Here is a 57,671-nt window from a genome sequence, read left to right on the forward strand (position 1 = left end):
ATGAGGCTGGTATAAAAGGTATTCAATATAAAAATGGAGTACCTGATTTTTCACCAATAGCAAAAGCACAAGTTGAAATCAACTATATGCTTGGAGGAAAAGGAACTTATGGGGGGAAAGCCAGACGAGCTAATTTTGTTCAATCAGATCAAAAATTAGCTGACCAAATTAATGGCTCACCTGAGTTAGCAAGTCAATTTGGATGGAATCTGGTAAAATTAGTGCAAGAGATATAAAAAAATATCGAGAAAAAAATAAATTAACATGGCATGAATTAAATGATGTTAAAACAATGCAACTTGTGCCAACAAAAATAAATAGTGAATTCGGACACCTTGGTGGTGTAGGAGAAATAAACGCAGGAGCTTTTAACCTGAAACAAAGGCATACCGCTTGCAAAATCGCCACAAGCATCAAAAGTTGAAAAAGGGAAAAAGATTCTAGACCAAGTAAAAGAATTCAAAGTACCGACGAATGTAAAGATTCGTGTCCACAAGACTGTCACACCGGATGGCGCAACTTTCCCAATCATTCATGCTGATGTAAAAACGACTGCTGTGAAAGATCTTGGGATTGTGAAGGTGGCTGGTAGTGGTGGCGGGAATAGTAAGAAACTTTTCGGTCAATATGGAACTAAAATTGCAAGTAAGACAACATGGCAAAATGGGAAGACAGAAAGAATAGACATTGAAAACCCAAATCCAGGGCAAAGAGAAGGTCAAATTCACTATCACGAGCCAAGTAATAAAAAATGGTATTTTGATGTGGAAACAAAAAAGTTTTATGACCAAAAAACAGGTGAAGATGCACCTAGCAAAATTCAAAAAGTACTTAAAGACAAGAGTGTTCAGAAAGCTATAAATAAGGGATTGAAATTTTTAGGTGAGGATCCTGTATTTTAGTATAGGAGTGAAGATTATATATGGAATATACAAATAAAAATATGAAAAGACTAAAAGAACGACTTGAAGATCGGAGTAATGCAAATAAAGTTGACCTATCTAAATTAAAGGATATTATTTCACCTAATATAGTTAAAGTAGACGATTGCTATATTCTAGATCTAGAGTATGAGTTAACTGATAATACAACGATAAATTGGAATAGAATTTTGAAAATGTACGGGGATAAAACGGGGTATGAAGCATCGTGTAATGAGCTCCGCATAAACGATTATTTAGACTACAGTGATTTGTCTGATGAAGAGATTTCACTTTATGCGTTTCAGATAGTAGACGGTTGGGAACAACATTTAAAAGAAAAATTTCCTGAGCATAAATTTGTTGTGATTATAAGTATTGATGAAGGTTTTGCGACACTTAGATTTTATAAATATAGAGAAGAGGAAAGCAGTTGGCTAAAGGCCGACATTGAAGAGTACGGAAACGAAGCTATCCTTGTAAAAGAAATTAACTTTGATAATAAAATTTAAGTAAAAAAGCAGGTAGTTATATTGTACCTGCTTTTTTAGTTTTTACCTTTTGAAAGCAAAAAACATTACAAATGATCAAGCTTTTACAGGACTAATGGTAAAACTAATTCAAAACTGTTGATTTATAGAGAAAAAAATTAAAGTTTAAGTTTTGTGAAAAGTGAAATAAAATGATTCGAAAATGTAAAGGAGAGAATGTAATGTCGCAAGAACAGAAGTTAATTATATTGAATGAAATGTTTAAAAAGAAGGCGATGAAGAGGACGTTGAAGGGTTAACAAACAATAATGATTGATGGGGTTATCAAGCAAGTTTTTAATAAAATAAAAAATGAAAGAAATTTTAAAAGTAATAATGAAGTTATGAGAGATATTATTTTTGAAGGAATTAATAGTATAGTTGAAAAATCTTGAAGGTTTTAATGCAAAATAGAAACGCCTTCATATCTCTTTTATATTTCACATGGATAGCTACGGAAACTCTGGTTAACGGATGGAAAAAAAGCTGCTGTCCACTCTACAAAATTCCCAAATGAGCATCAAGCTGGTCATGGAATAGGTTCAACAACAAACACCCAATTTAAAGGGAGAAAAAATAATAGGCTAGAATTTACTAAGGTAAACCATGAAAATAGTTTAAAACAAAACTAAAGAGGTTCTGTTAATGGTAAAATATGTTAAGTTAGATGTTCCAAAAGCAAATTTACATCCCCTAAGAATAACACAAGGTTGGAAAGTGAATTATAATCATTTTGTTGAAATAGATCCAAGAACTTTAGAACCGAATGATGATTCCTGGTTTTTGTTCACAGACAGTTTGTTGCAGCTTTATCATGAACAATCCTCAATAACGCTTGATTTAGGCTGGGTTCCTGACATTTCACCTGAAGGTAACTATCTGGTTTTAATAGTCAAAAATAATGATTGGGAAGATCCTATTAAAGAATTTTCATCAGATGATTATAAAAAAGTAATTTTATATATTGAATATTATTTAAAACAAGTAACAACAACTTGGTGGAAGTAGTTAAATAATAATGGCTGGAATAGTTCGAACATGGAATCAGATTTATTAATGAATACCCTGAAATCGGTGAACTGCTTAACCGTCTATTTGTGAATAGGGAATTAGACGAATGGTACAAGAACAAATGTGCAGATAAAATAAAAGTGCCTGATGAATTTAGTCAAATAAAAAGTCTAAAAAAATTGAAGTTAGAGATTTAAACAATCCTTCTGGAGAAATCAATATCCCACATGCAAGATCTTTCTGGAGAAAATGGATTTCATCTAGAACAGCAAAACAATATGAAAGTATCTAATCTGGTTCCTGTTTATGTACCAGATTATAGTTATTCCCTTAGACATGAATTAATCGACGGGGCTTATGATATTGTAGGTACCGCTGAATCTTTAGAATTCATTCAGGGAACGAACTATATCAATAAAGTAATGCAAGAGAAAGGGTTTATCGAACTCAGTATTTGTATGATTACTACGATACTGTGTATAAGGGGAGTGAATTGCCCCATATACAGTCTTTCAATAGGAGATTAACATTAGGAGATGCCTTGTTTACTGATGTATTAGAATTGCTATAGTTAAGAGCTTGCCCTGTTGTCATCGGCAAGTTTTTTTATAGATAGTATAACAATGTGGAGTACAAGGAGAAACTGGATGGACAGAAATCAAATTTCTCAATTGCAGCCATTGAAAATCTGTAATGGCTGGTCTGTAGTACAGAACAATTTAAATTCAGAAAAAAGAATGGAAGAAAAATATGAACTGCTAAAACTACAAAATGAAAAACGTAATGCTGTTATTAAGGCAATATTTGAAAATGATCAATATCATGTCAAAGTAGCGGGCTTAAAAGCAGATAAGATTTATAAAGAAGACTCTTTTAATGAAATGGAACAATTATTGGAAGAGTTAGAATATCAAATCTGGACTGTGGGAAGTGGGGTTTTAGAGGGTTTGCAACAGCTAAGCCAATATGTTCCCAATTTCTTAAGGCTTAAGATACCGGCGGGCTGGACTGTTGATTATATTACATTAAAAGAACTGAGCCTAAAACTCTAGAGGAAAATGATGATGCTTGGTTATTTGACTTTAATCAAGACCTCCTGCAGATTTCTCATAAAACTAAAAATTTGCTGCTTGATGTAGGGTGGTACCCAGAAGGCGATCCAAACGGCAGTTATGGCATTGAACTGATAAAAAACGAAGATTGGGAAAATCCTTTAGAAGATATTATGTGTACTGAACTTAAAGAATTACTTAAACAATTGGACCTTATTTTTATGAAAGAAATGAAAAATGAATTTTAATAAAAGATATAATTTGTTGAAGGAGTCTTCGTTAGATCGAAACGCAGGACGATTGAGCACGAAGACTATTTTTAGAGAGGAAAACCAATGAAATGAAAATACATCAAATTCACGATTTTGATCTAAAAGATGAATCGGATTTTGTTCGAACACAACAATCCCTTATACATAAAATTAACCTATCTCATTCCATCACCCCAGACTCCGTCAACACCTGCGCAGGCGTCGACCTCGCTTATTGGGAGCAGGACGGGGAACCGTACGGCGTATGCAGTATCATCGTGATTGAAGCTGATACAAAAGAAGTGATTGAAAAAGTGCACAGCATGGGGAAAATCGGCGTGCCGTATGTTTCCGGTTTTCTTGCGTTTCGCGAGCTGCCGCTGATCATTGAAGCGGCCGAAAAGCTGGAGGCGGAGCCGGATGTGTTTTTGTTTGATGGCAACGGATATCTGCATTACAATCATATGGGCGTTGCCACCCATGCGGCTTTTTTTCTGGGTAAGCCGACGATTGGGATTGCGAAAACCTATCTCAAAATTAAAGGCTGCGATTTCGTGATGCCCGAAAATGAAGTCGGCGCCTACACCGATATTCTCATTGACGGCGAGGTATATGGCCGGGCGCTGCGTACACGGCGGGACGTGAAGCCTATCTTCTTGTCTTGCGGACATAACATTGATTTAGAAAGCAGCTATCAGATCACAATGAAAATGATCAATCGAGAAAGCAGGCTGCCGATCCCTGTCCGTCTGGCTGACCTTGAAACGCATGTTTTGCGAACGTTTTATCGGAAAAATCACGTGTAACACTTGGGGCTCTAAGCCACCAAGTGTTTTTTTTGTATGTCTGGTGTCTGCTTTATTAAAAACTTTGTCGTCCTTGCAGATAGGTTTTTATTTGAATGTTTTTCGCGTCAAATCGATAAAAGCCTTTAATGGCGCAGACATCCACTTGTCCTTATGCCATGCTAATTGAGTAAAAACAGGGCATTCATTCTGCCAGCTGAGTTCTTTCATCCGTCCTTCGGCAATATCGTCTTTTACTGTCATTTCAGGCAATAGTCCAATTCCAAGTCCGGCCATCACGCATTGTTTGATGGCTTCTATGCTGACGAATTCTAATTTGTTAGGGTAGACTCCGGCGTCATGTAAAGTGTTCTCAAAGAGCGTGCGGTATGAACAGCCGTCCTCTGTCAGCAGAAGGGTTTCGTTTTGAAGATCCTTCAATGTTGCTGGTGAGTCTGCTGGAAAAGGATGGTCATTGGCGGCTACCATTTTGATCTCATCCTGAATCAAAGATTCAACGTGCAGTGCGTCTTCCGTCCGGTTCACATCCAAAATGAAAGTGATATCAAGCTGGCCCTGTAAGAGCTGTTCTTTCGCTTGTTCGTTGGACACATACGGTTTGAATATGAGCTTTACTTGAGGAAAAGCCTGTTTGAATTCTTTTATGATAGGCGGAAGGCGGTATGTGCACTGGCTTTCCGTCGCGCCGATTTTCAAGGTTCCGGTTGTTTCTCTTACTTGATTTGCGGCCATTTTTGCTTCTTCTGTTAACGCAATGATCTTCTCCGCATAGGATTTGAATGTTTTGCCGGCTTCTGTCAGGATGAGCCGCTTGCCGAGCCGTTCAAATAAAGGAGTCCCGATTTCTTCTTCAAGTGATTTGATCTGAGAGGTAACGCTTGATTGTGCATAGTTAAGCATCTTGGCGGTTAAGGTGAAGTTTACATGTTCTGCTGCGGTAATAAAGGTGATCAGCTGCTTCAATTCCATATGTTCTCACCCTTTCTAAATTGGTTTTACCGATTGGAATAATCGAAATAATCATCTGTATTGATTGATGAATCCATTATATGATGAAGAAAATCATTCGTAAACAAAGGAGCAGATGCATCATGAAAATTGCGGTTATTCATGGCGGAACGAGGTCTGGCGGAAATACGGATATTCTTGCGGAGAAGGCTGTTCAAGGATTCGATGCGGAGCACATTCATTTGCGGAAATATCGGCTCCAGCCAATTGAAGATCTGCGTCACGCCCAAGGCGGCTTTCGTCCTGTTCAAGATGACTGCGATTCTATCATTGAGCGGATATTGCCGTGCGATATTCTTGTATTCGCCACCCCAATTTATTGGTTTGGCATGTCAGGGACATTAAAGCTGTTTATTGATCGCTGGTCACAGACGCTGAGAGATCCGAGGTTTCCTGATTTTAAACAGCAAATGTCGGCGAAGCAGGCATATGTAACAGCAGTGGGAGGAGACAATCCTAAACTAAAAGGGCTGCCGCTGATTCAGCAATTTGAACATATTTTTCATTTTATGGGGATGTCCTTTAAAGGCTATGTGCTGGGAGAAGGCAATCGTCCCGGTGATATTCTTCATGATCATCAGGCGCTGTCCGCGGCGAGCCGTTTATTGAAAAGAAGTGATGCGATATGAAGCTGCTGCTGGTTATCTCTGGTATGTTGATACTCGCACTCTTTTTAGCTTGGAAAGCGCCGACTTCTGTTTGGATACAGGCTGAAACCAATTCGCCTCAGGTTCAGCAATTTGTGAGAATGGCAGGCGCAACGCTGCAAGTCAAGCAAATCATCAAGAGTGATGCAGGCGAAGAAACAGTTGTCATATCAAATGGTATTTCTGGGCCAAAATAAAAAAGCACCTGTCCAGGTGCTTTTCTTTATAAATGAGGAACCACAAGCCCTCCATACAAAAACGCCGCGACAATCAGGAAGGCCGGATGCATCTTGAATTTTGTCAAGGCAAGAAGGGAAATCCCCGCAATCACTATCGCTTGAACCCAGCCGATCGCTTTGATGCCGTCTGCGCCGATTTGCCAGGTAAGAATAAGCATCATGACGGCGATGACAGGCTGGACGGACAGCGTCATACCTTTGATGACAGGGGATTGGCGGAAGCGCTGAATGATGCGCAAGAGGACGATCAATGCGAGCGCCGACGGTACGACAGTGGCGATCAGCGCAATCAGGAACCCGGGCCACCCGCCTGCGCTGTAGCCGACATACGCCGCGATTTTGGTTGCGATCGGGCCCGGCAATGCGTTCGCAAGTGCGAGCATATTTGAGAATTGATCTTTTGAGAGCCAGCTGTATCTGTTGACGACTTCTTCAAACATCAGCGGGATCGACGCCGGTCCGCCTCCATATCCGAGTACGTTTGCGACAAAAAACGCCATAAATATATAAATCATGATCATGAGGCCGACATTCCTTTATCTTTTGAACGTTTATTTGTGATTTTGTCCTTTAATTTAAAATGAAACGCGCCGTACGCCAAGAAAATGATAATGACAAAGCCGGGATTGATCTGTAACGTTTGCAGGCCGATAAAAGCGATGATAAAAAACAGGATGCCCGTGACCCAGCCGAAACCTTTAAGCGCTTTTTGGCCAAACTCGTACGCCATGATGCCGAGCATGACGGCGATCACCGGCGTGACGGCGCCAATCATGCCGGCAACAACCGCTGAGTGGCTTAAGACATTGACAGCGGCAAACAAGCCTGCCATAGCAAGACATGTAGGCAGAATATGGGCGAGGATTGCCAAGATTGCGCCTAACGTGCCTTTCAGCTTGAAGCCCAGATACGCAGCCATTTTTGTGGCAATCGGTCCGGGAAGCGCATTAGCGATGGCTAATATTTCTCCGAATTCATCATCATCTATCCATTTGTATTTATTGACGGCTTCATGGCGGATGAGCGGGATCACCGACGGTCCGCCCCCGAATCCGAGAATGCCCGTTCGGACCATCGCCGCCGTAATGTCCCAATAGGGATGTTTCATGGCTATGTCCTCCTTACAGCTTCATGCCCGTTCTGCTTTTATACCGTTTAATCAGCATTTGGCAGTCGACGCTGACGACGCCTTTTTGCGTATAGAGCCGTTTTGTCAAAAACTCTTCCATTTCCTGATCATTTGCGAAAATGCCGTGCATATGCAGCTTGCTCGGTCCGGTCATGTGATAAAGGCTTGTCACGGCCGGCTCCTTTTCAAGCTTTAATGCGGTTTCCTCCAAATACTGCGGCTCCACCTCCACATTAAAAAACACGGACACATGACGGCCGATTTTCGCCGGGTTGATGACAGCGGTGAATTTTTCAATCACACCGGCATCCAGTAAATGCTGAATGCGGTGCTGAACCGCCACTCGCGACAGGTTAACCCGCTTTCCTACGTCTGTATAGGAAATCCTCCCTTCCTCGTGCAAAATCGAAAGAATCTGTTTATCCGTTTCATCAAGGACAAGATTCGGAATGCTGTATTCATGTTCCAACCCGCTTCACCTTCCTTCATTTGGTAGACATTATTGTATCATGAAACATTACGGTATGAAGGGAGAAATTTTTTATTGTTTTCGATACGTAATAACTTAGAATTATTTCTTATCGAAAAGTAAATAGTGTGTGAGATTTTCTTTCAGGAATGTGGATGGCCGCGAAGCCGCTTTTTATACTTGAGAAAATTTGTAAAGGGGCTTGCCATGAATACTTCAACCATCGGAACGAAACAAATGGTCGTCAGTCCGCATTATCTCGCTTCTCAGGCGGGGGCCGGCATTCTGGAAAAGGGAGGAAACGCGTTTGACGCGGCAGTGGCGGTCAGCGCCTGTCTGGCAGTTGTGTATCCGCATATGACGGGTCTTGGCGGGGATTCATTTTGGCTCACTTACCATAAAGAAACGGGACGAATCAAAGCTTATAACGGGAGCGGACGTTCAGGGAAGCATGTGACGAGAGACTTGTATCGGGGCAGAGAAGCGATCCCTCTGCGCGGGACAGAAAGCGCCATTACCGTTCCGGGAATGGCGGACAGCTGGGATGCCGTGCTTTCGGCGTACGGGCGTCTTTCGCTCGCTGAGGTGCTGAAGCCAGCTCTTGATTATGCGGCAAACGGATTTCCGGTGTCCGCCGACCAGTGCGCCCACACAGAACGCAATCTCGCTCTTTTAGCCTCGACGCCTTACACCTCGGCCATTTTTACGAGAAACAAAAAAGCGCCCATGCCCGGTGAACGGTTTGTCCAGAAGGATCTGGCGGCCAGCTTGGAGCAGCTTGCCGAGAAAGGCAGAAGCGCTTTTTATGAAGGAGACCTCGCTCAACGCATCACATCCTTTCTGCAAAACAACGGCGGCCGTCTGACACTTGATGACTTTAAAGCCCACCGCGGCGAGTGGACGAACCCGGTATCCTCCGATTACCGCGGGTGCAAAATCTATCAGGCTCCGCCGAATTCACAGGGCTTTACAGGCTTAATGACGCTCAATATATTGGAAAACTATGATTTTTCTCAGATCGAACACGGTTCCTTTGACTATTATCATCTGCTGATCGAGGCGCTGAAGAAGAGTTTTCAGCACCGGAATGAAGTGCTGACTGATCCGGCATTTTCTCATATTCCGCTGGATCAGCTGCTTGATAAACGGTATGCAAAGCAGCTTGCGGAAGAAATCGGTAACGTGGCTGCGCCGGCGGTAAGCCGGCCGGTCGGAAGCGACACTGCTTATGCCGCCGTCGCCGATGCGGAAGGAAATGCCGTTTCCTTTATTCAGAGCCTCTATTTCGAGTTCGGATCTGCCGTTACAGCGGGGGAGACGGGCATTCTGCTGCAAAACCGCGGGTCATTTTTTTCGCTGGACGAATCCCATGTCAATACACTTGAACCCGGCAAGCGGACGTTCCACACCCTCATGCCGGCGATGGCCTGTAAAGAAGGAAAGCCGCACATCCTGTACGGAACCCAGGGAGGAGAAGGCCAGCCGCAAACTCAGACAGCGATGATTACGCGCATCATTGATTACAAAATGAACCCCCAGCAGGCGATCAATGAGCCGCGCTGGGTCTGGGGACGGACATGGGGAGAGGAGTATGAAGGGCTGAGGGTTGAAAGCAGAATCAGCCCTGAAACAAGAGAAGCCCTAAGGCAGAGCGGCCACCGCGTCGAGACCGTTGGTGATTTCGACGGGCTTATGGGCCATGCGGCAGCGATCGTCATTGATGAAGAAGGCTTTCTCCAAGGCGGGGCCGACCCGCGCGGCGACGGAGCGGCCGCAGGAGTATAGAGCTGCGCTAACTGATGAAAAAAATAAGCACGCCAAGCGCGGCGGAAAGACCTGCGTAAAACGAATCGTACACATATTGCTTTTCCTCCCGCCGGTGCCGCCATTTCATTATACCGCTGCAGCAAAATAGCATGAAAACAACTCCCGCAAATACGTACATTTCATTGAAAAAATTCACCGCTGCGATGCCCGTAATAAGCAGTGTGATTTCGATTAATCGATGTGTGCCGTTTATCGGCTTCTGCTTTTTAACAGGCTTTGGCAAATTGAGAACTTTGACGGCAAATACTTGAAACATAAGGCTGAGCAAAATAAATACGGCTGAAAAAATCAGTAACTGAGTGAAATCCATCGTCTGCCTCCTAAAAATGTGCCACTCGTTTCATACGGGTGAGGACCTTGTAAGTTTCGGCATTCTACAAGACATTAGGCTGAGTTACATGGTAAAAGACTCAAAAAAGACCCCTTACGAAAGGGGTCTTTTTGACTAGTTTCTTCTATTATAATGGTTCCTGCTTCAGGTCGGGCGTACAAGTGTATATGTCTTCCCGAGTCTGGCGTATTCGTTCCCCGCGAGCCTTGCCGCAGGCTTCAGCTCATCTGTCCGTATGTAGCCTTTATCGGCGTCATATACTTGGTCATTCAAATGAAAACAAACGACTCTGCCGATGATGAGGTCTGTCGTCGTTTCTCCGCTGTCATTTTGGAACGGAAGATGGCGTTCGAGTATACATTCAAACCTCACTTTTGCTTCTTTTATACCGGGAACGCTGATGCAAGCGCTGTTTGTCACAGAAAAGTCTGTCATGCCAAGTTCACTGACATCAGGATCAAGCCTTGCCGCCGTTTTGTTAATGTCTTCAATAATGGACTCATCACTGACGTGCACCACGAATTCCCGATGAGCGATTGCGTTTCTCGCGGTGTCTTTCTGCCGACCGTCCGCGCGGCTGACTGAGATGGCCAGAAGCGGCGGTTCTGCGGAGACAACGTTATAGAAACTGAAGGGCGCCGCGTTTACGGCGCCGTTGATGGATGACCGCGTAGTGACAAATGCGATCGGCCGGGGAACAACTGTGCCCGAAAGCAATTTGTAAGTGTCTTTTGCGTTCAGTTCGTCTGCTCGTAAGATATGCATGATTTCGGCCGCCTTTCTTTATCGTATGACCTGATTATACAGAAAGAAAATTCGGAAACACAACAAAAGAAAACCGGCTGCATATCTTATCACGTGGCATATATCTGATTGAGGAAAAAGGCTTCCGTTTAGCCGGCAGCCTATTTACGAATGGTGTTACTTGTAGTTTTTCTTTACAACCCAGATGTTCCCGTCTTTCCAGTACTCTGTTTTGCTGCAGTAATCGTCTTTTTTGCAAGGGTCTTTTTTATGAGGACGATAAGGTTTTTTCTGCGTGCGTTTTTTCTTGCGGCGGCATGATTTCTTGTGGCTGCGAGATTTTTTGTGAGACCGGCATGATTTTTTACGGCTGCGAGATTTTTTGTGAGAGCGGCGCGATTTTTTATGGCTGCGAGATTTTTTGTGAGAACGGGATTTTTTATGGCTGCGAGATTTTTTGTGAGAACGGGATTTTTTATGACTGCGAGATTTTTTGTGAGAACGGGATTTTTTATGGCTGCGAGATTTTTTGTGAGAGCGGCACGATTTTTTATGGCTGCGAGATTTTTTGTGAGAGCGGCACGATTTTTTATGGCTGCGAGATTTTTTGTGAGAACGGGATTTTTTATGCTTGCGAGATTTTCTCTTCTTACTGCTTTTTGGTTCTTGGTACAAATAATCTTCCAATCCCTCGGTGCTTGCGGACTTTACTGCTTCTTCGATATCAGAATGGGAATAGTGGCCCATTTTGAAACCTCCTCATGATATATGTTTTAAGGATGCGATCCTTACTACCACATAGTACGCATGAATGAAAAAAGTGTATGTGTGATTCGCTGAGTTTTATATAAAAAGCACAGCCTAAATTAATACAGGGAGGTTTACCGATGAAAGACCAATCAACATTGCCTCTATACCAGCTGTTTATTCACCCGAAAGACTTAATGGAGCTGAAAAAAGACATTTGGGATGATGATCCGGTGCCCGCGGTGCTGAGAGTGAATCAAAAACGGCTTGACATTGATCTGGCGTACCGCGGCTCTCATATAAGAGATTTTAAGAAAAAATCGTATCATATCGCTTTTTATTCGCCGAAAACATTTCGCAGGGCGAAAGAGATACATTTAAACGCTGAATACAAAGATCCGTCGATGATGCGGAATAAGCTGTCTCTCGATTTCTTCGCGGAGCTTGGGACGCTGTCACCAAAGGCGAATTTCGTAACCCTGCAAATCAATGGCAGACATGAGGGGGTGTATCTTGAGCTGGAGTCAGTGGATGAATATTTTCTGGCGAAACGGAATTTGGCGGACGGCGCTGTTTTTTACGCGGTTGATGACGACGCCAATTTCTCCCTCGTCAGTGATCTGGAGCGGGATACGAAAACATCGCTCGAACTTGGTTATGAAAAGAAAACGGGAACGAAAGAAGACGATTTATACTTGCAGGATATGATCTATAAAATTAATACCGTGCCGAAGTCAGAGTTCAAGGGGGAGATCGTCAAACACTTGGACGTCGATAAGTATTTGAGGTGGCTTGCGGGCATCGTGTTTACCTCAAACTACGATGGATTTGTTCATAATTACGCTTTGTACCGGAATCATGAAACGGGACTTTTTGAAGTCATTCCGTGGGATTACGATGCGACGTGGGGAAGAGACATTCATGGTGATCGGATGGAGGCCGATTATGTCAGAATACAAGGGTTTAATACCTTGACTGCAAGGCTTCTGGATGAACCGTATTTCCGCAAAGCGTACAAACGGCTTTTGGAAGAGACGCTTCAGACCCGGTTTACTATTGAACATATGAAGCCGAAGGTCATGTCACTGTATGAGCAGATCAGGCCGCATGTCGCGAAGGATCCATATAAGAAAGAAGAGATTGATTGCTTTGACCGGGAGCCTGAAGTGATTTGCGAATACATTAAGGAGCGGTCAGCCTTCATCAGCAGTGAGTTAGAGCGGTGGAATATCTGATTTGGAAATGAAGAAAGATTTTTTACAAATAGGCTGGTGAATCAGTTCCCGAAAATAATCGTGATACGTATATATGCATTATGCTTTTTACATTATGAGAAAAATGACTAGGAGGACAATAGATGAAACGCAATACGAAGCGGCAGCGGTCTGATGACAACTTTTTGCATGCAATGGAAGGAAAAGTGATTACTGTCTACCGGGGAGGCCCGGAGTCCAAGACAGGGAGATTAGCAGACATTCAATCGGATTATATCGCTCTTCAGGTTGATAATAAAATCGTTTATTATCAATGGAAACACGTGAAAAGTGTGACGGAAAATACGAGTGAAACCGTATCGCCGGCCGAAGCGGCAGAATGTGAAAAAGCTGATGATTTTCAAGACCTGATCAGCCGGATGACCAATCGCACGGTGCAATTGAATCAGGGAGGTCCGGAATCGAAAAGAGGAAAGCTTCACGAAACAGGGGATGATTTTCTCGTGCTGGAAACAGAAGATGACGGAATTGTATATTTTAACGCCGACCATGTCAAAAGCATCAGCGCGGAACAAGAAGAGGACGGCCAAGAGGAGGAGCGCCCGGAATTTGAAATGGCTGATGATTTTCACGGCATATTTAAACGCCTGATCCACAAATGGGTATCCATCAACCGCGGAGGTCCTGAAGCAGTTGAAGGTATACTTGTGGATAATTCCGACGGCCACTACACTCTTGTGAAAGATAAAGAAGTGCTGCGGATCTATCCTTTTCATATCAAGAGCATCAGCGAAGGGGCAAAAGGAGCAGCTAAAAAAGAGGAGAATAAAGACGACGAGAATAAAGGTGAGAAAGAGAGCGCCGAAGAAGAAAAGCCGCATGAAGAAGAATCACGCGAAGAGCAGCGTACTTCCTCTAAAAAGTCGAAAAGATCATCAAGATCCGTTCGATCCTCAAAACGGGAGGAAGAGAACTCTTATAGCTACGCCACTGTATTAAGGACAATAGATTATCGGTGGAAACGCGGCCGTAAATGATTGGAAAGATTGTCCGTAAACGCGGGAGAGGGGGGAATGAAATGGCTGGATTAAGCAGATTTCTGGATAAACAAGTCGATATTGAGATATCGGGGAATACGACATTTTCAGGAACTCTTTTGGATATCGGTCAGGATATCATTGTGATTCATGACGGCCGGACGTTTCTTTATATTCCGCTGCTGCACCTTCAGCGGATGACATTGACGCTCCCGGACGAAGAGAATAAAGAACCGTACGCAAGAAAAAAAAGTCCGCATCCCGAAAAACAGGAACATTCCTTTTCTTACCGGAATACCCTCCAGCATATAAAAGGCAGATTCACAGAAATATTTGTTACGGGAGACCGTTCCATTCATGGGTATGTGACAAGTGTTTTAAATGATTATTTTGTTTTCTTCTCTCCGGTTTATAAGACTCTTTTCATCTCGATGCATCATTTGAAATGGCTGACACCCTATTCCGATGAGCAGACGCCGTATACATTAAACAGTTCAGAGCTGCCGGTTGTTCCCGCTAATGTGCCCCTTGTCCGGAATTTTGAGGAACAATTAAAAAGATATATCGGGAAGCTGATTATTCTGGATTTAGGAGATATACCGAATAAAGTGGGGCTGTTGCAGGATGTCTCAGATAATATTCTTGAATTGACCAATGCAGACGGCGATACTGTTTTTTGGAAATTGAATCATTTAAAAACCATGCACCTGCCATAAATGATAAAACTGCCTCTCTTATACAGCAGGCAGTTTTTTTCATGGGAGCTAAAGGTAAATCCAACTGATCCAAACATATAAAACGGTAATGGTAAACACGACAGTGAGAGGGACAACGATAATGGTCGTTTTGATATATTCTGACCAAGAAACTTTTTCGCCGTGCTGTCTGATGATATGCATCCAGATCAGCGTGGCTAATGTCCCGATCGGCAGAAGCAATGATCCGATATCACTGCCGATAATATTAGCCAGATAAATGATTTTTACGGTTAATGGGTCGATGGACATTTCAGTTAAGGTCAAAGTGCTGATCATTAAGGCGGGATGGTTATTGAACAAATTAGAGAGGACGGATGTAGCAATGCCCATAATAGATGCAGCGTGGGCAATGCTTTGTGAGACATAAGGCTCAATAGACTGAACAAGCAGCGCCGTCAGTCCGATATTATGCAGTCCGTAGATGATAATGTACATCGTGAAGGCAAAAATAAAGATATGCCAAGGCGCTTTCCTTAATAAATCTGCCGGTCCGATTTTTAAATAAAACCATCTCCAGCCAAGCAGGATGACTGAACTGATGACAGCCACGAGCGAAACGGATATGCCGTTGTAAGAAGCTGCAAACAGACTGATCCGGACGAACAATACAAATGCCAAAACACAAAACATGATGTTCGTACGGCTGTTTTGGGTCGGGTCTGGCGGAGGCTGAAGCGGATGATATCGTTTGTGTTCCAGCGAGTCAAAATGAACCGGAATATCGGGGAGCTGTTTCGGCAAACGGCGGTAAAAAACGGCAAACAGCAGAAAGGCCATAAACACCAGTCCCAGCGTGCCGGGGATAAACATCATATTGGTGTACAAATAAAGGTCCATGCCTATCATTTTGAGAGAAATTAAATTGACGATATTACTGACGCCGATCGGGGTGCTTGCGGCTGTCGCAATTAATACGCCGCTTATTAAATACGGTGTTTTCTGATGTCTTTTAAGTCCGAGATATTGTAAGACCAATAGTAAAATAGGAGTGGTGATTAAGACGCTGCCGTCATTATTCAGAAAAAGCGTCATTGAAAAACAGAGCAGGTTGGTCAGCCAAAAAAGCCGAATGCCCGATCCCTTGGCGCGGTGAAGCAGTTTGGCCGCCGCCCAGTTAAAAAAACCGAAGCTTTCCAGCGCGATTGCCATAATCATTGTGGAGATAATGGTTATTGATGCTCCGGTGACTTTTGACCCTATATCCCCCAAATCATGAAAGGAAACGGTTCCGCATAACAAAACGAGAATGGCGCCCAGCGACGCCGGAACGGCTTCATTTAATCCCCCGGGCCTCCAAAATATAAAAATAATGGTCACAAAGAAAGAAATCAGGGTCAAAATGACGGTAATATGTGTAATGTGTTCTGCCTCCTTTTAGATGGGTCATTGCCGCCCCGTTATTTTTATCCCTCCTGATCAGTTGTACTGTATGTATACGGGTACAGGTCGTAAGGTGTACTGAGCGTTTCTACCAATTTAGTAAAAATCCATAAAAGCACAAAAAAAAGAGGCTGCTTTCGGCGGCCCTCTTTTTTATGCATTTTCCTTATCCGCCTGCAATAAAGCCTGGCGTTTATTCATAATATCCAGAAAATGTTTCAGAATCGGATTTTGATTATCCTTGCGGTAGGCAATGACCCATTCGGCCGTGAGCTGCACCTGATTAATGCCGCGGTAGGCGACTTCGAGATTAAACAGCTTTTTAGCAGAAGAAGGCACGAAGGTTACACCGATGCCGGCACTAACCAATCCGATCACCATTTGATACTCCGTCGCTTCCTGAACGATTTTCGGTTTGAAGCCCGCCTGCTCGCAGTAGTTTACAAACTCTAGGTATAAAGTCGGCCATGTTTCTTTCGACAGTGTGATAATCGGTTCATTTTTTAAATCCTGAATGTCGATTGTCTGTTTAGCGGTAAGCGGGTGCTGCTTCGGCAAGGCCAGAATGCACGGACTGCTCTGCACCTTTTCCATATGTAACGCGGAATGCTGTAAAGGCGGATGAAGGATGCCGATATCAATGTTCCCCTTCAGAAGTTCTTCCTGCTGTCTGAAAGAAGAAATTTCACGCAGATCAAGCTTGACGGAGGGGAATTTTTCGCGGAATTCCCGAATGATCGGCGGCAGAAATTCATATGTGGCCGAGCCGACAAAACCGACGACAAGGCGGCCGAGCTCTCCCCGCGCCGTTCTCTGCGCCATTTCAATCGCTTTGTCTATTTCTTCGATCGCGTTTCTGCTGTGTTTTAAAAAACTTTCTCCGGCAGCTGAAAGCTCTACAACCCGTTTCGTGCGCTTTAATAAGGTCACGCCGACTTCCTTCTCAAGCTGTTTGATCTGCTGGCTGAGAGGCGGCTGTGTCATATTTAACCGAAGCGCAGCTTTGCCGAAATGAAGTTCTTCGGCAACGGCAATAAAGTATTGAAGATGGCGAAGCTCCATCCTTATCCATTCCTTTCTCTTTGTTAATTATTCGTGAAACATATTAATCATACGGCGAATTGATATTGGAGGTCAATTTCCAAAGAGTGTATAGTGAATAATATCACAAATTACTTAAAATTTTATATTTAATATGCATAATAAGGAGTGAGGGTGTTGGCAAAAGCAACAAATGAACTAAAAACCTCTGGAAAAAATCGGGGGGCGGAGCTTGTTGTTGATTGCTTAGTGGAGCAAGGTGTCACACATGTTTTTGGCATTCCGGGTGCAAAAATTGATGCAGTATTTGATGCGTTAAAAGATAAAGGACCTGAACTGGTTTTATGCCGTCACGAACAGAACGCTGCATTTATGGCTGCGGCTGTCGGAAGACTGACTGGAAAACCAGGCGTTTGTCTCGTTACTTCAGGCCCGGGGGCATCCAACTTGGCGACCGGCTTGTTAACGGCTAATACAGAAGGTGATCCGGTAGTGGCGCTGGCGGGTAACGTAATTCGCGCAGACCGGTTAAAACGGACACACCAATCATTGGACAATGCGGCGCTATTTCAGCCGATTACAAAATACAGTGTAGAAGTACAGGAAACAGGGAATATACCAGAAGCGGTAACAAACGCCTTCAGGACAGCGTCAGCAGGTCAGGCAGGCGCGGCTTTTGTGAGCTTTCCGCAGGATGTTGTGAATGAAATCACAAACGTGAAAAACGTACGCAGCGTGCCGGCGCCGAAACAAGGCCCTGCACCGGAAGAAGCGGTCAGCGCGGCTATCGCGAAAATCCAGACGGCGAAACTTCCCGTTCTGTTAGTCGGCATGAAAGGCGGAAGACCGGAGGCGGTAAAACAAATCCGCAAACTGCTTGCCAAAACAAAACTGCCTTTCGTAGAAACGTACCAAGGGGCCGGCACATTGTCCAGAGAGCTGGAAGACCAATATTTCGGCCGGATCGGACTGTTCCGCAACCAGCCGGGCGATCTTCTGCTTGAACAGGCGGATGTCGTATTAACGATCGGTTATGATCCGATTGAATACGATCCGAAGTTCTGGAACGTAAACGGTGACCGTGCTATTATCCATCTTGACGAAATCCAGGCCGATATCGATCATGCCTATCAGCCGGAATTAGAATTATTAGGCGATATCGCCGCTACGGTTAAACAAATTGAACACGACGCTGTGACATTTGATATGGGCAGCCGTGAACAAGAAGTGCTGAGCGAATTAAAACAGATGCTCACAGACAGCGAGAAGGCGCCAAGCGACCATAAATCCGACAGAGTGCATCCTCTGCAAATCGTCCAAGAACTGCGCAATGCAATTGATGACGACGTAACCGTCACTTGCGATATCGGTTCTCACGCGATCTGGATGTCCCGCTACTTCCGCGCTTATGAGCCGCTGAAACTGTTGATCAGCAACGGCATGCAGACATTGGGCGTAGCGCTTCCTTGGGCGATTGCCGCCACATTGGTGAATCCGGGTGAAAAAGTCGTATCCGTTTCAGGAGACGGAGGATTCCTGTTCTCTGCAATGGAATTGGAAACGGCAGTCCGCTTAAAAGCGCCGATCGTTCACCTTGTATGGAATGACAGCACATATGATATGGTCGCATTCCAGCAAATGAAAAAATATAACCGTACATCATGCGTAGATTTCGGAAACATTGACATCGTAAAATATGCAGAAAGCTTCGGCGCCACCGGCTTGCGCGTTGAGTCACCGGAACAGCTGGCAGACGTGCTGCAAAAAGGCTTGAACACAGAAGGCCCTGTCATCATTGACATTCCTGTCGATTACAGTGACAATGTTCATTTATCAAGCGACATGCTTCCGAAGCAATTCAAAGAAAAAATGAAAGCAAAAGCTCTCTAGCACTCTGCGCACCATGACCTGTTTTCTAAAACAGCCCAATTTAAAAGGAGTGAAGGGAATATGAAAAACGCAAGCGACATCCATATAATGAGCCGCGGAGAAAAAGGCTCACCTGAGGATCAGATCTATCAAGTATCCACAATGACATCTCTGCTGGACGGAGTATATGACGGAGATTTTGATATGGCTGACATTCCGAAGTTCGGTGATTTCGGAATCGGCACGTTCAACAAACTGGACGGCGAATTAATCGGATTTGACGGAGAATTTTACCGTCTGCGCGGCGACGGTACGGCTACGCCTGTTAAAGGCGGAGACCTGTCACCATTCTGCTCATTCACATTTTTCACGCCGGATATGACGCATACGATCGACGGCGAAATGACCCGTGAAGAATTCGAGCAGGAAATCGCCAGCCTTCTGCCTAGTAAAAACTTATTTTATGCGATCCGTTTAGACGGCGTATTTAAAAAGGTGCAGACAAGAACGGTAGAACGCCAGGAGAAACCGTACGTTCCGATGATCGAAGCGGTGAAAACACAGCCTGTGTTCAACTTTGACGACATTCAAGGTACAATCGCCGGCTTCTGGACGCCGGGATACGCAAACGGCATCGCTGTTTCCGGATATCACCTGCACTTCATTGATGAAGGACGCAATTCCGGCGGACACGTGTTTGACTATGTCATTAAAGATTGTAAAGTGACCATTTCTCAAAAAATGAATATGAACCTCAAGCTTCCGAATACGGCGGACTTTTTCAACGCAAATTTAGATAATCCGAATTTTGCGAAGGATATCGAAACAACCGAAGGAAGCCCGGAATAAATTAAAAAAGAAAGCCCCATTTTTCTCAGGGGCTTTCTTTTTATTTGGCTGAACCGGCAAAGATTAGGTAAAATACAGTCAAAAGGGAAAGGTGTGGTAGCTGTGAAAGTATTGGTATTAGCGGTTCATCCTGACATGGACAACTCAGCGGTCAATAAGGCGTGGACAGAAGAATTAAAAAATCATGATGATATCACGGTCCGTGAGCTTTATAAAGAATATCCGGACGGGAAAATAGATGCGGAAAAGGAACGGCAGCTGTGTGAACAGTATGACCGGATCGTATTTCAATTCCCGCTGTACTGGTACAGTGCGCCTCCGCTTTTAAAAACATGGATGGATCATGTGCTGGCGTATGGATGGGCTTACGGCTCCAAAGGAAAGGCGCTGCACGGCAAAGAATTGCTGCTGGCTGTTTCCGTAGGTGCCGGAGAGGATGCATATCAGGCAGGCGGGTCTAACCATTTTTCACTGAGCGAGCTCTTAAGGCCGTTTCAGGCAATGGCTAATTTTACGGGTATGACCTATTTGCCGGCTTTTGCGATGTACGGGGTAAGCAGCGCCGATGCTGCGGCTATCCGTGACAATGCCAAACGCCTGGCGGATTACATAAAGAAGCCATTTTAGAGTCGTATGCATTCATCTTCATCCGACAATATTTCCTGAGAAATATTGCGAACCTTCGACGTTTCTGAATGCTTGAAGACAGAAAAAACGGATTTCGCGCTGAATTTGCGAAATCCGTTTTGATATTATGTCAGTTTTTGCAGATCTTTTGTGCTGATATATCCCGTTGCGCCCCCGTAATCGACAAGCGCCCAGCCGAAATCAATGCCGCCGCCGGATGCCTTTTTCCATCCGAGGAAAGAAACGCTCGTGTTTTTAGCAAGGGAAGCTTTGACCGCTTGTTTGTCTGTATATACTTTTGTTTTTGCCGTCGTTTTTACGGTTGTTGCTTCTTTAACAATATAATGAGTAGATACAAATCCTGTTTTTCCGTTTTTATAATGTACTTTTGCCCAGTCAGCGTTCTGGAATGAAACGATCTTTAAGCTGTCGCCTAAATGAAGGGTATCAGCTCTCGGACTGGCTGCTGATGCTTTTGTTCTGACGTTCAATGCTTCCGCGGAAACGAGATAAGAGTCAAGCGGGTAGCTGTACAGATCGTCAATTTTGACCGCTTCTTGCGCGTGTGTCTCCGGAAGAGGCGTTATTCCGGCAGCTGAAGCCGCTGTTATTCCCGCTGCAAGGGTCAGAATGGATGCCGCTTTGGCTGTTTTCTTCATCTGTATCTCTCCTTTTACTTCATCCTTTCACGTTTTACCGGAAGTCTAAACATCGGCCGGTTATTTTTGTGTTTGAAGTTTCAATGGAGCGGAAATGGTTTTTTTGACTTTTTCTCCTTTGAGCACCTGCTCCGCCGCTTCGGCTGCCAGTTTTCCGATCAGCTCCGGCTGCTGGGCGACCGTGGCTGTCAGCTTTCCGTTTTTAATGGAAGAAATCGCATCTTTATTTCCGTCGAAACCGACGACCAAAATGTGTTTGCCCGAGCTGTTAATCGCTTCGAGCGCCCCGAGTGCCATTTCATCATTATGGGCGAACACGGCTTTAATATCCGGATGTCCCTGCAGCAGGTTTTCCATGACGGTCAATCCTTTTGTACGGTCAAAATCCGCCGCTTGCTTTGTTACGACATCCAGCTTTTTGTCGGCAATATGATGAAAGCCCGTTCCGCGTTCCCGTGTCGCGGATGCGCCCGGCACCCCTTGCAATTCAGCCACTTTGGCGCCTTTTCCGAGCTGATCGGCGAGGTAGTCAGCCGCCATTTCTCCTCCTTTGACATTGTCAGAGGCGACAAGCGTTTCGACTTTGCCGTGTTCGGCTGAACGATCAAGCGCAATGACGGGAATGCCGAGGGAATTTGCCGATTCAACGGCTGTTGAAATCGCTGATGAATCGGTCGGATTGATCAGCAGCGTATCGACTCCCTGCTGGATCAAATCTTCTACGTCATTTGACTGTTTAGATGAATCATTTTGGGCATCGACAATAATGACCTTCATGCCCCGTTTTTTGGCTTCCTTTACAACGCCTTCTTTTAATGAAACGAAGAACGGATTGTTCAATGTAGAGACGGAGAGCCCGATAGTGAATTCTTTTTTATGTTTTGTGTTTGACGGTTTTGCCCATTGTGGCGGTTCAAGTGAACAGGCGGACAGCAAAAACAGTGATAATGCCGCGATCGTGATGATGGCTTTCTTCATAATGGTCCTCCTACTATGCCGATTTTTTGCGGTCCAGCAGCACCGCGATTAAAATGACGATTCCTTTGACGACGAGCTGATAAAAAGATGATACGCCGAGAAGGTTCAAGCCGTTGTTCAGCGTTCCGATAATCAAAACCCCGATCAGCGTACCGATGATGCGCCCTCGGCCGCCGGATAGGCTCGTTCCGCCGAGAACGACCGCTGCGATGGCGTCCAGCTCGTATGATTCCCCGGCCGTCGGCTGTGCGGAATTTAAGCGTGATGTCAGAATCGCTCCTGCCAGCGCCGATAATAAACCTGTCAGAGAATAGATCATGATCTTGATGCGGGGCACTTTGATTCCCGATATCAGCGCCGCTTTCTCATTGCCGCCGATGGCGTATGTCCGGCGGCCGAACGGTGTTTTGTGCAGAAGAACCCACAGGGCCGCAAATGCAATCAGCATCGTAATGGCAGGTACGGGAATGCCGAGAAAATAACCGCGCCCGAATAATTGAAATGCGTAATTTGAACCGAGCCCCGTAATCGGATTTCCGTCCGTATAGACGAGGGTCAGTCCGCGAAAGACGGTCATTGTCGCCAAAGTGGCGATGAACGGCGCCATTTTTCCTTTTGTGATTAATAATCCGTTTATCATGCCGAGTACGGCGCCGATCACGCAGCCGATGATGACGGCTAAGATCGGATCGATGCCTGAGACCATCATACCTGCGACCAATGCGCTCGATAAGGCGAGGATGGCTCCGACAGAGAGATCAATGCCTCCCGTTAAAATGACAAACGTCATTCCGAATGCAATCAGAGCGTTAATCGCAACCTGCCGAAGAAGGTTGAGAATATTGAGGGGTTCAAGAAAACTCGGGTTTAAAACGGAAACGATCAGCACAAGAATCAGTAAGCCGAGAAACGGACCGAGTTTTTGCGTGAAGGTATGAATGGAAAATCGCTTTTGTTCAGTTGATGTCATTGGTTCAGTTTTCATTCTGCTGCCCTCCCGTGGCAAGTGTCATGATGTGTTCTTGTGTTGCGCCGGCCGCATTGATTTCTCCGCTGATGCGCCCTTCGTGGACGACGATGATTCTGTCACTCATGCCGAGAATTTCCGGCAGCTCGGAAGACACCATGATGATGGCGACTCCGCGATCGGTCAGTTCATTCATTAATGAATAGATTTCCCTTTTCGCGCCTACGTCGACGCCTCTTGTCGGTTCATCAAGGATGAGAACTTTCGGGCCGATTCCGATCCATTTGGCGATGACGACTTTTTGCTGATTTCCTCCTGATAAATGCCGGGCGGCGGTTTCCGGAGATGCGGTCTTAATGGTCAGACGCTTGATGAGCAGCTCAACGAACTCCGCCTCGCGTTTTCGGTCAATGATGCCTTTCGGAGAGAAGCTGGTCAGGTTCGGCAATGAGATATTTTCACGAATGGACGTATCCAGCAGCAGCCCTTCATCTTTGCGGTTCTCCGTAATCAGGCCGAGGCCCTTGCGGATGGCATCGTACGGACCCCGAATGCCGGTTTTTCGGCCGGAAATCCAGATCTCTCCGGAATCGAGCCTGTCAATTCCGAACAGCGCCCTCATGATTTCTGTCCGTCCGGCACCCATTAAGCCGGAAATGCCGAGGATTTCTCCGGCGCTCACATGGAAACTGATCTGTGAAAAGCTTCCTTTTTTTGAGGCGTTTTTCACTTCGAGCACCTTATCGCCGAGTGACGGCGTGCGAGTCGGATACCGATCGGTCAGCTCCCGCCCGACCATTTTTTTGACCACTTCATCAAAATTAGTGTCTTTAATATGCGCCGTATCGACAGTGAGGCCGTCCCGCATAATGGTGATCCGGTCGCAAATCGAAAATATCTCTTCCATTCGGTGCGAAATATAGACGATGGATACGCCGTCCCGCTTTAACGCCGTCATCACGTCAAACAGTTTGCTGATTTCCCGTTCGGTCAGCGCCGCGGTCGGTTCGTCCATAATAATGACTTCGGCGTTTGTCATCAGCGCTTTGGCAATCTCAATCATCTGCTGCTGTCCGACGGAACATTGTCCGGCTTCCCGGTCGAGAGGAAGAGAGACTCCCAGTTTTTCAAGCTGTGATTTTGCTAGCGCTTTCATTTTCTTCGTTTCCAAAACGCCGAACGCCGTCGTCAGCTCTTTGCCGATAAAAAGGTTTTCAAGCACCGTCATGTCCGGCCATATATTCAGTTCCTGATGGATAAAGGCGATTCCGTGCTTTTCGGCTTCCTTTGGATTGGAGAAGCTCATATTTGTTCCGTTTATCGTAATGTTTCCCTTGTCGAGCCGGTGGAGCCCGGTGAGCAGATTCATTAACGTCGATTTTCCCGCTCCGTTTTCTCCCATTAAAGCGTGGATTTCTCCCGGCAGAAGCTCAAATGAGACGCCGGAGAGCACTTGGTTTTTGCCGAATGCTTTATGAATGTCTGTCATGCCGATGTGCATGCTGGATCCCTTCTTTCTAGAAAATCACACCCGCCTGCAGGATGCAGTTGGCGTATGGTGTCATTTCACCCGTTCGGATGACGGCTTTTGCTTTCTGTGTGAGCCGTTTGAATTCCTCGTGGGACATGTACTCGATCGTCTGCGCTGAGAAATGGCTTTCTATGAAACTTGCATTCTCAGGATTTGCGTCTTTGATCTCGGAAGCGGCTATCACCTTTTCGACTGCCATCTCCCCGGCTACCAGGCTGGTCACGTCCCGAAAGGCGGGAACGCCCGCCGTTAAGGACAAATCAATTTTAGGGACGCCGTCAGGGACGGGGAGACCCGCATCGGCGATCGCGATGAGGTCTGTATGCCCGAGATCGGCTAATACTTTGGCAATGTGGCTGTTTAACATTCCGTGTTTTTTCATAACAGCAGCTCCTCAACTTCTTTTCTGGCCGGCATCCCGCCTTGGGCGCCGAAGTGCTGCACGGACAGGGAGGCGGCGCGGTTGGCAAACAGGAGCGCTTGCTCGATGTCCCGTCCTTCCGCGAGTGCGACGGCAAGTGCCGCATTAAAGGTATCGCCGGCTCCCGTCGTGTCGACCGCTTCTGCAGGGAAAGCGGGAACAAGCCGTTCCTTGGTGCCGTCTGAGTAGCGTACGCCTTGTTTTCCTTCGGTAATGAACAGCTTGCCGGGATAGCCGGCAAGCGCTTCTTCTTTCGTCCGGTCAGGAAATAAAATGGATGCTTCATGTTCGTTCGGCGTAAGATATGCGGCATCCTCAATCGTCGATTGTTTCAGCGGCCGGGCCGGCGCGGGATTCAGGATAACCGGAATCTGCTGCGCGCGGCAGTAGCTGCACACTTCTTCAACGGTTTCTTCAGGAATCTCCTGCTGGATCAGCACGATATCAATGCCGGGAAGTTTTGCTAGCGCACTTTTGGCATAATCGGGGGAGATGTCATCGTTTGCGCCTTTTACGACGACGATGCTGTTGTCTCCTTCTGCGAGCACAATATGAGCCGTTCCGCTTTTTTTATGTGTAACCGTTTCCATATAGTCCGTATTGACACCGTTTGCCTTCAGGTTTTCAATAATCGCTTTTCCGTAGCCGTCATTGCCTGCTTTTCCTACCATATATACGTTTGCGCCCAGACGGGAAGCGGCTACAGCCTGATTTGCGCCTTTTCCCCCGGGCACGGTTTGAAAGTCTGTGCCCAGTACGGTTTCTCCGGCTTTCGGACGCCGATCGGATGTGACGACCAGATCCATAGAACAGCTTCCGATAACACAAATTTCACTCATGGTGATCATCCTTTCTCGTCGTTTGTCTTCTTATGTAAGTCACGGGCATTTGAATGGCCGTCTCTTTCGGCGGCTCTTTCTTTATCAATTGCAGCAGCAGGTTTGCCGCTTGTTTTCCCATCTCATATGCAGGCTGGCGGATGGTTGAAAGAGGCGGAAACAAAAGCCTGCTCTGCGGAATATCGTCGTATCCGATGATCTGAATCTCCTCCGGAACTTTTTTGCCGAGCCGCAGCGCCTCATGGAGGACGGCAGCCGCCGCAATGTCGTTGCTGGCAATGACTCCGTCGGTTTCAGGGTATGCTGCAAACAATTCTTCTGCTAAAATGGCGGCATCCTTGATGGAAAATGAAGCGGCGGAGATGACATTGAACTGCGCGCCTGTTTTTTGCAGCACATCAAGTGCGCCGTTAAAACGTTCCTGAGCGGTCGGAAGGTGGGCTGGGCCTTTGACAAGCGTGATGCTTGTGCTTTTGCCGCGAAGCATTTCCTCAGCCGCCCGTTTTCCGCCTGCCCGACCGTCACTGAATACGGATGGGGCGCCTTCTTTTGTCCGGTCCAGAAATACGACCGGGTAAAGGCTGCCGCTGTATTCGGGAAGGTCGGGGTAATGGGTGGCCGCCAAAATACCGGCAACTTGATTTTGTTTAAATGTTTGCAGGTAGTCGAGTTCTTTTTCCAATTCTTCATCGCTGTTGCCGATGATCAGCCGGTATCCTTCCCGCTGCAACTCGTCTTCAGCGCCGCGGGCAAGCTGAGGGAAAAAGGGATTCGTAATATCCGGAAGCAAAAGCCCGACCAGTCTGGATTCTCTTTTATAAAGAGAGCGGGCAACTTCATTCGGATAATAATTCAGCTTCTCCATGGCAAGCATGACCTTCGTTCGTGTATCTTCATGCACGTAGCCGTTGTCATTGAGGACACGCGAAACCGTGGCAACAGAGACGCCGGCAGCGCCTGCGACATCTTTAATCGTTGCCAACAAACACTCCTCCTTCATTTATGTAACCGTTTACATAAAAAGAGTAACACGAATAATTTCGGTTGGCAACAAAAAAAGAGACCGGGGTCTCTTTTAGTTCACGATGCCGATTTGCGAGATATTCACTTTGATATCAGGGACGATCTCGATGGAAGGATAGACCTCACGCCAATTGAGCCGCTTGCCCCGCTCATAATAATGGGTTTGATAGTTCCGGCCGATGCCGAGGATATCCGAGTTGTGCTCCTGAATATGGCTGATCACCGATCTGGCCTTCCCGTTCAGATTTGCTGATGCTTGTTTGTTCATTTGGTCGATTGCCGTATAAGAATTCAGCTTGTCCTTTGGATATTCCAAGACTCGTGCATTCAGTTTTAAACGGATTTTCACTTTTATATGCTGCGGATCTGTATCTATAAATACAATCTTTCGCGTGGCATCCGTGATGCCGAGAGAAAGATAATTTTCAATATCCATTTTGTATTTGTCCCACAGCTTCAGATTAATATTAGCCGATTTATTAAATTGCCCGCTTAAAAGGGTCAGGAGGGTCGAATCCTGACCGAGCACCTCAGTCACTTTCCGCTGGCCGCTGAACAGGGCAGAACCCTCTACCTTTATCGTCTGTCCGTTAATCGATAAATAAGGAAGGGCGAAATCCTTATCAGCCGTCAGCATGCTTGAACGGATGGATTGCAAATTTTCCATGCTGATATTTGATTCCGCATTAGCGCTTGTTAATAAATTCGTTAAATACTTGCTGACGATCAATTTCTGCCGGACGATCAGCTTCAGCACTTCAATCGCCTCGCCGTCTTTTACAACCGCCGGATGAGCGAGAAGCGGACTTTTCGGATCTCTGTAAAAGACATCAAGATAAGGAAAAAGCGGTTTTTCCGCCATTTTCTCACCGATTAATAAGACTCTTTGCTTGGACGTGTCAATGCGCTGATCGACAAGCTTATCCAATTGAAACCGCGCTTCACGGATGGTGTGCCCGGAAGCGCTGAGCACCGTCGTAATGAATGAGCCGCCCGTTTCCTGTTCCGCCTGGGAGGACTGAACCTTCCGATAGGTGATGCCGATTTTATTTTTACCGTCATGATCAACATCAAGGCTTGCGGTCAGCACGAGAGAAATATCTTTCAGCAAATTTTGATCCCAGCAGCCCGCAAGTGTCAGACTTGCGCACATGAGACTGATAAGAACCGCTTTTTTAATGCGCATGGCGGACACCCTTTTTGCGTACAAGGACAATCAATACCATAAACAACGGAAACAAATACACAAACACAATATCGGAAATGCGGAAAAACTGATCCAGCTGCTGTATCGTTTTATCTGTGCTTGTGGCCCAAATAGACAGAAGGAAGACGAGCAGGGCCAGCGGATAAACAAACCGGCTGTGATCTTTTTGATTGAACAGCTTGGCAATGCCGGTGCTTGCCAAGTAAAACACGTTGGCCAGCGTTGAAAAGACGGTCACGAACCAAAACGTCAAAAAGAGCAGATCCGTCCGTTCGATAATTCTGAATGAAACGGTTTTTAACAGGTACAGCACAGGCTCCGGGATCATTTTTATTTCTTCGGGGCTGATTGTGACAAAGCAAGTAAGGGTGATATACAGGTAATAAAGGATAATCAAGATGTTTGAAATCGTCAGTATTTTGTAGCGCTGGCTGACGGTGCAGTTGATTAGGGGCCCGATCACGAGCGCCGCCTGAAAGCCGGTAATGCTGACAAGTGTTTGCTGCACCCCGGTAAGCATGTCTTTTGCGGTTCCGTGAAAAATCGGCATAATGTATGTGATATCGGCTTTTCCCAGCGTGTATAAAAGCGGCAGAGAGATCAGCAGCAAAAACGGCGTTAAAATAAAGCTGAACCTGGCGATCGCATTCAGCGGAGCCTGGGCGATATAGACAGAACCGAGGATCAGCATTAAGCTGATCACCCAATTCGGAGTCTGAGGGAGCACCCAGATATCCAATATCCGTGTAAATACAGAAAGAATGAGCGTGCAGAGAAACGCGAAATATAAAATATACAGCACCTGCACCCCTTTGCCGGCAAGTGTTCCGAACACCTCCTCCAGCATTTCGTACAGGTTCAGCTTCGGAAACCGGTGAAATAATATCATATACAGGCTGAATGTAAGCTGGACGAGCAATCCGGTAAGCAGAATGGAAATCCATCCGCTGCTTCCCGATTTCATCATCAGTAAATGGGGCAACGCCAAAATGCCGATGCTGATCTGCGTCTGATTAATGAAAAACACGCCTTGAAGCCGGCTTATTTTTTTAGGCTTCATCTTTTCTCCACCCCCGAACATGTTTCATCTGCTTTGAGTCTTGCGGTCTCAAATAAAAAGGCCTTCTTTTAATAAACCAAGCCGGCAGCCGGATAAATGCATCCTTCAAGTCGCTGAAATGAAACGGCGTCAGAGATGATAAATAAGGGACGCCGAGTGATTCAAGCTTGCACAGGTTCATCAGAATAAGCCCGAAGCCGAGTGCAATGCCGATAAAACCGAACGAGGATGCCAGAAACATAAGCGGAAATCTGAGCGTTCGGATGGACGTGCTCATTTCATATGAAGGAAGCACAAAAGAAGAAACGGCCGTAACGGCTACGACGATAATCATCATATTAGAAATGAGTCCCGCCTGAACGACTGCGTCACCGATCACGAGACCGCCGACAATGCCGATCGTCTGACTGATCGGTTTCGGCAGCCTGATACCGGCTTCGCGGATCAGTTCAATCGTAATCTCCATAATCATGGCTTCTATCAGCGGAGGGAAGGGAATATCAACAATTGAATTTTTCATGGTGATAATCAGATCGTTGGGAATGACTTCAAAATGAAACGCAATCAGCGCGATATAAAAAGCGGGCAGCGTAATCGCGATCATAAAGGCGAAAAATCTCAGCACTCTTAAAAAACTGGCGGAAATCCACCTCGTGCTGTAGTCATCCGGAGATTGAAAAAAAGAAAAGAATGTGATCGGCGCAATCAAAGCCGACGGACTCCCGTCCATCATGATCAGTACACAGCCTTCCATCACGCATGCTTTTGCTTTATCCGGCCGTTCCGTATGAATGATCTGCGGAAAAATGGAAAACGAATTATCTTCTATTGATTCCTCGATAATCCCGGGCGCAAGCACGCTGTCTATACGCAAGTATGACAGGCGCCGCTTCACTTCCTCGACAATCTCCGGATTGGCGATATTCTCAACAAAGATAACCGCAACCTTTGATTTGGCTCTTTCCCCGATATCCATATAATGAACGGAGAGATGGCGATCCTGTATGTGAAACCGCAGCTGATGAATGTTCGTTTCCAAACTTTCCACAAACCCGTCATGGGCGCCGCGGACGATACTTTCAGATTCGGGTTCCATAATGGAACGCAGCGGATTCTGCCCGACGGAAAACAGCTTCGCTTTTCTCGATGCATCGCTGAGAAAAACAACCTGTCCGGCCAAAATCCCGTCAATGAGTTTTCTGGTTTCATCCGTTTCCGCACTGCTGACGGCATTCATCGTTTCCTCAAGCGGGCCGTTCTGCAGGGTGTCGCTTAACAGAAACTCATTCAGCTTCTGTTCTTCTATCATCTGTTCAATATAAAAGAAAGCGGTATGACGGTCCTGCAGTTTGATCCTTCGTATTTTAAAATCACCGCAAACACACATCAGCTCCTGCATTTCCCGTACAGCCGATTCAAAATCGCCGGGAATCCGTTTGTTTTGTTTATCCGCAGACATCAGACCGCCTCCTTCCCCGGTTATCTGTAGTTTTCAGCGGGTATTCCTTTTTTATGCATTTTATAAAATAGAGGAGTTCCTCGATGTTTTACCAAGAACTTCACAATTATGGATGAATATTTCTTGAACGAATATAAAGATTTATTAAAATTATTTCAAAAGAGTGATAAACGTCCTGTAAATGGTTTAAAAGGAGAAAGGCTTTCCGCATATAAAATGTGTATTTCTTGTAAACACTCCGGACCCGTCTTTTTCTGTCATGTACCAGTCATTCCGCTAGTTATTTTGGAATGGGACTGAAAGCAGGATACGGGGGAAAAATGAATGACTTTAAGACCTTATCCTTAACAAAACAGGCAGTCTGCACACAGCGGACAGAGAGTCCCGAAACGTATGCGCAGTGCGAAAAACGCTGATACAAACGGGCTGGAAAAGATGGATTATCATTACATCTTTTTCTTCCGGAACGCGAATAGTTCCATTGATCCAAATGAATTTCTGCGTGAAAATGTAAACGCATTCATTTTTCTTTTGAAAAATTGAAGTAAGGTTGAAGTCCTGCCTATTCCCAAAAAAAGCAATTCGATAATAGGAAGAATAGCGTCACTAATAGAGAAGTTTGGCTCAGTGAAAGCGGGAAGATTATGTTACATAATGCCGATTGAGAATTCATAGTGAAGCTATATACTGATGAATGAATTTATCAATACAGAAGGAGATGTCAAAAATCAATGTGGTTACTCATTATAGCCTGTGCTGCCGTACTAATCATCGGAATCATTGAAAAAAGGCGGCATCAGAAGAATATCGATGCTCTGCCAGTACGCGTCAATATTAATGGTATCCGCGGAAAGTCAACCGTAACGAGGCTGACGACCGGAATACTGATGGAGGCGGGCTACAAAACAGTCGGAAAAACGACGGGAACAGATGCAAGGATGATCTATTGGGATACACCTGAGGAGAAACCGATCAAACGGAAACCGCAGGGCCCGAATATCGGCGAGCAAAAAGAAGTAATGAAGGAAACCGTAGAACGGGGCGCCAATGCCATTGTCAGTGAATGTATGGCGGTAAACCCGGATTATCAGATTATCTTTCAGGAAGAACTCCTTCAAGCCAACATCGGCGTCATCGTGAATGTGCTTGAAGACCATATGGACGTCATGGGGCCGACGCTTGATGAAATCGCTGAAGCATTTACCGCGACGATACCGTATAACGGTCACCTTGTCATTACAGACAGTGAATACACAGACTTCTTTAAAGAAAAAGCCGCAGAGCGGAATACCGAGGTCATTATTGCGGATAACTCTAAAATTACAGATGAATACCTTCGAAAATTTGAATATATGGTCTTTCCTGATAACGCTTCCCTTGCGCTCGGCGTTGCCCAGGCTCTTGGGATAGATGAAGAAACGGCGTTTAAAGGAATGCTGAATGCGCCGCCTGATCCTGGCGCCATGAGAATCCTGCCGCTGCTCAGCACGAAGGAGCCCGGTCATTTCGTAAACGGCTTTGCCGCAAATGATGCATCTTCTACTTTAAATATATGGAAACGTGTAAAGGAAATCGGCTACCCGACAGATGAACCGATCGTTATCATGAACTGCCGCGCCGACCGTGTGGACAGAACGATTCAGTTCGCAAACGACGTGCTTCCGTACATTAAAACGAAGGAACTCATACTCATCGGCGAGACGACAGAACCGATCGTCAGAGCTTATGAAGAAGGCAAGATTCCTGCCGATACATTGCACGATCTGGAATATAAATCAACAGACGAAATCATGGACGTGCTGAAAACAAGAATGCAAAACCGTGTCATATATGGCGTCGGCAATATCCACGGTTCAGCGGAACCATTAATTGAAAAAATTCAAGAGTATAAGGTGAAACAGCTCGTTAGCTAGGAGGAAAAGGATAAATGTTCGGATCAGATTTATATATCTCACTTATTTTAGGCGTGTTAATCAGTTTAATTTTCGCGGAAAAAACAGGTATCGTACCTGCCGGTTTAGTCGTGCCGGGTTATTTAGGGCTCGTTTTTAACCAGCCGGTCTTTATTTTACTCGTATTGTTAGTGAGTCTTCTTACATACGTGATCGTCAAATACGGTTTATCCAGATTTATGATTTTGTACGGACGCAGAAAATTCGCAGCTATGCTGATAACGGGAATCTGCTTAAAAATCGCCCTTGATTTCCTTTACCCGATCGTACCGTTTGAGATATCAGAATTCCGCGGAATCGGTATCATCGTACCGGGTCTGATCGCCAATACCATTCAGAAACAGGGATTAACGATTACATTTGCCAGCACGCTGTTCTTAAGCGGCGCAACTTTTGCCATTATGTTTGCTTACTACTTAATCTAATGTAAGGTGTGTCAAACGATGAAAAAACAATTAAGCTTTCAAGAAAAACTGCTGAAGCTGACCAAACAGCAGAAAAAGAAGACCAATCTTCACGTTTTTATCGCGCTGCCGATCGTCTTTTGCCTGATGTTCGTCTGCATCCTGACAGGGAAGGCGGAAACGCCGAGTGTGAAAAGAAATGCCGATGACCTTGTATCAGCCTCATTCGTCGGAGATATTATGATGGGCCGGAATGTCGAGAAAGTGACAAAGCATAAAGGCACGGAGAGTGTCTTCCGTTACGCAAAGCCATTCTTCGAAGCATCCGACTATGTGTCGGGGAACTTTGAAAACCCGGTTACATATAAAAAGAACTACAAAGAAGCAGAAAAAAATATCCACCTTCAGTCAAACAAAGATGCCGTAAAAGTATTGAAGGACATGAATTTCACCGTTCTCACGGCAGCCAACAACCATGCGATGGATTACGGCCCTCAAGGAATGCGGGATACGGTTGAAGAGTTTTCAAAGCAAAATCTTGAACTTGTCGGCGCCGGCCTCACGCTGAAGGAAGCCGAGCAGAACATTTCTTATCAAGATGTAAACGGAATCAAAATCGCAACACTGGGTTTCACTGATGTTTCCGGAAAAGGCTTTGCAGCTAAACGAAATGCGCCGGGTGTGCTTCCGGCCGATCCAGAGCTGTTTATTCCGATGATTTCTAAAGCCAAAAAGAAAGCCGATCTTGTCATTGTTCAAACACACTGGGGACAGGAATACGATAATGATCCGAATGACAGACAGCGCCAATTGGCAAGAGCAATGTCAGATGCCGGAGCGGATATTATCGTCGGACACCATCCGCACGTGCTAGAACCGATCGAAATGTACCACGGCACCGTTATTTTCTACAGCCTGGGCAACTTCGTATTCGACCAGGGGTGGACAAGAACGAGAGACACGGCGCTTGTTCAATATCATTTGCAGAAAAACGGCACGGGACGCTTTGAAGTCACGCCGATGAATATTCATGAAGCGACGCCTGCACCGGTTAAAAAAGGCAGCATCAATCATAAAACGATCGTACGTGAACTGACGAAAGAATCGAATTTCAAGTGGAGCGTCAAGGATGGAAAATTAACGTTTGATGTGGATCACAGCGATATCTTAAAAAAGAAAGCGGAGTGAAAAACAAATGAAAATCATTAAAGCGGGATGGCCGTTTGCCGCGATCATTATGGTATTTATGTTTATGTCAGCGTTTAAATACAATGATCAGCTCACAGATCAGGAAAAACAAAAAATTGACACGGAAATGCAAAAGATTCAGCAAGAGGACACAGCGGGCGCAAAATAAGCGTATGATTCCGCTTGCCGGCATATTGTTTGTTCCGAATCCAGTAAAGAATGCCCATATCGGGCATTCTTTTTTTGTGTGCTCTCCTAAACATTTGTTAAAAGTTACCGATGTAAAAACTACTAAAAATGAGGAGAGTGAATAGAAAACATGCTCACAAGCTGGAGGAAGTACATCCTTGCCGGCCTTATGATTTGTCTTGTGGCACCCGCAGTAACAAGAACGGAAATTGCTGAAGCGGATTCTCAAGTTTCTGTCCTGATGGTTTCAGACGCGCAAAAACTTGTCGGAAATAAATATGTTTACGGAGGCGAAGAGCCTGAGGACGGTTTTGACCCGTCCGGATTGATGCATTATCTTTTCACCAGGCAGAACATCCATCTGCCGAGAACGGTCAGTGATCAATGGAAGATTGGAACCGCCGTCAAAGAAAATGACCTTTTACCGGGAGATCTTGTGTTTTTCAAAAAGTCGGATTCAACACAAAACGCGCCCGTCCATGACGGTCTTTATATCGGAAACGGAGAGATGATACACAGTTCTCCGTCAGAAGGCGTAACCGTCACACGGTTTCAAAAAAGCAGTTATTGGATGAATTTATATCTTGGCGCAAAGCGGATGACAAAAGATCCGGAACTGGCTGATGACCCGATCGTTCAGGAGGCAGCCCGTTACCTCGACATTCCGTATGTATTCGGCGGAAGCACGCCCGAGGAGGGATTCGACTGTTCGGGGCTGGTCCAATATGTTTTTGAAAACAAGCTTCACATTTACCTGCCGAGATCTGCGGAACAGCAGTGGCTGGTCGGTGAGAAAATCAAACTGAGCGGCATAAAGCCCGGGGACGTGATTTATTTCAGCGACACGTATAAAAAAGGAATTTCCCATGCGGGCATTTATGCGGGAGAGGGAAGGTTCATCCAAGCGAGCCGCTCCGCAAAAGTCACCATTTCTTACTTGTCGGAAGATTACTGGAAAAAACATTTTACAGGGGTGCGCCGATTCAGCAATTTAGCCATTTCTAAAGAAAATCCCGTTGTGTCCACAGCGGCCGATCATATCGGAATTTCTTATCTGAAAGGCGGCGTTTCACCGGAAACCGGCTTTGATACGGCGGGATTTGTTCAATACATCTATCAAAAAGCGAAAGGAATCAGCCTGCCGCGTTATGCGGACAAGCAGATGCAGGCGGGCGTTCCGGTCGATAAACAAGATCTGAAGCCCGGCGATCTGGTCTTCTTTAAAGCGGAAAGCCTGAATCCGGCCATTTATATCGGGAACGGACAAGTGATTCATGTCACCGTGTCCGCAGGCGTTACCATAACAAATATGAACACAAGCGCTTATTGGAAGGAAAAATATGCGGGCGGCATCCGGCTTCCGTAAAAAAAGACGTCAGAGAGTGTCTCTGACGTCTTTTTCTCTTACCGTTTCGGCGCTCTGTATCCGGCCGCTACCGCATCCTCTACGGAACAGAACATTTCCGCGGGATCTGTCGTCCGGTCGTAGTATGTACTTCCCGGCGTGTGATAAATGCCGTTCCGGCTGCCTTTAATGTCGCATCCCTGTGAGGTGCCGGCTGCTTTCGTTTCGGCATGTCCGCCGGAGGAAGGGGCGTTGTTTTGCGCCGTTTCTGCGTTTTCGGATGTTTTTGTTTCTGCTTTCTGCCGCTTTAAAGTTTTATTTTTTGACTGAAGCGTTTCAGCGGTCTTTTCGAGCTTCTTTTGTGAATTTTTTAATTTCTCATTGTCTTGTTTGAGTGATTTGTTTGTTTTTTTCAGCTCGCTTATCTCTTGGCTGAGTTTGCTGAGTTTTTCTTCATTGCCGGCTTCGGCTTCGGATTTCTCCTTTTCGGCCGCGGCACTGATGCTTTCATATTTTTTCTCAAGCGCCTGGTGTTCCTTCGTCAATTTTTGATAAGCGGTATCAAGGGTGCTGTATTTCTCCTCTGCCTTCACGGCCGAGGCGTCCGGCTCTGCGAGGGAGGCGCCGGTCAGAAGCAGGATAAATCCGCCGATGAGAAGGGGCCAAAACTGCTTTTTTGAAAAACGTTTTTCTTTTTTGGCAGCTTTGCATATGAGGTGGAATATTCCGTATCCGACTGCGCAGAGAAAAGCTAAACATCCTATAATAGCGATTGCATTCGACATCATGAAACTCCTTTTTTCTTTATCTTACAATTTATTTTCATTTTTGGGAATTTCTTTTTTGGAAAACGTGAAAAGCCAGGCCGTGAAAGACCTGGCTTTTTCCTTTTATTGATCGTTGTCGAGAAGCCGGTTGATGAAATATGCGACGCCGTTTTCATCGTTGCTTTTTGTAATATACGTGCTTTTTTCCTTCAGTTCATCAATCGCATTGCCCATGGCGATGCGGTTTCCCGCCGCTTCAAACATGGAGAAATCATTCGGGCTGTCGCCGATGGCGTAAATATCCTGTTTTTCAATTCCGTACAGTGAGGCAAGCTCCGTCAGAGCACGTCCCTTTCCGGAACCGGCAGGGAGGATTTCGATAATGTGTTTTCCGGAAGATGTCTGGGATAATTTCGTATGATGTGTAATTTCTTCTTTGGCGTTTTTTAGTTTTTCCATATCAAAAGAGAAACAAAGAAGCTTGTAAACATGTTCGTCTCCGTTAAAAATCGCCTGTATATCCTGTACGGGTTTAATGCCGAATTGTTTGAACTGCGTCTTTGCGCCCTCCCATAATGTATGAATATCTTCCTTAGGATTGGCGCTTTTCAGAATATCCAGTTCTGCCTGCAGTTTGGACTCGCCGTCAAATGGGGACAGCAGATGATCATCTGTATAGACCTCAAAGTAAATGTCTTTGTCCGTTAAATAAGCGGCGATATCCTTCCCGGCCTGCTGATCCATTAAGAGCCGGCTGACGAGGCGGTATCCTTTGTCATGGACTGTCCCGCCGTTTGCCGCAATGATCGGAATATCCAAATCCTTCAAGAGCGCTTTTACATCAAACGTGGCTCTGCCCGTGCAGATGGCCACGAGAATGCCCGCTTCATCCGCTCTTTGTAAAGCCGCTCTGTTTTCCGGAGAAATCACACTGTCCGAGTTCAGTAATGTGCCGTCTAAGTCAATGGCTATCAATTTCATATGTATGGATGCCCTCCTTAAAAATAAAGCTGCTTCATGTAGTATGTTCAGCTTTGTGCGAAATCAGCAGAAAGCCGTCAGTTAAAGGCTATACCTTCATGTCCTTTTTTTCAACAGAAAAACGGCGGGATTTGCTAATCCCGCCGTGACGTCTTACGCGTTTAGATCATTTTTTAATTTTGTTTTTACTTCTTGAAGGTTTTCCTCATTCAGCTTGAAGTAATAAATATTTTTGCCGTACTGAGGAGTGTAAATATAGCTGTCTGAACCTGTCAGCTGCAAAGAATCCACCGATTTCAGCGATGTGATAAACGGGAACAGACCGATGGCGTCATTAAGAGATAAGTTCATTTTTAAGTTTTTCCCTAAGCTGTCGACGATATCGTCATAAGATGGGATCGAGCTTAACGATTTAGATTTTTTAATAATGGCGCTCAGCACTTCCATCTGTCTTTGTCCGCGCATCAGATCGGTGTCCGCTTTGCGTGTTCTTACATAAGCCAGTGCCTGCTCACCGTCAAGCGTCTGGACGCCCGGCTTCAGCACGACTTTTCCTTTTGTATCGACTTTAATACGATCGGCAATTTTCTGGCTTTTCACATTTACCGTAACGCCGTTCAACTCATTGACGACATCGCGGAACGCGTCGAAGTTGCTCTCAACCACATAATCTACCGGAATATCAAGCATGTTTTCTACTGTTTTATAAGTTAAATTATAACCGCCGTAAGCATGTGCGTGCGCGAATTTGTCATAGCCGTGTCCCGGGATGTTGACATAGGAATCCCGCGGAATGCTGAGCATCGTCGCTGTTTTCTTTTTCCGGTTGAAGGTGACGAGCACGTTGGCGTCACTTCTTGCGTCATCTACTGATTCGCCCTTATTGTCACGGGCGTCTATTCCTAAAAGCAATACGGTGAAAGAATCCTTCTTCGGGTCAAATTCTTTGATCCGTTTTACGGACTGGTCGCCGCGGTCAAGGCTGACGTGCGCTTCTTTGGTCGCATTATTCAATTTCACAAATGCGTAGGTGCCGACGGAACCGGCGATCACCAATAAGAAAGCGGCGAATACCAGTACAAATTTCACCCATTTTCTGAGGCGTCTTTTCTTTTTTCTGCGTTGAGATCGTTCTTCCATATCATTACCTCTCGTTTCTATTCTTTGTGAAGCGTACCATAATTGTTGACTTGGAGCAACTCTGCAAATGAGAAAATTCCAAATCTTTCTCTCTATTTCGACAACATCTACTGTTATTTTTGCATCAGGTTCACATTATATTGGACGGCAGGAAGCGGGAAATGTTTCGTCGCTTTGTAAAAAATAATTAGTAAAATAATGGATATTAACGGTGCGGAAGGTTTGAAACGGACGGAAACAGGCAAAAGAAGCAGTAGAACAATTCCGCGCGGATACAGCGTTGGATGAAGGGAGTCTATAACATGAAAAGCATACACTCGAATAAATGGCTCTATTTTTTCGGCGCACTCGGCGGCGCGTTATACGGATATGATACCGGAGTCATTTCCGGAGCTATTTTATTTATGAAAAAAGAACTGGGACTGAACGCCTTTACAGAAGGCCTCGTCGTCAGTTCGTTATTGGCGGGGGCGATTCTCGGATCGGGATTCGCCGGCAAACTGACCGACCGGTTCGGCAGGCGGAAGGCCATCATGGGAGCGGCGCTGCTGTTTTGTATAGGCGGTTTAGGAGTCGCTTTTGCCCCGAATACAGAGGTGATGGTTCTTTTCCGGATCATTCTCGGACTGGCTGTCGGAACATCTACAACGATCGTTCCGCTCTATTTATCGGAGCTGGCTCCGAAGCATAAACGAGGGGCGCTTTCTTCGCTGAATCAGCTGATGATTACGGTCGGAATCCTCGTTTCTTATATCGTGAACTATATATTTGCCGATGCAGGCGCTTGGCGCTGGATGCTTGGACTTGCGGTTGTGCCGTCAGTCATTCTGCTGATCGGAATCCTATTTATGCCGGAAAGCCCGCGCTGGCTGTTTACGATCGGCAAAGAAGAGAAAGCAAGAGAAATCCTTTCATCATTGCGGGGAACGAAGAATATTGATGATGAGATTGATCAGATGAAAGAAGCGGAAAAGGAAAACGAAGGCGGCTTGAAAGAATTGTTTGAGCCGTGGGTGAGACCCGCGCTGATTGCCGGCCTCGGACTTGCCTTTTTGCAGCAATTCATCGGGACAAATACAATTATTTATTACGCCCCGAAAACATTTACCAGTGTGGGGTTCGGCAATTCCGCGTCTATATTGGGAACGGTCGGAATCGGCGCCGTCAATGTCATCATGACGCTTGCGGCTATTAAAGTCATTGATAAAATTGGCCGGAAGCCGCTGCTGCTGGCCGGAAATGCGGGCATGGTCATCAGTCTGCTCGTATTGGCCGCGGTCAATCTTTTCTTTGAACATTCAGCAGCCGCATCATGGACAACGGTGATTTGTTTAGGCCTGTTTATCATTGTGTTTGCGGTCAGCTGGGGGCCTGCCGTGTGGGTCATGCTTCCTGAATTATTCCCGCTGCATGTCCGGGGTATCGGGACGGGTGTCTCCACTTTAATGCTGCATGCCGGAACATTGATTGTCTCATTAACCTATCCGATGTTAATGGAAGCAGTCGGCATCAGCTATTTATTTCTCATTTATGCCGCGATCGGGATACTGGCATTCCTGTTCGTCCGGTTTAAAGTGACCGAGACGAAGGGGAAAAGCCTTGAAGAAATTGAGCAGGATCTGAAAAGCCGTAACGGAGGCTCGGGATCAGAATCAAATCGGCGGACAGTTCATCCGTAATATTCAGTTTTAGGGGGCGGTTATTCACCGGCCCCTCAAAACGGATGCCGTGCGGGCGCCCGGTCACATAAATGACGGGGATATGTCATACGTTGTATAAAGTCACGATAAAGGCGGGGATGCCGGTGAAAACGAGTATTATTATCCTTACATATAATGAACTTGAGCTGACGAAAAAATGTCTGGCCAGCATTGAACGATACACCGACAAAGATAAGATTGAACTGATTATAGTTGACAACGGTTCCTCAGACGGAACGAGAGAATACATATCAAATCTGCCTGACGTCAAAGTCATCCTAAATGAAAAAAACCTCGGGTTCGCCAAGGGGTGCAACCAGGGTATCGAAGCGGCAGGGGGAGAAAATCTGCTGTTTCTGAACAACGATACGATGGTCACGAAAAATTGGCTCACCTCCATGCTGAGGGTGCTGTATCAATCTGAAAAAACCGGTATGGTCGGGCCCGTCAGCAACTATGTCAGCGGTGCGCAAATGATCCATAACGCATATCAATCGCTTGATGAGCTGGAGTCATTCGCGGAGGCGTATTGCGCACGGGAAAAGCATCATACAAAGCGGGTGCTGCGCCTTGTCGGTTTCTGTCTTCTGGTGAAAAAAAGCGTCATTGAAGACATCGGCCCGTTCGATGAGCAATTCGGATACGGTTCTTTTGAAGATGATGACCTATGTCTGCGCGCCCTCCAAAAAGGCTACAGCCTGCACATCGCCCTCGATGCCTTTGTGCATCACCACGGGCATGCGACGTTTACGGCTAATCAGGATATCAATATCAATCAGTTATATTCGGAGAACCGCCAGCGTTTTACGGAAAAATGGGGCACTGATTTTACGTACTTTACTCATCCGAGACCGGAAATTGCGGAGCTCGTTCCCCGGGAGGCGAAACGGATACTTGATGTCGGCTGCGGCGCGGGGGCTACGGGGCTGGAACTTCAAAACAGACAGCCTTGCGAACTGTACGGAATAGAACTGCACCCGCTGGCGGCGCAAGCGGCAAAAGGACACTATGAAGCGGTGCTGCAGGAAGATGTCGAAGAAGTGAAGCTGCCTTATCCGGAAGGCTTTTTTGATTGCATCATTTTCGCGGACATCCTCGAGCACTTAAAAGACCCGTGGCGCGTCATTGAAACGTACTCATCCTATTTGTCGCCTGCCGGATCAATCGTTTGCAGCATTCCGAATATTTCCCACGCCGAAGCGCTGTTCCCGCTTCTGCTCGGTGACTGGACATACAGAGACGCCGGTATTCTCGACCGCACCCACTTGCGGTTTTTTACGCCGCAGACGGTGCGCACGCTCTTTCCGGAAGAGACATTTGCTGTGAAAAAGCAGTCCTATACGTATGTTCACGTGGATGAGCGGGTGCAGCTGTTTTTACAGGAAATCACACGAATGGCGCAATCGATGCAATTTCCGGTGATACAGCTGCCCGAACAAAGCCGGATTTATCAGATTCTCCTCCGGGTCGAAAAAACAGGCTGAAGGCTACCGTCCCATCGTTCCGAAGTTGGTAATCTGAATGGAAACATCATAGTCAAAGGCCGCTTCGGAGAAGGTCTCATCCCAATGATGCTTTACTTTCTTCCAATAGTCGGGATATTGAATGCGGACTCTGTCAGAAAAGAATACAGGGTCCGTTTCATATTGATTCTGCAGCTTATCGATGACTTCTTTCACATCGCTTTTCAGTTTTTTTTCGAAAATCTTTTCCAGCCCGTTTAAATAGTGCTGATCGAATGAATCTTCTCCGGCATATTGATCCTCTGACAAAAGTCCTTTTGTTTTTACCGCTACATGAAATGACAGCTTCCCGTTTTTCAGCCTAGGAGTGATGGCGGATGTTGATTTTTTGATCTCGAAGGTAATCGGGTGCCCCCCTTTATCCAAAGCGGGCAGCACGCCGCCCCGTATCGTCCCCATCAGCCAATTCAGGCTCTGTATTTCGTATGATGACAGAAAGCCCGCCAATCTGTTTTGTTTTGCGTTTTTGATAATGGCCGCTCCGTCATACACCGTTTTTCCTTTTTGATTGCTGACGGCCTGAATGAGAAAACTGAGTTTATTATGGCAGTAAATCGAAGCTCTCCCGATTCGGAGCGGTTTTAAAATCTTCCCGTTGTAGCCGCCGTTGTTCGTAAGGTCGATCAGCTTTTCCGCGGCCATGGGCTGCTGCTGATTCGGCGTCGGCTCCGTCAGAATATCGGACGCTTTTCCTCTTGCCGCGAAGAGATAGCTGCTCCGCCTTAATTCATCATCGCGGATAAAATGATTCATCATCTGCAGTATATTTTGGTCGGCCAGCAATTTGTCGCTGAATATCAGCACTTTTAAATGATCGCTGTAAACAGGCGGATCTTTTAAAGAGACTTCACTGACGGCTTCAAGAATGGTATCCCCCCGCGTCGTCACATTGACAAACACGGGCCGGCCGGAAGCCTGGCTGTTTTCACTTTGGGGCAGCAGGTTTTGATAGGTTAATTTATATCGGCGGTCACTCGTCTCGTCTATCGCCAGTCCCCGGGCGAAAGACAGCTTTTCGACTTCCTTCGCGTCCCAGCATCCTGAAAGCGTCATCAGTATGAAAAGCGCCGCCGCCCATTTTATGAAAAGTGTCATGACGTCTGTTTCCTCCCGGCTATTTTTTTCATCCAGCTGACAAACCAGATGAGAAAAGGAATCATAATGACGGCAAAAAACGTATACCCGAGAATATTCGCGAATGCAAACACACTGTTGATATCATCGGGGTACATTGAAAGGCCGAATGTCACTGCCAATAAGCTCCCCATCAGCCAGGCATTGTTTTTATTTTTCAGTCTGAAAATGGTGTTTAATCCGAGATGCGCCCCTTTAAAAGAGCCGAGCATACAGGTAAACTGCTGGCATGTCCACGTGATTAAAAGAAAGATATCAAACCGCTCAATGAAAATACCCCGGATTTCCAAGGCGTGAATCAGGGAAATGGTCGGATACGTCACCGTTTTGGCTTCAGCGACCGACATACAGCCGATGACGACAAGCAGCGTAATGCTGTAAAATAAGCCTGCGCTGGCGATGCCGAAGACAGCAGCCTTTTTCGCCTGCTTCGGATTTTTCATAAACGGCACCAGATACAGAATCACCTCAAGTCCTGAAAAATACAAAAGGGTCCGCGGAAACATCTCAAAAAAGCTTTTGTAGCCTCCTTCCATGACCGGGCGGACGAAATCCAGCTTAAACAGTCTCAGGCTGAATATAAGCAGCGTAATCAGAATGACGATCGCAATCGGAAACAGATAGGCATAAAGCTTTGAAATGGGATAGACCCCGCCGGTCACATGGTAAATGCCGACCGCCAGAAAGATGAATATGACGACACCCATCGGCGTATTTTTCAGTAAAAAGTAATTGATGACTTCACCGAGAAAACGGGCTTGAAAACAGACGGTGACGACAAAATAACAGCTGATGAATAAATTCAGAAGAGAACCGATAGCGCGGCCCATGATGCTTTGATTCAGCTCATAAATGGTTTCCCCGCTGTTTTTCTGCAAAAACGGCATAAAGAGCAGGACGATGCCGATAAACACGACACTCTGCACAAGAATAATGATCCATCCGCTCGGACTGTCCGCTGTTGCGGCGGAGCGCGGCAGTGTTAACACGCCCGCTCCGATCATTGTTCCGCTTACCATGAGAAGTGTCTGCATAAACGACAGCTTGTCTTCCGGTTTTTTCATGGGGATCACCTTTGCTTGATTTTATCTTTCGTCTCTTTTCTGGTCGGCCGTTTTTTCAAAAGAGGCGTCGGCAGTCTGACGATCGTATCTTTTAAGTCTTGGCTAGGCTGCGCCATGATCGGAATGATATAATCCTGGCCGAAGCTTTTCAGGCGCATCAGATGGCCGATGACAAGCAGATAGCACATGATCAGTCCGTATAAACCTAATATCGCCGACAGAATCATTGAAAAAATACGGATGAGCCTCAGCGGAAAATTGAACGCATAGGAGGGCGCCGTAAAAGAAGCCAACGCCGTAACGGATACGACAATGACCATCATCGCGCTGACAATATTCGCCTGAACGGCGGCCTGTCCGATCACCACGCCCCCGATCAGGCCGATCGTCTGTCCGATCGGCTTCGGCAGCCTGAGTCCGGCTTCTCTGATCATCTCGATCGTAAAAATCATGATGAACGCTTCAACAAAAGGAGGGAACGGGACATTCAATCTGCTTCCGGCAATCGTAACCGCCATTCTCGTCGGTAAGAGCCCCGTGTGAAACGTAACGAGCGATATGTAAAGGCCGGGTAAATAAATCGTGATTAAAATGCATGTATACCGAAGCAGCCTGAGAAAGGTAACCGGAACCCACCGCTGATTATAATCGTCAGGGGAGTGGATAAATTCATCAACGGTAGCCGGCACCAAAAGGGTAAAAGGCGTTCCGTCTACAAGAATGGAAACCCTTCCTTCCAAAAGAGCGCCCATAACCCGGTCGGGCCGTTCGGTCGTCAAGACGGTCGGGAAAATAGAATACGTGTTATCTTCAATAAGCTGCTCGATCGCTCCTGATTCCGGAATGTCGTCAATGGTGATGGACTCCAGTCTTTTCATCACTTCTTTTACAACATCATCAGGGGCAATATCCCGAATGTAGGCAACGGCGATCCGCTTTTTTGTCCGTTCGCCGAGTGTGATCTCTTTGATCTGGAGGTTGGGATCACCGGACTGCTCGCGCAAAAGCGCCGTGTTCGTCCGAAGCTTTTCGACAAAACCTATCCTCGGCCCCCGTTCAAGCACTTCTGAAGACGGTTCTTCAATATCACGCATTTTAAATGTTTCCGTCTCAAACGAAAGAGCTTCCTCCCACCCCTCCGCCAGCAAAACCGATTTGCCGGAGAAAATGTCTGCCTCCGCGTCCTTAAGTGAAGAAAGCCGGGTATGACGATAGCCGAAAGAGATGGATGACGGCGGTGTTTCAGCCGGTTCCTCTTGATGCCGGGCGGCCGCCTGCACGGGCGAAATAATATATTCCGCAAGCAATTGATTGTCGGTCAGTCCGTCTATATAGATAAGACAGGCGTCACATTTGCCGTTTCCGTACGTAAACGAATAAAACATCATGTCATCGCTTTGGCCGAACCGTTTTTTCAGCACTTCAAGGTTTTTGCCGAGCTCCGCATGTATCGTCACAATGTTCCCCCCTTTCCATCAGTTATTTTAATTTGCGACAAACAAGGCATTTTATTCTGGAATAGGAAATGACTGAGCATTCCGCCCCATCCGAATGGTATAATGAGCAGGTCAGCCATTTTATACATATTGTTTTTAACCGCGGCTCCCTCCGTGTTTTAAAAAAGACACAGGGGGAATGGGATATGAGCCGCTTTTTAAGGGGAGGGGAACGAACATGACGCAAGAGCCGATTTTTTTACAGCCTGTATGTAAAGAAAAACTATGGGGCGGCACGCTATTACGCGAACGATTCGGATATGACATACCTTCAGAAACAACCGGCGAATGCTGGGCGATATCAGCCCATCCGCACGGAATGAGCACGGTCAAAAGCGGTCCGTATCAAGGGAAAACCTTGATGGAACTGTGGGATCAGCATAGAGAATTATTCGGCGGAACGGAAGGGGACCGGTTTCCGCTGCTGACGAAAATACTGGACGTCAAACATCATCAGTCTGTTAAAGTCCATCCTGACGATTATGACGCCGAGGAGCATGGACAGGGTGAAATGGGAAAGTCTGAGTGCTGGTACATTATTGACTGTAAAGAAAATGCGGAAATCATATACGGTCACACGGCCCGTTCGAAAGCGGAACTTGTCACCATGATTAACAGCGGTGACTGGGAAGGCCTGCTGCGCCGTGTGAAAATCAAACCCGGCGATTTTTATTATGTGCCGAGCGGAACCATCCATGCCATTTGCGCGGGGGCGCTCGTGCTTGAAACACAGCAGAATTCAGAGGCCGCCTACCGGATATATGATTACGGGCGTACAGATCAAAACGGCCAGGCGCGTGAGCTGCATATCCGCGATGCCGTCAACGCCGCCACCGTTCCTCATGTGGACGGATTTTTAGATGAATCAACTGAAACGAGAAAAGGCGTCACCATCAAAACCTTTGTGCAGGGAGAATATTTTTCTGTATACAAATGGGATATCAGCGGGACGGCGGAAATGACCCAGGACGCTCCGTTTATGCTGTGCAGCGTCACAGAAGGAAGCGGCTCCATCCTCTATGAAGGCAAGTCCGCCAAGCTTGAAAAAGGCGCGCATTTCATACTGCCGGATCAGATGCCTGACTTTACGATAAACGGAGATTGCACGATCATCGTTTCTCATATATAAAACCAAACTTAATCCCAGCTCTGGGATTAAGTTTTTTTTATTTGGAAAATTGGGTGATTTCTCTCTGTAAAAATGAAGAAGGCCGGCCGATAAATAAACTAGTTTGATAGAAACCAATTGAATCAGAAAGAGGAGAAGGAATGAAAAAGAGATTCGTTGCACCTATGTTATTGTCCGCCGTTTTCCTTGTCTTTTGCAACCTTGCACAGCCCGCTGAGGCCGCATACAGCGACTACTCCGTTTACGAGCTGGAAACGAAGCAGCAATTTGCTTCTGAGAACGAGGCGCTTCAAGCGGCAGCGAAATTGAAAAAGGATACGGGGTGGCAGGCTGATGCAAAGAAAGCCGGAAATACGCCGCTCACTTATCAAATCTCAGCTTCAGGCTTACACGATGAAACGGATGCGAAAACCGTGCTGAAAGATTTTACGAAGCAGACGGGTGTGGCCGGCACTTACAGCGCAAGCGGAAGCAAACAGCCGTACGTGACCGTCACATCAGGCGTTCTATCAGACGAGCGGCAGACGAAAAATCTTCTTGCCGAACTGACGAAAAAAACGAGCGTGACCGGCGCCGTCAAGACGGCGGGGACAAAACAGCCGTACATGCAGGTCGTGACTTCTGAGATGGCGGCCGAAGCAGACGCAAAAGCGCTCTCGCAAGCGTTGACGAAGCAGACGGGCGTGAAAGCGTCATACCGTCAGATCAAACGGGAAACAGCCCGGTTTCAGATCCAATCAGGAACAATCTCCGGCGATCAAAAAGCCGCTCAAATCCAAACTGATTTTCAAAAGGAAACAGGATTGCAGTCGTCGCTGAAAGTCACGGCAAAGGCCAGTCCGAATATCACCGTGACAGCCTCTGACATCTCAAATGCAAATGATGCGGCTGGTTTAGCGAAACAGCTGCAGCAGAAAACGGGCGTCAAAGGGAACGTTCAAAAGTATGCCCAAAGCAAAACAGCAACCGTGTACAACGTGCAGTCAGGATATTTTAACGGAGTAAGCGCCGTACAAAATGCTATCACCCAAATCAAGAAGAATACGGGTGTCAGCGGAAGCTATCAAAAAGCCGGCAAGAAAAATAATTATACGGTCGGGATGAGCGGACTGACGGCTAAGCAGCTGAAAAGCGTTCAAGCTTTCTTTAAAAAGAAAAAATGGCATTGCGACGCATCGCCTGTCAAAAAGACAGCATCAGTGTCCGTTTATCGGATCACGGCAGGGCAGCTTACCGCTGCGCAGGCAGATCAAGCGGAGGCGTATTTCCGCCAGCAGCATGTAAAGACGGCAAGAACAGCGGCGGGAAAAACAGCAGAAAACGAATATCAGCTGCTTTCTCAGCAGACGGCAGACCAGTCGAAGATAAAAAAAGGATTGAATCTGCTGGCGGGATATAAACTGACTGCCATTACAAAAACGATATCCAAGCAGACGGACACAACGTACCAAGTCACAACCGAATCACTGCTCGATACGGCAAAAATCAATCGTTCGCTGGACTTTTTCAAAGGGAAAAAAGTATCCGCCTCCGCACAGAAAACAGGTGAAGCGGCGTATACACAATTCAGAATTGAAACGGCACCGCTGCTTAAAAAGGAAGACATTGACCGCGTGACTGCTTTTTTCAAGCAAAACAAAGCGGCCGGCACTGTGAAGGAGACGGGGAAAACCGGGTCTGCACAGTACGTCATCAAAACCGAAACATTCAGCAGTAAAACCGTTTTAAATAAAAGCATGAGCTTTTTCAGCGCCAAACAATTACAGGCCGGCTATACGAGTGAAAGCCATCCGGTTTATGAACTCCGCATTCGCGATCAATTCACGGGAGCGCAGTCAGCGGACGCCGCCTCCCAAAAGCTGAAAAAGCTGTACGGATGGACGATGGCTATTTTGAAAATAAAAAACGGACCGCAAATCATGAATACCAATTACAACATCTCGCTGGCAGATATGGTCAAAAAACAAATGACAGTCAGCCCGCAGACTGATGCCGCGGCTTATGCATCGCTTACGTACATCAATACGGCCTCCGGAACGGTCACAGCCGACGTCCTGAACGTCCGGTCAACCCCGGAAGTCAGCTCCGGCAATATTATCGGGCAGTTGAAAAAAGGCGATAAAGTCAGCATCACAGGCCAGACAAACGGCTGGGCCAAACTCAGCATGGGCTGGAGAAACGCCAGCAGTGACGAAGTCGGGCAGTATGTCAATCCTGCTCACTTCGCACAAGACAGCAAGTATTACTTTCAATTTCTGAAGCTCTCTCAGACAGCCGGACTGAACACATCGGAACTGAATCAAAAAGTGCTGGTCAATAAAGGAATACTGACAGGGAAAGGCCAGGCCTTTATTACAGCCGCCGGCAAATACAGCATTAATGAAGTGTATTTGATTTCGCATGCTTTGCTTGAAACGGGCAATGGCACGTCAGAGCTTGCGAACGGCATTATGTATAATGGTAAAAAGGTTTACAACATGTACGGCATCGGGGCTTATGACAGCAACCCGAATTACTACGGCGCACAATACGCGTATAATCAAGGCTGGTTTACTCCGGAAGCCGCGATTATCGGCGGAGCCCAATTTATCGGTGCGTCTTATATTCACAATCCTTCATACGAGCAGGATACGCTGTATAAAATGAGATGGTCTCCAGCCGCGGCTCATCAGTATGCGACAGACATCGGCTGGGCGTATAAGCAGGTAAACCGCATGTACAGCTTATACTCACTGCTGGATGACTATACGCTTTACTATGATGTTCCCGTGTATATGAAAGTATAAAAAAAGGGCTGAAGTGTATGCTTCAGCCCTTTCTTCATGCAAAAAACACCCGCCGTCGATTCAGGCAGGTGCTTCAGCACAATTTTTCATTTTTGTTTCCGCAAATTTCAATAACGCTTCACTCGAATTCCCATCTGAATACATATTCCATTTGTCCGAGAACCGCTTCAGTTCTTCTGCACGAAATGGCTTTTTCGTCATTTCCTCCAGAAGGGCTTCGCTGTCATGACAAGCCTTTCCGGGAATGACGGACGTATAATTGTCGATTAAACCGCGTTTTTGATCATATTCCTCCAGATCATACGTGAAAAAGAAAATCGGTTTATTTAAGAGCGCGAATTCAAAAGGCACGGAAGAGTAATCCGTAATTAAAATATCAGCCGCTTTCAAGAGATCATGAAGACGCATGTCAGACACGTTCTTGATCAGTTCGCTTTCAAACGAAGCCGAAATCTGATGCAAAACGGCAGGATGAAGCTTTACAAGCAGCATATACTCTCCGTTTAACGCGTTTGTGAGCTGTTCTTCGGTGAATGGCAGCCGAAAGGATTGCATATCATAATCCCTGAATGTCGGTGCGTACAGGATGATTTTTTTCGGCCATTTGTGCTTCAGTTCGGGCTTGTGTTCTTCATAATAGACGTCAGTCAGGGGGACACCCGTTTTTAACAGCTGGCCGTCCCGTATGCCGAACGACTTTTTAAAAACGTCAGCCATCGCGTCTGAACCGACGGTAACAAAGTCAAACGAGCGGTACACCTTTTTAAAACGGCTGATATCTGATGCCGGACGGTTTTGATTCGTCACATCCTCAAGGCCGAACTTTTTCAAAGAGCCGTTCGCATGCCACACCTGAATGCATGTCGTTTGCGGCCGGCGGTTTAAGACGCTTGTCATGAGGAAATAGTTATCCGTTATCACCACTTTGCTTTTAAAAAGGATCAAAACAGCCTTCAAAAGATGCAGCGGATGTTTTTCGTTCAGATAAAAAGAGCCGACACCTTCCAGCTCTTTTTTCAGACTGACGGCGTGTCTCGTATACAAAACCGTCATTTCATAAGAAAGCGATTCAGCGTGCGCTTTGTAAGAACGGATGAGAGCCTGCGCATTCTCTTCAAAAGATACCAGCAGGGTCAGATGGTTCTTGGGCTTTACAGGCTTGAACAAAACGCCGAGAACAGACAGATATATAGAATAAAAAGCGGCGAATAAAGATCGCAAGTTCATAGATTACCAATCTCTTTTGCTGTTTTATTTGTTTAAAGCTGTTTCGTTTGATCTTCTGCCTGCTTGGAATACAGGCTTTTATTTGATTTATTATTTCTCAAAACGGTAAAAGCATACTTCGGAATGTTCAGCATCCTTTTCCATCTCCACGGATTCGTCACCAGTCTGTACAGCCATTCCAGATTCGTTTTGATCATCCATTCAGGGGCGCGTTTCACCGTTCCGCTGAACACATCAAAGCTTCCGCCCAAACCGATCGATACAGCCTGAGGGAAAAGATGTTTGTATTCATAAATAAATTGTTCCTGATGGGGATATCCTAAGGCGACAAACACGAGATCGGGTTTCGCCCGGGAAATCTGTTTGGCGACGAAGCGTTTATCCGCTTCATAACCGTTGCTGGCTCCGACAACCTCAATATTCGGATACTCTTTGCTGATCCGGTTCAAAACGGCGTCAAGCACGTCTTGTTTAGCTCCGTATAAAAATATTTTTTTAGACTGCCGGTTTGCGAGGCCGAGCAGCGCAAGAAACACATCGAATCCCGCAATTCTTGATTTCAGCGGGTGCTGCGTCAAACGTGACATTAACACGACGCCGATACCATCCGGCAGGACGAAATCCGCGGATGAAATGACTTGATGATAACCTTTGTCTTTCGCCGCAGCGTATCCGATCTCAGGATTGACCGTCGCAATGACGGCTCCTTGCTTTTGTGCGATATAATAAGTGTCTAAATATGAAATAAACTCCTGTAAATTTCCATTAACATAAGAAAGGTTGTGCACCATTTCAGTCTGCATCTGCCGTCCTCCTTTTTGTACGGGATTTTCTTTCACTTTTTCGTGACTTAGGCTAAGCTTTATTTTAACATAATACCTTCAGATAAACTTAACAATAGTTTTACAAAAATATAAATAAGATAACAATTTCTTTAATCATACGCGCAAAAACCCTGCTAAACTCCTATTGTAATAACATTTGTTAATAAGTGGATTTTAACTTCGTTTTACATTGGCTTAACCTTTTCAGGGCTATGTGATATAATGAGGTTCCATGAGTACGAAATTGGCACTTTAGTGATTAAGGATACAGCTGCGCAGCATTTCAGGGCAGTTGCTTGTTATACGTATGATGATAGAAAGGAGCTTTTGTTTCATGAAGAAGGTCATTACTTACGGTACGTTTGATTTACTGCATTGGGGTCATATTAAACTGCTTGAGCGCGCAAAGCAGCTTGGGGATTACCTTGTTGTCGCCATCTCAACAGACGAGTTCAACCTGCAAAAACAAAAAAAGGCCTACCACAGCTATGAACACAGAAAGCTGATTCTGGAAACGATCCGTTATGTCGACGAAGTCATTCCGGAAAACAGCTGGGATCAAAAAGTACGTGACGTAGCGGATCACAACATCGATGTGTTCGTAATGGGAGACGATTGGGAAGGCAAATTCGATTTCCTTAAAGATCAATGCGAAGTCATCTACCTCCCTAGAACCGAAGGCATTTCCACCACACAGATTAAAAAAGAAATTGCCGGGGTGTAATTGAAACATTCGGATATACAGATGATAAAGAAGTACTCCCTCCGGATAGGGAGTACTTCTTGTAATATAAGGTTATTTTCGCTATATTTGTTATGCGCTTTTGAAAAAAAGCTAGACAATAAGAGGAGAATTTAAAGATGAATCTTAGTAACTTTTTTAAGTTGAATAAAAAAGAGTCCAAGCCGTCCGTAGAAGAACGCGAATATACCATTTTAAACAAAGAAGCATTGGCGGAAGAGAAGAAGGTAGCGGTAGTCGTTCCTGTTTATAATGCAGAAGAATATGTAAGGAAAACAGTTGATTCAGTGATCCTTCAAAACATCGGCTTTCAGCATATTTCTTTAATTCTGGTCGATGATTGCTCTACTGATGATTCCAGAAACATCCTGACTGAGTACGCCGAATTGTATGAAAATATTACAGTCGTCTTTTTGAAAGACAACACGGGAACCCCGGCTTATCCGAGAAACTTGGGAATTGAGCTGGCAAATGCGAAGTACATTACATTTTTGGATGCAGATGATTGGTTTGCGCCGAACGGAGTTAAAATCTTATTCGACATGCTCGAAAGAGATCAGGTAAATTATGCGGTCGGAAAAACGATCGAAGTGCAGGTGAACGGTCAAAAAACGATCGGGAAACATGAGTCTTCGCTGAACAGAGCGAAGGTATCGCCTTTTTCAATCCGGCATATTTTCTATCATCTCGGCCCGCGGGCAAGAATGATGAACTTACAATTTCTAAAAGATAATGATATCAGATATCCGGAAATGAAATTTGCTGAAGATAAGCAATTTTTTATGGATGTTCTTTTGGCGTGCGGAGATATTTCAACGTCAACCGAACCGGTCTATTATCTGAACAGAATGGACAATAATGAGTCGCTGACAAAGCAGACTAATATAATGGAAAAAACCGATACGAACATAGCTGTAATGAAGTATATTCTGAACAAAAAATTAGATACTGAAAAAGAGAAGATGGCGATGAACCGCCTGATCGAATTCGATTCCATTACGCGCCTTTTCGATCGGATGCACTTCCTGAAAAGCGAAAACAAAGAAGCCTACTACAATAAATTCAATGAAATTCTGAATGTGTTAAAGAAGACGAAATACGATATTTCCGAGACATTTTTTCATCCGATTCATAAAACGGCCTACCGTCTGCTGACTCAAAAACGGTATGATGAGGTCGAAAAGCTGTTCCGCTGGTCCAAAAAAGAGCCCGATAAAACCATCGTGACGCAAGACGGGCTGGCTTATTTAGAAAGCCCGCTGACGGATGAAGAAAATAAACTGGTCGAACTTCGCATGCACGGAGAAACGGAAAGCACGGTGTTCGCCGATCATAAATTCACCGTTACGTTCCGCTTGTTCGGACAGGACAGAAATAATGCCCAATATATTCTGTTTCAGCACAGAGATAACATGAAAGTACACCACCAGTTTCCGGTTCAGTCACTGGGAGACGGGCGGTACATCCTTGAAATCCCGTTAAGTGACATTGAAAAAGTCGGACTTGGCGGTTATATTATGTATGTCATTTATAACGATTATGAACGTGTCATGTTAAACAGAGAAGACGGTGAAAAGGTGACGGCAGAAGTGAACGGACTGCAATATCAATTCTACCGGACGGTGAAGGAGAACCTTTCGCTGAAAGTAACAAAATGATGATTGTGATTGGATATGTTTAATTGAAACAGAGGAGTAGACTTATTTTATGGGTATAGAAAATCCTGTCAGATACAAGTTAAAACATCTTAACATAAAGGAAGAGACATTCAGCATTACGATATCCTGTGAAAATGTCACTGCAGGGGAAGAGCCTTCTCTTCAGATTATAAATCGTAAGACAAAAGCGGAACTTTCCGTCCCTCTGAAACGGTTGGCCGGAGAAGGCGGGGATTACCATGCTGTCATGAGCACGGATCTGCTTTCTGACCATACGGACGGCAAAGGATGTCTGGATTTCTATGTCTCCTTTATCAATGATGACAGTGATATCAGTAAAAAACGGTTAAAATCCAGCCTTGAACCTATTGAACTGTCTTCTTATAAAGATGAGGCTCATCATATGTTCTTTTTCCCTTACACGACTAAGAAAGGGAATTTCTCCTTAAAGCTGCTGCAGAAAAAGTTCGTCACGCGGATTGATGAAATGGAGCTCGAATCTGACGGCAGCTTACATCTGAAAGGTTTTGCATTCCGGCTGAATGCGGCAGAAACCTTAAAGGTAAAAGAAAAAAACCTGATTCTGAAAATGAAAAAAGGAAAAGAAGAGGAGCCTCTCATTCTGAAGTACCCGCTTCACGACGTGCCGAGACACGACCTTGATGAATATGTTCAGGACACAACGATGCTTGACACGATAGGCTTTGATACAAAAATTGATTTGAATGCCGTTTATAAAGAATTGAATCAGCAGCTAACCTTTCAATTCCACATTCAATTCATTTTTGAAGATGCCGGGACGGGTGAAGAGATTATCACCAACAGCAAACCGTTAAAGGTTCTGAAATCTGAACATGTAAACCCTAACCAATTCACGATTTTGAAAACGGAGAAAGGGCCTGCCAGATTTCACGTTTTCACGAAAAAGAAAACGAAAAATCTCCACCTGAGAATGAACGATTACAGCTTCAGCACCCGCGTGGAGTATTTTGTGAAAGGAAAGCTGAAACGGGGCGCTTCCTTTGTACGCAAGAGAAAGAATAAGCTGAAAAAGTTCATTGAGAAAAGAATACAAAACACTTATAAAGCGGGATTCAGGGTTGCGGGAAAACTGCCTGTCAAACAGAAATTTGTCATGTTTGAAAGCTTTGCCGGAAAACAGTACAGCTGCAACCCGCGGGCGATTTATGAATACATGAGCAAAGAGATGCCGGAATACCGTCTCTGCTGGAGTGTAAACCCCGCTTACTCACAGACATTTAAAGATAAAGGAATTCCTTATATCGAACGCTTTACGTTCAAATGGCTGTTTGCCATGGCAAGAGCCGAGTACTGGGTTGTCAACAGCCGTATGCCGCTGTGGATTCCGAAACCTGAGCATACGACATATGTCCAGACATGGCACGGCACGCCTTTAAAGCGCCTTGCCGTAGATATGGATGAAGTGCATATGCCCGGAACAAACACTGAAAAATACAAGCGCAACTTTACGACAGAGGCTTCAAAGTGGGATTACCTGATTTCACCGAACGCATATTCAACCGAAATATTCGCCCGGGCGTTTCAGTTTAATAAAACCATGATTGAATCGGGATATCCGCGGAATGACTTCCTTCAGACGGATAACAGCCCTTCTGTCATTAAAGCGCTGAAAGAAAAAATGAATCTTCCGCAAGATAAAAAAGTGATTATCTACGCACCGACATGGCGGGATGACCAATTTTATAAGAAGGGAAAATACAAGTTTGACCTTGATTTAGACCTTCACCAATTGAGAGAAGCGATCGGCGACCGTTATGTCATTATTTTACGGATGCATTATCTCGTGGCGGAAAACTTTGATCTCGGACCGTATGAAGGATTTGCGTATGATTTCTCCAGCTACGAAGATATCCGTGAGCTGTATATGGTCTCTGATTTACTCATAACGGACTATTCCTCTGTCTTTTTTGACTATGCAAATCTGAAAAGACCGATGCTGTTTTATGTGCCTGATATCGAAACGTACCGGGATAAACTCAGAGGGTTTTACTTTGACTTTGAAAAAGAAGCGCCCGGCCCGCTTGTCAAAGAAACAGGTGACGTTATCAAATGGGTCAATGAAACGGAATCAGATGATTATAAGCTTCCGGATTCGTTCGGGCCTTTTTACGAGAAGTTCTGTTATTTAGAAACCGGAGAATCGTCTGAAAAAGCCGTAAAAGTGATTTTCGGGGACAAGTAAATAAGTGCAAAAAAGCATAATTTAACCACGTTAATTATGCTTTTTTGCTTAAGTGACGGCATGTTGCGCTCATGGGGCTCAGGCTTGTTATGAAGTGAAAAATACATCGTAATCTGTTACAATTATGAGCGGTGCTTTTGTAAGTCAAAGCTATTACCTAAAACTTACGACTAAGGAAGATTAGAATGAATGCATTGGTAAAAATTCTGAAAGAGCAATTCAACTCATTTCCGCTGATTATGCGGCTTGCAGTGTACGAAACGAAATCAAAGTATCAAGTGAACTATTTGGGTATATTGTGGCAGTTTCTCAACCCTATGATTCAAATGCTGGCTTACTGGTTCGTATTTGGTCTCGGGATTCGCGGCGGACATGATATGGTGCTTGGAAATGGAGACAGCGTACCGTTCATCGTCTGGATGCTGGCCGGCTTAATTCCTTGGTTCTTTATCAGTCCGACGATACTGGATGCATCTAACAGCGTTTTTAAACGGATAAATTTAGTGTCGAAAATGAACTTTCCGATCAGTTCACTGCCTTCTGTAGTGATAGCATCGAATTTATTCAGTTACTTTGTGATGATGGCGATTTATATTATTGTGCTGCTGAGCAACGGACTGTTTCCGACGCTTCACTGGCTGCAATATATTTATTACTTGTTTTGCATGATCAGTTTTATGTTTGCTTTCGGCCTGTTTAATTCAACCATCAGCGTTTTAATCAGGGACTATCAGTTTTTGCTTCAGGCCGTCACAAGGCTGCTCTTTTTTCTTCTGCCGATTTTCTGGGACATTGCGGAGAAATTTGGAAACAGACCTGAAGTTTTGACCATCTTGAAGTTAAACCCTCTTTTCTATATTATCGAGGGCTTTAGAGACAGCTTTATGGAAGGGCAGTGGTTTTTCCACGATGTGAAATACACGCTGTATTTCTGGTTCGTCACACTGCTGTTGTTAACAGTCGGTTCACTTCTTCATATGAAATTCAGAGATAAGTTTGTTGACTTTCTTTAATATAGTAAGGAGATTATACGATGAAACTAAAAGTTTCGTTCAGAAATGTTTCAAAACAGTATTTTCTATATAAAAAACAGTCTGACAAAATTAAAGGACTGTTTTTCCCAAACAGAAATCAAAAAGGTTTTTTCGCTGTCCGAAATGTTTCTTTTGACGTCTATGAAGGGGAAACGATCGGATTCGTAGGGATCAACGGCTCGGGAAAATCAACGATGTCCAATTTGCTTGCAAAGATCATTCCGCCGACAAGCGGTGAGATTGATATGAACGGGCAGCCGTCTTTAATCGCGATTTCTGCCGGATTAAACAATCAATTAAGCGGTAAAGACAACATTCGTTTAAAATGCTTGATGATGGGTCTCAACAATCGGCAGATAGACGAGCTTTATGAAAAAATCGTTGAATTCGCGGATATCGGCGACTTTATAGATCAGCCTGTTAAAAGCTATTCAAGCGGTATGAAATCCCGTCTCGGTTTTGCCATATCGGCGCATATGGACCCTGACATCCTCATTATTGATGAGGCGCTCTCAGTAGGGGACCAGACTTTCT

At 45.5% G+C, this 57,671-nt stretch carries 53 protein-coding genes and 4 pseudogenes (2 of these 57 running past the window's edge); 30 read left to right on the forward strand and 27 right to left on the reverse strand.

Annotated features, from left to right (window positions below; all coding sequences use genetic code 11):
• The 7 genes and pseudogenes from ACNFN4_RS07225 to ACNFN4_RS07255 form a co-directional block, all read left to right on the forward strand.
• A pseudogene (locus ACNFN4_RS07225) lies at window positions 1-424 on the forward strand (HNH endonuclease) (its annotated part extends 133 nt beyond the left edge of the window); the annotation flags it as partial.
• Window positions 378-902, forward strand: a pseudogene (locus ACNFN4_RS07230) (T7SS effector LXG polymorphic toxin); the annotation flags it as partial. The pseudogenes ACNFN4_RS07225 and ACNFN4_RS07230, both read left to right, overlap by 47 nt.
• 20 nt (window positions 903-922) lie before the next feature.
• On the forward strand, window positions 923-1,432 hold the full coding sequence (locus ACNFN4_RS07235) for a hypothetical protein (RefSeq protein WP_022553899.1): 510 nt from the start codon (window positions 923-925) through the stop codon (window positions 1,430-1,432).
• A 663-nt stretch (window positions 1,433-2,095) separates the two neighbouring features.
• Window positions 2,096-2,458, forward strand: coding sequence for a hypothetical protein (locus ACNFN4_RS07240; protein WP_022553898.1), 363 nt, complete (start codon window positions 2,096-2,098; stop codon window positions 2,456-2,458).
• Window positions 2,459-2,493: 35 nt separating this feature from the next.
• Window positions 2,494-3,032: pseudogene (locus ACNFN4_RS07245) on the forward strand (hypothetical protein).
• A gap of 76 nt (window positions 3,033-3,108) precedes the next feature.
• Window positions 3,109-3,761, forward strand: a pseudogene (locus tag ACNFN4_RS07250) (hypothetical protein).
• Window positions 3,762-3,853: 92 nt separating this feature from the next.
• On the forward strand, window positions 3,854-4,570 hold the full coding sequence (locus ACNFN4_RS07255; protein WP_061861605.1) for an endonuclease V: 717 nt from the start codon (window positions 3,854-3,856) through the stop codon (window positions 4,568-4,570).
• Window positions 4,571-4,657: 87 nt separating this feature from the next.
• Here ACNFN4_RS07255 and ACNFN4_RS07260 read toward each other — a convergent pair whose 3' ends face one another.
• Entirely contained in the window at window positions 4,658-5,539 is an 882-nt protein-coding gene (locus ACNFN4_RS07260; RefSeq protein WP_017418769.1) for a LysR family transcriptional regulator, read from the reverse strand.
• 122 nt (window positions 5,540-5,661) lie between these two features.
• Here ACNFN4_RS07260 and ACNFN4_RS07265 point away from each other — a divergent pair, with 122 nt between their 5' ends.
• Together ACNFN4_RS07265 and ACNFN4_RS07270 are read left to right on the forward strand one after the other, a co-directional pair.
• Entirely contained in the window at window positions 5,662-6,207 is a 546-nt protein-coding gene (locus ACNFN4_RS07265; protein WP_022553894.1) for a flavodoxin family protein, read from the forward strand.
• Window positions 6,204-6,422: a hypothetical protein gene (locus tag ACNFN4_RS07270; protein ID WP_017418770.1), complete on the forward strand. Its 219-nt coding sequence runs from the start codon at window positions 6,204-6,206 to the stop codon at window positions 6,420-6,422. The genes ACNFN4_RS07265 and ACNFN4_RS07270 overlap by 4 nt, the downstream gene beginning before the upstream one ends.
• Window positions 6,423-6,448: 26 nt before the next feature.
• Here ACNFN4_RS07270 and ACNFN4_RS07275 read toward each other — a convergent pair whose 3' ends face one another.
• The 3 genes from ACNFN4_RS07275 to ACNFN4_RS07285 are packed head-to-tail and all read right to left on the reverse strand — an operon-like array spanning window position 6,449 to window position 8,062.
• On the reverse strand, window positions 6,449-6,985 hold the full coding sequence (locus ACNFN4_RS07275; protein ID WP_448200083.1) for a chromate transporter: 537 nt from the start codon (window positions 6,983-6,985) through the stop codon (window positions 6,449-6,451).
• Window positions 6,982-7,572, reverse strand: a complete 591-nt coding sequence (gene chrB / locus ACNFN4_RS07280; protein ID WP_053285350.1) for a chromate efflux transporter subunit ChrB — start codon at window positions 7,570-7,572, stop codon at window positions 6,982-6,984. The genes ACNFN4_RS07275 and chrB overlap by 4 nt, the downstream gene beginning before the upstream one ends.
• A 13-nt stretch (window positions 7,573-7,585) precedes the next feature.
• Window positions 7,586-8,062, reverse strand: coding sequence for an Lrp/AsnC family transcriptional regulator (locus tag ACNFN4_RS07285; RefSeq protein WP_007407537.1), 477 nt, complete (start codon window positions 8,060-8,062; stop codon window positions 7,586-7,588).
• A gap of 207 nt (window positions 8,063-8,269) precedes the next feature.
• Between ACNFN4_RS07285 and ggt the strand changes: the two genes are divergently transcribed.
• Window positions 8,270-9,847 (forward strand): gamma-glutamyltransferase, encoded by a 1,578-nt coding sequence (gene ggt / locus ACNFN4_RS07290; protein ID WP_448200084.1) that lies wholly within the window; start codon window positions 8,270-8,272, stop codon window positions 9,845-9,847.
• Window positions 9,848-9,854: 7 nt separating this feature from the next.
• Here ggt and ACNFN4_RS07295 read toward each other — a convergent pair whose 3' ends face one another.
• From ACNFN4_RS07295 to cotG, 3 genes are all read right to left on the reverse strand, one after another.
• Window positions 9,855-10,199 carry a DUF4181 domain-containing protein gene (locus ACNFN4_RS07295; protein WP_448200085.1) on the reverse strand — a complete coding sequence of 115 codons (345 nt, stop codon included), beginning with the start codon at window positions 10,197-10,199 and terminating at the stop codon, window positions 9,855-9,857.
• A gap of 165 nt (window positions 10,200-10,364) precedes the next feature.
• The gene (locus ACNFN4_RS07300) at window positions 10,365-10,985 is read right to left on the reverse strand and encodes a flavin reductase family protein (protein ID WP_448200086.1); all 621 of its coding nucleotides are present in this window, start codon (window positions 10,983-10,985) and stop codon (window positions 10,365-10,367) included.
• A gap of 156 nt (window positions 10,986-11,141) precedes the next feature.
• A complete protein-coding gene (gene cotG / locus ACNFN4_RS07305; protein WP_339073213.1) occupies window positions 11,142-11,711 on the reverse strand; it encodes a spore coat protein CotG in 570 nt (189 codons plus the stop codon).
• 140 nt (window positions 11,712-11,851) lie between these two features.
• On the opposite strand from cotG, the gene ACNFN4_RS07310 reads away from it, so the two are divergent.
• From ACNFN4_RS07310 to ACNFN4_RS07320, 3 genes are all read left to right on the forward strand, one after another.
• Window positions 11,852-12,946, forward strand: coding sequence for a CotH kinase family protein (locus ACNFN4_RS07310; protein ID WP_007407532.1), 1,095 nt, complete (start codon window positions 11,852-11,854; stop codon window positions 12,944-12,946).
• Window positions 12,947-13,068: 122 nt separating this feature from the next.
• On the forward strand, window positions 13,069-13,962 hold the full coding sequence (locus ACNFN4_RS07315) for a hypothetical protein (protein ID WP_007407531.1): 894 nt from the start codon (window positions 13,069-13,071) through the stop codon (window positions 13,960-13,962).
• Between the two features lie 41 nt (window positions 13,963-14,003).
• Entirely contained in the window at window positions 14,004-14,678 is a 675-nt protein-coding gene (locus ACNFN4_RS07320) for a hypothetical protein (RefSeq protein ID WP_007407530.1), read from the forward strand.
• 48 nt (window positions 14,679-14,726) lie between these two features.
• Here ACNFN4_RS07320 and ACNFN4_RS07325 read toward each other — a convergent pair whose 3' ends face one another.
• On the reverse strand, window positions 14,727-16,058 hold the full coding sequence (locus ACNFN4_RS07325) for an arsenic transporter (RefSeq protein ID WP_012118610.1): 1,332 nt from the start codon (window positions 16,056-16,058) through the stop codon (window positions 14,727-14,729).
• Window positions 16,059-16,253: 195 nt separating this feature from the next.
• Window positions 16,254-17,162 (reverse strand): acetoin biosynthesis transcriptional regulator AlsR, encoded by a 909-nt coding sequence (gene alsR / locus ACNFN4_RS07330; protein ID WP_007407528.1) that lies wholly within the window; start codon window positions 17,160-17,162, stop codon window positions 16,254-16,256.
• A gap of 156 nt (window positions 17,163-17,318) precedes the next feature.
• On the opposite strand from alsR, the gene alsS reads away from it, so the two are divergent.
• The 3 genes from alsS to ACNFN4_RS07345 all read left to right on the forward strand — a co-directional run bounded on the left by alsS (window position 17,319) and on the right by ACNFN4_RS07345 (window position 20,486).
• Complete coding sequence (gene alsS / locus ACNFN4_RS07335) at window positions 17,319-19,031, forward strand: acetolactate synthase AlsS (RefSeq protein WP_448200087.1); 1,713 nt, start codon at window positions 17,319-17,321, stop codon at window positions 19,029-19,031.
• Between the two features lie 60 nt (window positions 19,032-19,091).
• Window positions 19,092-19,859: an acetolactate decarboxylase gene (budA, locus tag ACNFN4_RS07340; RefSeq protein ID WP_448200088.1), complete on the forward strand. Its 768-nt coding sequence runs from the start codon at window positions 19,092-19,094 to the stop codon at window positions 19,857-19,859.
• Window positions 19,860-19,961: 102 nt separating this feature from the next.
• Window positions 19,962-20,486 (forward strand): NAD(P)H-dependent oxidoreductase, encoded by a 525-nt coding sequence (locus ACNFN4_RS07345; RefSeq protein ID WP_014721897.1) that lies wholly within the window; start codon window positions 19,962-19,964, stop codon window positions 20,484-20,486.
• A 125-nt stretch (window positions 20,487-20,611) separates the two neighbouring features.
• Here the strand turns inward: ACNFN4_RS07345 and ACNFN4_RS07350 are convergent, their stop codons facing one another.
• From ACNFN4_RS07350 to ACNFN4_RS07395, 10 genes are all read right to left on the reverse strand, one after another.
• The gene (locus ACNFN4_RS07350) at window positions 20,612-21,145 is read right to left on the reverse strand and encodes an SH3 domain-containing protein (protein WP_160183070.1); all 534 of its coding nucleotides are present in this window, start codon (window positions 21,143-21,145) and stop codon (window positions 20,612-20,614) included.
• Between the two features lie 60 nt (window positions 21,146-21,205).
• Complete coding sequence (rbsB, locus tag ACNFN4_RS07355; RefSeq protein ID WP_053285354.1) at window positions 21,206-22,123, reverse strand: ribose ABC transporter substrate-binding protein RbsB; 918 nt, start codon at window positions 22,121-22,123, stop codon at window positions 21,206-21,208.
• Between the two features lie 13 nt (window positions 22,124-22,136).
• Window positions 22,137-23,108: a ribose ABC transporter permease RbsC gene (gene rbsC, locus ACNFN4_RS07360; protein ID WP_012118605.1), complete on the reverse strand. Its 972-nt coding sequence runs from the start codon at window positions 23,106-23,108 to the stop codon at window positions 22,137-22,139.
• Window positions 23,098-24,591 carry a sugar ABC transporter ATP-binding protein gene (locus ACNFN4_RS07365; protein WP_202729318.1) on the reverse strand — a complete coding sequence of 498 codons (1,494 nt, stop codon included), beginning with the start codon at window positions 24,589-24,591 and terminating at the stop codon, window positions 23,098-23,100. Before ACNFN4_RS07365 ends, rbsC begins: the two co-directional genes overlap by 11 nt.
• Before the next feature lie 16 nt (window positions 24,592-24,607).
• Window positions 24,608-25,003: a D-ribose pyranase gene (gene rbsD / locus ACNFN4_RS07370; RefSeq protein ID WP_007407521.1), complete on the reverse strand. Its 396-nt coding sequence runs from the start codon at window positions 25,001-25,003 to the stop codon at window positions 24,608-24,610.
• On the reverse strand, window positions 25,000-25,881 hold the full coding sequence (gene rbsK, locus ACNFN4_RS07375) for a ribokinase (RefSeq protein WP_095270891.1): 882 nt from the start codon (window positions 25,879-25,881) through the stop codon (window positions 25,000-25,002). Before rbsK ends, rbsD begins: the two co-directional genes overlap by 4 nt.
• Window positions 25,874-26,863: a LacI family DNA-binding transcriptional regulator gene (locus ACNFN4_RS07380; RefSeq protein WP_095270889.1), complete on the reverse strand. Its 990-nt coding sequence runs from the start codon at window positions 26,861-26,863 to the stop codon at window positions 25,874-25,876. Before ACNFN4_RS07380 ends, rbsK begins: the two co-directional genes overlap by 8 nt.
• Window positions 26,864-26,956: 93 nt before the next feature.
• The gene (locus tag ACNFN4_RS07385) at window positions 26,957-28,090 is read right to left on the reverse strand and encodes a Ger(x)C family spore germination protein (protein WP_448200089.1); all 1,134 of its coding nucleotides are present in this window, start codon (window positions 28,088-28,090) and stop codon (window positions 26,957-26,959) included.
• Entirely contained in the window at window positions 28,080-29,171 is a 1,092-nt protein-coding gene (locus ACNFN4_RS07390) for a GerAB/ArcD/ProY family transporter (RefSeq protein ID WP_031379309.1), read from the reverse strand. Before ACNFN4_RS07390 ends, ACNFN4_RS07385 begins: the two co-directional genes overlap by 11 nt.
• Window positions 29,161-30,630, reverse strand: a complete 1,470-nt coding sequence (locus ACNFN4_RS07395; protein ID WP_007407516.1) for a spore germination protein — start codon at window positions 30,628-30,630, stop codon at window positions 29,161-29,163. The genes ACNFN4_RS07390 and ACNFN4_RS07395 overlap by 11 nt, the downstream gene beginning before the upstream one ends.
• A 731-nt stretch (window positions 30,631-31,361) precedes the next feature.
• Here ACNFN4_RS07395 and pgsB point away from each other — a divergent pair.
• From pgsB to ACNFN4_RS07420, 5 genes are all read left to right on the forward strand, one after another.
• Entirely contained in the window at window positions 31,362-32,543 is a 1,182-nt protein-coding gene (gene pgsB / locus ACNFN4_RS07400; protein ID WP_003151337.1) for a poly-gamma-glutamate synthase PgsB, read from the forward strand.
• Between the two features lie 14 nt (window positions 32,544-32,557).
• Entirely contained in the window at window positions 32,558-33,007 is a 450-nt protein-coding gene (gene pgsC, locus ACNFN4_RS07405; protein ID WP_003151340.1) for a poly-gamma-glutamate biosynthesis protein PgsC, read from the forward strand.
• A gap of 18 nt (window positions 33,008-33,025) precedes the next feature.
• Window positions 33,026-34,174 carry a CapA family protein gene (locus ACNFN4_RS07410; protein ID WP_017418784.1) on the forward strand — a complete coding sequence of 383 codons (1,149 nt, stop codon included), beginning with the start codon at window positions 33,026-33,028 and terminating at the stop codon, window positions 34,172-34,174.
• A gap of 7 nt (window positions 34,175-34,181) precedes the next feature.
• Complete coding sequence (locus tag ACNFN4_RS07415) at window positions 34,182-34,343, forward strand: hypothetical protein (RefSeq protein WP_003151344.1); 162 nt, start codon at window positions 34,182-34,184, stop codon at window positions 34,341-34,343.
• 150 nt (window positions 34,344-34,493) lie between these two features.
• Window positions 34,494-35,729 (forward strand): C40 family peptidase, encoded by a 1,236-nt coding sequence (locus ACNFN4_RS07420; protein WP_020956439.1) that lies wholly within the window; start codon window positions 34,494-34,496, stop codon window positions 35,727-35,729.
• 38 nt (window positions 35,730-35,767) lie between these two features.
• Here ACNFN4_RS07420 and ACNFN4_RS07425 read toward each other — a convergent pair whose 3' ends face one another.
• From ACNFN4_RS07425 to ACNFN4_RS07435, 3 genes are all read right to left on the reverse strand, one after another.
• Window positions 35,768-36,493: a sunset domain-containing protein gene (locus ACNFN4_RS07425; protein ID WP_020956438.1), complete on the reverse strand. Its 726-nt coding sequence runs from the start codon at window positions 36,491-36,493 to the stop codon at window positions 35,768-35,770.
• Between the two features lie 105 nt (window positions 36,494-36,598).
• Window positions 36,599-37,456, reverse strand: coding sequence for a Cof-type HAD-IIB family hydrolase (locus ACNFN4_RS07430; RefSeq protein ID WP_020956437.1), 858 nt, complete (start codon window positions 37,454-37,456; stop codon window positions 36,599-36,601).
• Window positions 37,457-37,609: 153 nt separating this feature from the next.
• On the reverse strand, window positions 37,610-38,596 hold the full coding sequence (locus ACNFN4_RS07435; RefSeq protein ID WP_007407510.1) for an LCP family protein: 987 nt from the start codon (window positions 38,594-38,596) through the stop codon (window positions 37,610-37,612).
• 302 nt (window positions 38,597-38,898) lie between these two features.
• On the opposite strand from ACNFN4_RS07435, the gene ACNFN4_RS07440 reads away from it, so the two are divergent.
• Together ACNFN4_RS07440 and ACNFN4_RS07445 are read left to right on the forward strand one after the other, a co-directional pair.
• Entirely contained in the window at window positions 38,899-40,275 is a 1,377-nt protein-coding gene (locus ACNFN4_RS07440; protein WP_007407509.1) for a sugar porter family MFS transporter, read from the forward strand.
• A 92-nt stretch (window positions 40,276-40,367) separates the two neighbouring features.
• Window positions 40,368-41,780 (forward strand): bifunctional glycosyltransferase family 2 protein/class I SAM-dependent methyltransferase, encoded by a 1,413-nt coding sequence (locus tag ACNFN4_RS07445; RefSeq protein WP_079891419.1) that lies wholly within the window; start codon window positions 40,368-40,370, stop codon window positions 41,778-41,780.
• Window positions 41,781-41,783: 3 nt separating this feature from the next.
• Here the strand turns inward: ACNFN4_RS07445 and ACNFN4_RS07450 are convergent, their stop codons facing one another.
• Genes ACNFN4_RS07450 through ACNFN4_RS07460 form a run of 3 tightly spaced genes read right to left on the reverse strand, consistent with a single transcriptional unit; the run spans window position 41,784 to window position 45,474 of the window.
• Window positions 41,784-42,914 carry a Ger(x)C family spore germination protein gene (locus tag ACNFN4_RS07450; protein WP_020956435.1) on the reverse strand — a complete coding sequence of 377 codons (1,131 nt, stop codon included), beginning with the start codon at window positions 42,912-42,914 and terminating at the stop codon, window positions 41,784-41,786.
• Window positions 42,911-44,017, reverse strand: a complete 1,107-nt coding sequence (locus tag ACNFN4_RS07455) for a GerAB/ArcD/ProY family transporter (protein ID WP_020956434.1) — start codon at window positions 44,015-44,017, stop codon at window positions 42,911-42,913. The genes ACNFN4_RS07450 and ACNFN4_RS07455 overlap by 4 nt, the downstream gene beginning before the upstream one ends.
• A 5-nt stretch (window positions 44,018-44,022) precedes the next feature.
• Window positions 44,023-45,474, reverse strand: coding sequence for a spore germination protein (locus tag ACNFN4_RS07460; protein WP_020956433.1), 1,452 nt, complete (start codon window positions 45,472-45,474; stop codon window positions 44,023-44,025).
• Window positions 45,475-45,691: 217 nt separating this feature from the next.
• Between ACNFN4_RS07460 and manA the strand changes: the two genes are divergently transcribed.
• Both manA and ACNFN4_RS07470 read left to right on the forward strand, forming a co-directional pair.
• Entirely contained in the window at window positions 45,692-46,642 is a 951-nt protein-coding gene (gene manA, locus ACNFN4_RS07465) for a mannose-6-phosphate isomerase, class I (protein WP_020956432.1), read from the forward strand.
• A gap of 140 nt (window positions 46,643-46,782) precedes the next feature.
• Window positions 46,783-49,428 (forward strand): N-acetylglucosaminidase, encoded by a 2,646-nt coding sequence (locus ACNFN4_RS07470; protein WP_215797179.1) that lies wholly within the window; start codon window positions 46,783-46,785, stop codon window positions 49,426-49,428.
• A 60-nt stretch (window positions 49,429-49,488) separates the two neighbouring features.
• Here the strand turns inward: ACNFN4_RS07470 and ACNFN4_RS07475 are convergent, their stop codons facing one another.
• Entirely contained in the window at window positions 49,489-50,655 is a 1,167-nt protein-coding gene (locus tag ACNFN4_RS07475) for a CDP-glycerol glycerophosphotransferase family protein (RefSeq protein WP_448200090.1), read from the reverse strand.
• A gap of 32 nt (window positions 50,656-50,687) precedes the next feature.
• Entirely contained in the window at window positions 50,688-51,458 is a 771-nt protein-coding gene (locus tag ACNFN4_RS07480; RefSeq protein WP_007407501.1) for a WecB/TagA/CpsF family glycosyltransferase, read from the reverse strand.
• 355 nt (window positions 51,459-51,813) lie between these two features.
• Here ACNFN4_RS07480 and tagD point away from each other — a divergent pair, with 355 nt between their 5' ends.
• From tagD to tagH, 5 genes are all read left to right on the forward strand, one after another.
• Window positions 51,814-52,203 (forward strand): glycerol-3-phosphate cytidylyltransferase, encoded by a 390-nt coding sequence (gene tagD / locus ACNFN4_RS07485; protein WP_003151361.1) that lies wholly within the window; start codon window positions 51,814-51,816, stop codon window positions 52,201-52,203.
• A 137-nt stretch (window positions 52,204-52,340) separates the two neighbouring features.
• The gene (locus ACNFN4_RS07490; RefSeq protein ID WP_448200091.1) at window positions 52,341-53,879 is read left to right on the forward strand and encodes a glycosyltransferase family 2 protein; all 1,539 of its coding nucleotides are present in this window, start codon (window positions 52,341-52,343) and stop codon (window positions 53,877-53,879) included.
• A 49-nt stretch (window positions 53,880-53,928) separates the two neighbouring features.
• Window positions 53,929-56,103 carry a CDP-glycerol glycerophosphotransferase family protein gene (locus ACNFN4_RS07495; RefSeq protein ID WP_448200092.1) on the forward strand — a complete coding sequence of 725 codons (2,175 nt, stop codon included), beginning with the start codon at window positions 53,929-53,931 and terminating at the stop codon, window positions 56,101-56,103.
• A gap of 185 nt (window positions 56,104-56,288) precedes the next feature.
• Window positions 56,289-57,116 (forward strand): ABC transporter permease, encoded by an 828-nt coding sequence (locus ACNFN4_RS07500; RefSeq protein ID WP_003151365.1) that lies wholly within the window; start codon window positions 56,289-56,291, stop codon window positions 57,114-57,116.
• A gap of 20 nt (window positions 57,117-57,136) precedes the next feature.
• Window positions 57,137-57,671 carry the 5' portion of a teichoic acids export ABC transporter ATP-binding subunit TagH gene (tagH, locus tag ACNFN4_RS07505; RefSeq protein ID WP_163094052.1) on the forward strand. 1,010 nt of this gene lie beyond the right edge of the window, so 535 of the gene's 1,545 nt are visible here — the first part of the coding sequence; the start codon lies at window positions 57,137-57,139; the stop codon falls past the right edge of the window.

Source organism: Bacillus sp. N1(2025), from assembly GCF_053470005.1.

Coding starts and splice junctions, on each gene's coding strand:
- ACNFN4_RS07410 (WP_017418784.1), top strand. CDS start 33,026: ATGAAAAAACAATTAAGCTTTCAAGAAAAACTGCTGAAGCTGACCAAA.
- ACNFN4_RS07240 (WP_022553898.1), top strand. CDS start 2,096: ATGGTAAAATATGTTAAGTTAGATGTTCCAAAAGCAAATTTACATCCC.
- ACNFN4_RS07255 (WP_061861605.1), top strand. CDS start 3,854: ATGAAAATACATCAAATTCACGATTTTGATCTAAAAGATGAATCGGAT.
- ACNFN4_RS07295 (WP_448200085.1), bottom strand. CDS start 10,199: ATGGATTTCACTCAGTTACTGATTTTTTCAGCCGTATTTATTTTGCTC.
- ACNFN4_RS07300 (WP_448200086.1), bottom strand. CDS start 10,985: ATGCATATCTTACGAGCAGACGAACTGAACGCAAAAGACACTTACAAA.
- ACNFN4_RS07320 (WP_007407530.1), top strand. CDS start 14,004: ATGGCTGGATTAAGCAGATTTCTGGATAAACAAGTCGATATTGAGATA.
- ACNFN4_RS07260 (WP_017418769.1), bottom strand. CDS start 5,539: ATGGAATTGAAGCAGCTGATCACCTTTATTACCGCAGCAGAACATGTA.
- pgsC (WP_003151340.1), top strand. CDS start 32,558: ATGTTCGGATCAGATTTATATATCTCACTTATTTTAGGCGTGTTAATC.
- ACNFN4_RS07385 (WP_448200089.1), bottom strand. CDS start 28,090: ATGCGCATTAAAAAAGCGGTTCTTATCAGTCTCATGTGCGCAAGTCTG.
- ACNFN4_RS07265 (WP_022553894.1), top strand. CDS start 5,662: ATGAAAATTGCGGTTATTCATGGCGGAACGAGGTCTGGCGGAAATACG.
- cotG (WP_339073213.1), bottom strand. CDS start 11,711: ATGGGCCACTATTCCCATTCTGATATCGAAGAAGCAGTAAAGTCCGCA.
- budA (WP_448200088.1), top strand. CDS start 19,092: ATGAAAAACGCAAGCGACATCCATATAATGAGCCGCGGAGAAAAAGGC.
- rbsB (WP_053285354.1), bottom strand. CDS start 22,123: ATGAAGAAAGCCATCATCACGATCGCGGCATTATCACTGTTTTTGCTG.
- ACNFN4_RS07455 (WP_020956434.1), bottom strand. CDS start 44,017: ATGAAAAAACCGGAAGACAAGCTGTCGTTTATGCAGACACTTCTCATG.
- rbsC (WP_012118605.1), bottom strand. CDS start 23,108: ATGAAAACTGAACCAATGACATCAACTGAACAAAAGCGATTTTCCATT.
- manA (WP_020956432.1), top strand. CDS start 45,692: ATGACGCAAGAGCCGATTTTTTTACAGCCTGTATGTAAAGAAAAACTA.
- ggt (WP_448200084.1), top strand. CDS start 8,270: ATGAATACTTCAACCATCGGAACGAAACAAATGGTCGTCAGTCCGCAT.
- ACNFN4_RS07490 (WP_448200091.1), top strand. CDS start 52,341: ATGAATCTTAGTAACTTTTTTAAGTTGAATAAAAAAGAGTCCAAGCCG.
- ACNFN4_RS07440 (WP_007407509.1), top strand. CDS start 38,899: ATGAAAAGCATACACTCGAATAAATGGCTCTATTTTTTCGGCGCACTC.
- ACNFN4_RS07450 (WP_020956435.1), bottom strand. CDS start 42,914: ATGACACTTTTCATAAAATGGGCGGCGGCGCTTTTCATACTGATGACG.
- ACNFN4_RS07435 (WP_007407510.1), bottom strand. CDS start 38,596: ATGGAAGAACGATCTCAACGCAGAAAAAAGAAAAGACGCCTCAGAAAA.
- chrB (WP_053285350.1), bottom strand. CDS start 7,572: ATGAAACATCCCTATTGGGACATTACGGCGGCGATGGTCCGAACGGGC.
- ACNFN4_RS07475 (WP_448200090.1), bottom strand. CDS start 50,655: ATGAACTTGCGATCTTTATTCGCCGCTTTTTATTCTATATATCTGTCT.
- ACNFN4_RS07495 (WP_448200092.1), top strand. CDS start 53,929: ATGGGTATAGAAAATCCTGTCAGATACAAGTTAAAACATCTTAACATA.
- rbsK (WP_095270891.1), bottom strand. CDS start 25,881: ATGAGTGAAATTTGTGTTATCGGAAGCTGTTCTATGGATCTGGTCGTC.
- pgsB (WP_003151337.1), top strand. CDS start 31,362: ATGTGGTTACTCATTATAGCCTGTGCTGCCGTACTAATCATCGGAATC.
- ACNFN4_RS07270 (WP_017418770.1), top strand. CDS start 6,204: ATGAAGCTGCTGCTGGTTATCTCTGGTATGTTGATACTCGCACTCTTT.
- ACNFN4_RS07235 (WP_022553899.1), top strand. CDS start 923: ATGGAATATACAAATAAAAATATGAAAAGACTAAAAGAACGACTTGAA.
- ACNFN4_RS07415 (WP_003151344.1), top strand. CDS start 34,182: ATGAAAATCATTAAAGCGGGATGGCCGTTTGCCGCGATCATTATGGTA.
- rbsD (WP_007407521.1), bottom strand. CDS start 25,003: ATGAAAAAACACGGAATGTTAAACAGCCACATTGCCAAAGTATTAGCC.
- ACNFN4_RS07395 (WP_007407516.1), bottom strand. CDS start 30,630: ATGTCTGCGGATAAACAAAACAAACGGATTCCCGGCGATTTTGAATCG.
- ACNFN4_RS07470 (WP_215797179.1), top strand. CDS start 46,783: ATGAAAAAGAGATTCGTTGCACCTATGTTATTGTCCGCCGTTTTCCTT.
- ACNFN4_RS07500 (WP_003151365.1), top strand. CDS start 56,289: ATGAATGCATTGGTAAAAATTCTGAAAGAGCAATTCAACTCATTTCCG.
- ACNFN4_RS07480 (WP_007407501.1), bottom strand. CDS start 51,458: ATGCAGACTGAAATGGTGCACAACCTTTCTTATGTTAATGGAAATTTA.
- alsR (WP_007407528.1), bottom strand. CDS start 17,162: ATGGAGCTTCGCCATCTTCAATACTTTATTGCCGTTGCCGAAGAACTT.
- ACNFN4_RS07365 (WP_202729318.1), bottom strand. CDS start 24,591: ATGCACATCGGCATGACAGACATTCATAAAGCATTCGGCAAAAACCAA.
- ACNFN4_RS07420 (WP_020956439.1), top strand. CDS start 34,494: ATGCTCACAAGCTGGAGGAAGTACATCCTTGCCGGCCTTATGATTTGT.
- ACNFN4_RS07275 (WP_448200083.1), bottom strand. CDS start 6,985: ATGATCATGATTTATATATTTATGGCGTTTTTTGTCGCAAACGTACTC.
- ACNFN4_RS07310 (WP_007407532.1), top strand. CDS start 11,852: ATGAAAGACCAATCAACATTGCCTCTATACCAGCTGTTTATTCACCCG.
- ACNFN4_RS07390 (WP_031379309.1), bottom strand. CDS start 29,171: ATGAAGCCTAAAAAAATAAGCCGGCTTCAAGGCGTGTTTTTCATTAAT.
- ACNFN4_RS07315 (WP_007407531.1), top strand. CDS start 13,069: ATGAAACGCAATACGAAGCGGCAGCGGTCTGATGACAACTTTTTGCAT.
- ACNFN4_RS07350 (WP_160183070.1), bottom strand. CDS start 21,145: ATGAAGAAAACAGCCAAAGCGGCATCCATTCTGACCCTTGCAGCGGGA.
- ACNFN4_RS07425 (WP_020956438.1), bottom strand. CDS start 36,493: ATGTCGAATGCAATCGCTATTATAGGATGTTTAGCTTTTCTCTGCGCA.
- tagD (WP_003151361.1), top strand. CDS start 51,814: ATGAAGAAGGTCATTACTTACGGTACGTTTGATTTACTGCATTGGGGT.
- ACNFN4_RS07430 (WP_020956437.1), bottom strand. CDS start 37,456: ATGAAATTGATAGCCATTGACTTAGACGGCACATTACTGAACTCGGAC.